Genomic DNA, 54408 nt, shown 5'->3' with positions numbered 1-54408 from the left:
TGATCTTTCATATAAAATAGTAGAACAATTATTTCGAAGTAATCATTCTGTCTTCCATCAAACATTTTAGACAGAAAGCTTTCGGGAACTAATAGTTTATTATCTAATTCAGCGAGAACAATCAATAAATTAAGCGACTCGAGCTGAATCTCTTTAAAAGGTCTGTCCTCGACACTTTCCAACATGCTATTCTCAAAAAATGATATAGTATAATCATATATTAATTGTTCAACACTGTGCTCATGCTCAAACTTATCTGATGAAAAAAATCTTTTTATTATTATTAAACTTTTGGCAAAGCTATATGATGATGAAACACTTGGGGATGTTGAATAGAAAAAGAACATTAGTTCAATGATAAGGCTAAAATTTTTAACGAAATCAGAACGGTTTTCAATTAAATACTCAAAATCCATTTTTTCTAAAATTTGGATATTCTTCTTAACTCTACTATAGAAGCATCCCTGCAAGAAACTTGAAACATCGGTATATGTCATTTCATTTGAAATACAACTCATCTTGATTAAGTCGATAAACTTAATAAGCTTTTTATTTTTTTTAATGCTCTTAGGTTTACAAAGTTCAATTTCATTATCAAATCCGTAGTCAAACAACTCATTAAAAAAGTCTGCGACAACATGTTGAACTTCCTTAATAAGTTTTGATTTTGAACTTAAAAAAGGTCTTTCTGTCTTAATTAGCTTACGTTCATTAGTATGAAAATTGTACTCTTTTAACTTCACTTTCAATGTTCTTAAAACAACAGAAGCGGTTTTAGCGTTATTCGCAAATAGAAAGTAGTCATCGACATATCTCTTAAGAGAATAATGTTGTCCATATTTATAATCTTTTCCTGACAGTTCAGAGATAACAGTAGAATCAATATCTTGAAAAATTATTTCGGCAAAAATACGACTCACCTCAGGTCCAATAGGGATACCATTTGTCTCATTATAGTTTGATTTTTGAATTAATGAATCAAATATTGGCCCAAAGCCATTTAAGAAATTAACATTATCTTTAACATATTCCTTGTTTTTTACAGCCCAAGCAATTGTATGAGTATAAATACTGTCAAAACAGCTTGCGACATCTACATTCCATAAATGTTGAAACTTCCTTTCAAGTTCAATAAACTCCTTAGAGTTATAAAATTTATAGATTTTATTATACCCTCTGTAGCTAAAATATGAGCTTAAATGTTTATACATTAGCTCGCTCTCAACTTCTTCAATATTATTTTCTACAAATTTATTCTTATCTTCATCTTCATTTTCGACATAAAATGCAGATGCCACTTTTTCAGGAGCTCTTAAAGAGATTCTTGTTTTGTTACAATATTCGCAAATCAGTTCAGAGTATTTTTCATAAAAAGAAACAAATTGGTACTGAGAAGATGGATGCAACAGTGCAAGACGACGAAAAGAGTCTGCATCTTTAAGTATATTGTACTTATATGGAATCGTATAATTAAAAAAAGTATATATTATCCTATTCAAAATTTTTTTAATTGACTCATCTATTTCTCTATTGTCTTTAAGAAGTTTATAAAATTCTTCATTACTAAAAATTATTGGCACTTCATAAGGTAAAGTTTCGGTAAGAAGAACTCGATATTTATCTCTTTTATCGATAAATCTTTTCTCTTTCTTTTTATACATATTTCCAACACTTTTGAATAACATTTAACCGATATGAGTTAAAATGATGAAAGGTTCTTTTCTTAAATCCATGAACAAACGAATAAGTTTTCATTGTATTTAATTCATCACATATATACTGATATTTAATAGAAAGTGCATTTAGTTTTTCAGAAACCTCTCCAGTTTTCCCAGACAAAGTTCTTATCAAATACTTATCTAATTCCTTCAGACTTTCACTTTCTTTATAATCAATTAAGTGATAGTTAAAATAAATTCCTGAATTTCTTTTCTGACCTTTCTTATAGTCAACAAAGCTGAAATTTCCTGTTAAAAACTTAATCCTATCTTTGAGGATAGTAAGAGCATTCCCATATGAATCTTGTCCATTTCTTTCAACATAATCTAAAAAGTCTAGAATGGAATAATTAATTCGCGATTTAATTTTATTTACTTTCTTGTAGGATATATCGACTTGAACACTTCGTGGTCCTTTATTCTCTAAAGTACTTACTTTTAATAAATATCCTAAATAGTTTATTTTTTTACAACTTGGAAAGTCTTCCTTAACGTTCTTAAAAATATGTATTTCTTCCTTCTTTGCATTTAACTTTAAGGGGGTAGGTAACTTATCTTCAATCTTTTCAATAAAATGATCCATTGATATCTGATCTTGCTTTCCGGTAATTATAAAAATATCATCCACGAATCTAGAATAAAAAAATGTTTCACTTAAATTTTTCACATTCTTATCAAAATCACTAAGTAATATTTCCGATATGACAGAGCTTAATGCAAAACCTCTAGGTAACCCCGCATTATACTCATAGAATTTAAACATATTTCTTACGACTGAAACTGTTTCCTTAGTAAAAACAGGATTTCTTTCGATCTCTTCAAAAAATGGTTCAACATTTACCGACTCATAAAAATTTTTAATATCTAATCGATAAACCACAAAGGGAGCATCATCTTCAAGAAGAAGTTTAAGTTTTCTAATTATCTTATTACGATCATCAACCTTAACTCCCAAAATTGTTTTAAGAGTATGAGATACCCTTCTTTGCAATAATTCAATTGGAACTTCCTTAATTTTATAGAGGTTTTTACCTTTAAATTTTGTAACGCAAACTGTAGGCGGAGTTCCTTTATGTAAATATTTCAAAGCCAAGTTAATTAACTTCACCTTTTGATCATGATAGTCAGAACCCTTATCAAAGTCGCTATTGTATAAAAATCTATTTAATATAGACTTCCCTATACTTTGATCATACATCTACTTCTCCTTGCCACTCCCTCCAAGCCTCAAAAATCATCACCATGGCCATTGTATCAAGCTCACAATAACGAAGAAGAGCACTTGAAAGTTCTTTTCGCTCGCATTCACTCATTTCAGAAAATTGCATACGTCCATAAGCAGTCAAAGCTGCTCCACCGTTTGCAAGCTCATCATCTTTAGTCAGAAGATCTAAATTCTTATCACTAACATCAGTAAACATTTTTGGAAGCCTCTTGTATGGATCAACAACTTTGCCATCCTTTATCTCAAGCCACTGCCAGTTTTTGAAGTTTAAACTTTTAATGCCGCTCGAAGTCCCGTAGATTGGTTTCCCATACTTCTCCTTGAGAAAGTCACTAGAGTTTAAAATCACAGGAAGCACTGCTTTGATGGAATTTGAACCACGAGTCGCTGGATCATAGTAGTACCTCTTCACAAGATGCCATAGATCCACCATATTTCTCTCGCCCTCCCATTTCTCTGCCATAGAACTTGAAGACGTTGTAATGATCTTTATGAATTCACAAAGCTCTTCACGATCAGCAACAGAGTCATCTTCTCTTAATTGACGATAGATGTGATTTAAAAATGTATTCTCATGGGGGGAATATCTAAAGATCGTTCCATTATCACCTTCAAGCTGACGTTTGAACTCTCTTAGAAATTCATAATTTGGGAAAGCCCCAGGCTCAGTATTTAAATACTCTCCAGCATGCTCAACAGTCCCATCTTTATAGACAATATGATGGGAAAACTGAAAAGCTATTGCTTCATAAGGGCGACGTCCTTTATTGAAAGGAATGGCCACCATGCTTGTTTCAAAATCAATAAAGTGTAGAGGATATGTCCAAGAATCCATCTCCAGCTTAAAACCATGAGCATCAAAAAAAGGAGTCTCATCATTATTCTTAACTTTCTCAACTTGAAGCCACTTACGCATCGATGCTGAAACCCCAGGTTTACCATCTGTAATTGGTTCAAAGTCTTCAATTTTTAAATCAGATAGTTTAATTCTTCCATCATTTATCAGCTTATCTTTACCCGTAAATGACCATATCTCTAATACATTCGGATCTTCAAAGTCTCTGTCCTTCCAACCAAGAGAATCCTTCCAACACTCACGAAACCCACTTTTATATCCCTGTTTTTCTTCTTCGATTGAACAGTCAAATTCACAGCCAGAACAATGCGCTCCAATATCACTAATTATCTTTTCATCTTTCTCATATGCTAACGACAGCCTTTTAATCTCTTTCACAAACGTTCCATCTTCCATGATTAGATCAATCTCATCATCGACTGGAACCTTAATTAGAATTTTCTTTTTTAGATCTTGCTTTGTTAAAGAATTAGAGACATCACATCCCTTTCGACTGTCTTCATCGCGAACTATTCTAAACTTTTGATTGAGGCCATCTGTTGAGCAAAGAGCATTCTTATCGGCCATCATAAGAAAACTTTCGATATTTGCATCAGGAAATTTCGATGAGAGGACATACTTTTGAAATGCAACATCCTCGAGATAAGGTCTCCAGCCAGATAAGATTGAACCTCTCTTGCCAACAAATTCATCTTCTTTTTTATTAAAAGATTTCGCCTTGACTTCAATTAACTCGAAATTATCACCGTCTTTAATAAGTATATCAATTCGAATAAAAAGATTTTTGTATCTTATGGCAGGTTCGAAAATAATTACTTTATCTTCCTTTAAAAGCTTCTTTGTTTGCTTCTCGGCCTCTTCATAGTCCAATGTTGCAATATCATGACCATTTGGATGATAACATTTTGCAAGCTCACCTACTTGAAAACCACCTTCGGCAAGTGCAGCGAGAAAAGCATCATCCATTTTAGAGTCAAGATATTCTTTCTTTTTTGTATAAAAGAGCTTTGTCGGGCATTCGCGACCGAGCTTAAACCTGGACTTTGTTAAGTATCTTGGATTTGCCATAAGCCTCATAAATTAATAAGTGAACATTGGATTATCGGTCACAACTTAATACAAGTTAGTCAAGATTTCTTAACGTAGTTATTCGCAAGGTGATTCAAATCAAAATTAGAACAGCTCAAATTTAATGGTATGAGAGTAGCCTTCGCTCTTTGCGATGATTAGTTCAGCTTGACTATATTGGCTATTTTCATGGCCGTAATAATTGTCACGATAAAGAAACATTACTGTATCTGAGAAATCAACTAATTCTCTAGACTCATCTAAATCCGATATTTGGGGCCTCTTTTCATCTCTGCCCTCTACCCCTCTATTCAATTGAGATAAAATTAATATTGGTAAATTCAATTCATGGGATATCAGTACCAATTCACTCATTATTACTTCTAGTTTTTTATCGCAAAAATAACATCTCATTAGCTGAATATAGTCTATGACCACCAAGCCTAGTTGATCTTTGCCATTAATCTCTTTGATAGAAGTTATCAATTCCAGTTGATCTGAGTCAGAATCATCTATCACATAAAGCTTATCATGCAGTGATTCCATTACACCTTTGTCGCTAATTGTAGTTAGTCTTTTATTAAAATTTTCTTCTGACATCTCTAAAGAAAAATAGCCCACTGCCTTTTTTTCACTTTGAATAAACGAAACCGCAATTTTCATGGCCAAGGAAGACTTCCCCATGGCAGGTCTTGAAGCTAATACTATTATATTTTTCTCTTTCTTATTCAGCTTAAGCGTTTCTATAATAGTATTAAGTTCCATAAACCCCTCGAATAATCTTTATGTGACTTCCATTTAGTATAAACTTAGTCAAAGTGACAGTATGATTTCAACATAGTCATCCCCTGCCTCACAAACTTCAGTAAGATGAATTTCATCTTTGTTTTTTGAAATAATCTTAAGATCAAAGAAATTACTTGCATCTATCATCAAATCTGACTTATAGGAGAACGAGTTATCCTCATTTAGGCGAATAATTATTTGTTGCTTCTCTTCTCGCTTATCTGACTTCATCTCCAAGCGAGCAGTTTTATCATTTGCAAAGAAAATTTCATCAATAGGATAAAACTCCTCTTTTTCTCCATCCGTATACAGTAAAACTTCTACGTCTTGAATACTCTTTAAGCTTTTCATAATTCACACCTTTTTTAAACCAACTTTTCTAGTATTAATTTTTTTAAGAGATGACTCATACGCTAGCTCACTCAGTATCTCTCCGACATTCACGTTATCATTAAAGAAAAATTTCTGCTTAACAACTTTAAAATCACCTGGGGTCAAGTACTTTATTTCATCAAATTTATCGGTTAGAAAATTTAAATCATTATTTTTCATATATTCTTTAAAATATTTACTAAAAAGCACTTTCTTGCCTTCATTACTTAAATAATCAAATGAAATTTTATAAGTAAATCGTCTAAGTACTGCTTGATCCATATTCTCGAATAAATTGGTAGAACAAATCAGAATTCCTCGGTAATTTTCCATTTGATTTAAAATCTCATTCGTCTCTTCAATATGAGAATTATTTGTAGAGCGCATGCGATCGACAAAAAAGCTATCTGCTTCATCCAAAAACAAGATTTTTGACGAATTTGAAGCGTCATGAAAAATTGAAGAAATATTCTTCAACGTTTCACCATACCATTTTGATTTTATATCGCTTAACCTTTTTACAACAAGATCAAGTCCAAGCTCTTCTGCGAGATACTTAACACTCTCTGTCTTCCCTGTTCCTGATGGACCGTAAAGCAAGATATTAAAATTTTGAATTAATCTATTGTCACCACCTCTTGAATAGTTAGTAAATTTTTTCATTTTTTCAAGAAGCAATCCTATTGAAGAACTCGTATTAAGAACATTAATATTATATGCTGGATCTATGTCAATCATTCTTGCCTTATTTTGAAAAACAAAGCCTTCATGTTGATTTAAAATATTTTCAAGAATTGATAATCGATCATCTCTCAAGGTAACGCCCTTCATTTTAAGCAAATCTCTTACTGCTAATGATATTCCTCCCGAATTAATGTGATACTTGGTAGAAAAATAAGCGACATCCTCATCATTAATAAAATCAATATCATTTTGATCTATTACCGTTCGCCAAACCTTTTCTCTCTGCTTTTTTGATAAATCCTTAAATTCTTGACTGTAAGAAAATCTCCTTCGCGTTGAAGAGTCAATATTTTCGACGGTATTTGTAATCCAAATAATAGTATGAGAAGAATTATCAAGAAGATTATTTAACCATGATTTAGTATCCTTAGAATCATCAATATCAAAAAATAGAGAAAATTGTTTTTTAATATTTAAAATTGAATCACATTCATCAACCACTATAATTGAATCTTTACTTAAGATATTTCGGGCCGCAACAATTGCACTTTTGCGATGAGAGAAATCTTCTTTATCATCTTCATCAGCTTGATTAATAAAATAGATATCTTTATTAAGAAATTTAGCTATTGATTTTGAAAACTCTGTCTTCCCTGTTCCAGGACTTCCATAAAGTAAAATATGTGCACCTTTTTCCATTCTTATCAAATTACAAATAGTTTCAATATTTTTTGGAGCTATAAAATGAGCGTTTAATTCAAGAATTGTATCGCTCTCAATTTTTGTGAAAAAATTGTCCGCAATTGAATTCACAACAATTCCTGAAAGATAAAATTTAACAAAATTTGAAAGATTTATATCATCATATCCTACTTCAAAAAGTCCAGCGCTTATCAATCTTGATTTTCTCGAAAGGTATCTTTTCATCTCATATTGATTCACTCCAAAGATTTTCCCTAAAATCGTTGTAGATTTAACAATCTTATCCAATTGAAAATATTTCGACCTTGTTAACGTAGATAAGGAATCATCAATATCTAAAAGATAAAAAAAGGCCACAATCTCTACTTCAAATTCATCAAGCTCAAAAGCTTTACTTATTTGTTTCAGATTTCTATAAAATGGTGATTCTTTCTGTGCTTTTTTAGTATTATTAATTAATAAAAGACTCGTTTGATCTACCAGCTTTTGATAACCTTCTTTGTCATTTAAATATAACTTCTCAATGCACAAGGCCCATTCTGTCGAGTCAAAAACTCCACCGCCAAGGTCTCGTCTATACTCATCTAAAAATTTATCATCTAAAATGACTTCTCTTATTCCTCGCTTAGGAAATCCTACACGTCCTTCTCGGTAAGTTGATGTCTGCTTCGAAAACTTCTGCATTTCACTCAAGATGGAATTGTTTAATCTCAAAACTTGTTTTTTTGTTAATAGCCCATGGATATATTCCCACAAATCAGAACTAATACTTCTCCTATTTAACTTGATGAGATTTAAAGCATATTCGTTCAATTTAAGAGTAATGTACTTGTCTTTATTCATTATTCCTCGCTGCTAGATTTTTTGATTCTAGCAGAGAGAAGTGACAAAACATGGCATATAGAGGGGCTCCAAGTCATTGGAATACCATGAAAATAAAAGTAAATTTAAATGTATGATGTATGTGGTTTTTAAAAAGGTTCCAGGCTGGCCGATGACTCCCAATACAACTCCAGCGATTTGAAAAATGGACACCCTTGTCCTATGTATTAAATCGCCAAACTTATAACTAGAAGTTTCCCTTAGAGAGTTCCTTCAATACATCGATATTAAGAGCTTGATTTGCGACTAGCTTTTTAAGACGAGCATTCTCTTTCTCAAGTTCTTTGAGTCTTCTTGCTTGCTCAAGCAGAAGACCACCAAACTCTTTTTTCCAACGATAATAGGTTAGTCGATTGACTTCTAAGGCCTTCACCACTTCATCAATAGTTTTACCTTCATGCTGAAGCAATTCAGCCCTGCGAAGTTTGGCAATGATCTGTTCAGTTGAGTGTTTGACTCTTGGCGCAAAACGTCCTTAAGCTTAGGAGAATTGTATCATATCAAGTGGCACTGATTTTGATGAGCAGTCCAGAAAGGGCAGCTAATTAATAAAGCAATACAGGAATGATAGTGACACAATAAACATAGGAATATTTATTTAGCTAAATACATGCCTTAATTCTTATGAGACTGAATATTAGATAATTGTTTTTTGAAGCTTGGTGTTTTTTTAAACCTCGCAGAATTCTCAGGATCTTTCAAGCATTTATCAATTGACGCTTTAATTGAGCCCAAAATATCGTTATAGAATAATTCTTCAGTTGGAATTTTTTTAATAAGTTTAGATTCATAATTATCTGTCGATAATCCACGTCCATAAATTTCAGCAAACACATACTTCCTAACTTCTTTTTTCGTTAAATCCAGATAGAAAGACAATCCAGAACTGATCGATAGCCAATTATCAGGATTATCCTGTTGAACCTTGGCACTAAACCAAATACAAAACCACCCCCCAACCCGATACTCTCGAGGAATTACATCATTCTCATCAAATTCCTCTTTTTTTCTCACAACTTTATCAATATTGAATTTTGGTTGAAAATTATAATCTATAGAAGGACGAACATTAAAGTATGAGCAATGCTCATCGTAAAACTTATCGGCAATAACTTTTATATTAGAAATTAGAACACTCCAATAATCAGGAACTGTCATTATATTTTTATCAGAAATCTTTCTTCCAAAGCCATGATTATGTTTCACAAAAAGACCTTTAAGCATTATGAACTGTAGAATATCATCATTGCTATTAATATATTCACTATCAAAAACCATAAAATTTTCCTTTATATATTTACAAAATAGAGCTACAACAGGGTTCCTATCATACTTTTTATCTACAATTTTTTCATAAAGCTTACGATATAACATGTGGTGTGCAAGATGATGATTATTTGCATATTTTTCCTCATTTTTTATGAGAGACAAATCTTTCTGTTCAGGTGTTTGTAAAGTCAAATATGTGAAGAAAATATCTTTTTCACGAGTAAATTTCAAATATTCTTCAATCTGACCATCCAATGATTTATCATTAAACTTAATTTCAATCAATCCGACTTCTTTCCCATTTATCTTAATACAAACATCTGCGATTCTTGATGCAAATGGGTATTCAATTTGCGACTCAATAACATCTGAAGACTTTATCTTTAGAAAAGGAAATAAAAGAGTAACAATTTTAGGCTCCTCTATAATTACTTCATGAAGAATGACCTCAAAATATCTACCACCAAAATCTTCACTCAGTTTATTTTTAAACCTAGAAAAAAAGCTTTTCCTCATACACATCCCTTTGTATTGATTATACTCGTAAAAGGTTCCAAGCTAAATTCAAATTCCCAATGCAACTTTCTTTTTATTAAAGATCTCATAAGGTGTTGAGTAGATCAACACTTTACGAGGTTTAAGATTTATCATTTTTTTCAAACTTATCAAAATCAATGTCGTTAATATCTTTCAATTTGAGTAATATCGTCGGTGATATTATACCAATGACACTTGTTCTTCACGAAAATGTGCTTTGTTGGCACAATATTTATTTCATCATCAAATACACCAGCTGAAACAAAGTATTCAAACTTTACCCCACCGCACATGCATGAACCTTTTATTGATTTTTCCATATTTAAACCTCGTATTCCATTAAAATAGCTTTTCCGTTAGGAGTTTTAATTTCTCCGACCCTATTGAAACCAACTTTTTCATAACATCTTATGGCCCTTGGATTATCTGGACTCGGGTCAGTGATCACTTTAGATATACTGTGGTTGGCCTTCAAGAATTTGATAAACTCTCCAATCATTTTACTTCCATGCCCTAAGCCGATGCTACCAAGATCACCTATATATTGATCAATTCCAACAACGTCATCCGGATAATTCTCCCACCAACCATCTCCAACCTTGCTTGCAAAGTAAAACTGGATATAACCAATAGGTTTATTTTGGTAAATATTCTCCCATACTTCCAACTAGCTTTTCGCGTGCGACTTCAGCTGGCAACCAATAATAATTGAAAACAAGACCCTTATCTTCATCTCCATCAGAAACAACATGCTGCCAATGATCCATGACTTCGTCGGTCTCGAATAAATAGACATGTCTTTTATGAATTTGATTAATGTCCTCTCGTCGATAATAAAAAGAACCCAGAAATGATGTAGGTCTTTCGAATTTCAAGCCGGACTCTTCGTAAACTTCTCTTACTGCCGCGACCTCAAATGGTTCTCCATCGTCAACAGTTCCAGCTGGAACTTGGGGGCTAACATCTTTAAAGTCTCTATGATCAAAAACAAGAAGCTCTTTGACTCCGTTGTTATTTCTAAATATATATGCGAGTACTTTATTTTTTGTAATCATTTCAGCCCCAAATCAATAACCGCCCTTTAAAATTTTACCAGACGACAAATCCAACTCGAAATCACCCCAATCATCACTATCCACTGTGGGACAATAGCACGATCCTTTCACCACTTTTTTTCCAGATTCATTAAGCTCAATTCTCACTTCCTCGATTCCTGCAGGAGACAGATATTCAGAGGTCCACAATGCCCCTTTTTCCCCTAGGCACAAAAGATTAGAATCGTCTGATATAAAGACAAGATTTTCCTCTTCGCAATCAAATATCTTATATATTTCCATGGACAAGTTCTCTATAACTTTTTTTTCATCAACATCAACAATATATCCTTCACCATCGGCCACGACGATGACGTTTTTTCTATTTGGATGGAGCATCACGCGAGTTGGGCCATTATAAAGTCCGATAAAGTTTCCTACCCATTGGGTTTCTCCATTTTTGAACTTTACGACAAGGCCTTCTCTAAAGGCCTGACTCCCGCTTGCACTGAACGTTATTGGTGGAGTGCCGTATGGGGGGAGGCCTTTTAGTATTTCGAATTCGATTTTTTCGTTGGTTTTCATTTTTTTACTTTTAGAAATATGGGTTACAAATTTTTGATTAATCTTATAATTAAATTTAAATAGTAATTAACATCAATTTTAATTTCATAATAGCACCCTCCAAATAAAACCGAAGTAATAGTTTTTTCGGACACTAACTAACTGGGAGATATAAGGGAATATTCTTGATCCGTAAGTATATTATTTTCTTATCCTCAAAGGGGCTAGATTAAGATTTCTTAATCCTCATAAGATCCTAAATATATTTCACAGACTTAATCAATGATTCCTTTTGGATTGATTAATATTTCAAAATAGGGTTAAAGAAGAAATCACAATTTCAAGGCTCATTAATGTTTAGATTCGTTGCACTTTTCTTATTCATTCTCCAAGCGACATTCGCTCAGTCACTTGAACATGACCTCAAAAAAGCAATTATTAGCGGAGATATTGAGACTGTACGAACTCTAGTTTCAACCACAAACGTGGATATTGAAGAAAGTAAGCTTTTTGATGATACGCCACTTCGATTAACTATCGAGTACAACAAAGTAGAAATTGCAAAAATTCTTCTTACTGCAGGTGCCAATGTTGAAAATAATGGAAAATATGAATCTCCACTAAAATATGCCATTAAATACAGAAACCTTGAAATAATTCAATTGTTATTTGATCATGGTGCAAATGTTAACAATTCTGGAAATGGTTTTTTTCCACTTCATTTAGCAATTTTTTCACAAATACCTGCACTAGTAAAAATCATACTCGATGCGAACCCCGATATTTTGAATACAAATGGTGGATTTTCATTCTTAGAATATGCAGCAACAGGATCTAGTAGTCCAAATTGGGAAATTGTCACAATGATCAGAGAAGCAACAGATAAAGCCCTAAAAGAAAGAGAAGCTGAGAAGACTGAGTAAAATATCAAATTGGGTCATATTACACCCCCTTCTCTAACAATACTTCACAAAATATGCGAGAGAAACTATGAAAACATTATTACTTATAGTCATGACGACACTTCTCAATTTAAATGCATCTGCCTTTGAAATTAAAGCACCAAAGAATTGGAATGAATATTTAGCCTCTAAATACCTTAATGGAAGATATGTGTATGACCTAGAATGCAATGGCCACACTGATGCCTATATCCAAAAAACAGGTATGCGCTATACAACAAATTTCCATGAAGCTTTCATAATAAAAGAAGAAGTTCGCGACAATGGTAGACTTATTATTACCCAAGATACAGTGAAAACCTCTTTAGTGCCGCGCTCTACGACATCCGGAAAAGATTTCAGTTCAGTAACCAAAATCACAGAACATAGAATAGATAAAAATAGATTATACACAACAGAAAATGAAACAACTTACTACTATAATGAATATGAAAGGGCCATTATGGCCGAAAACTACAAAACTGAAACAATACATGAAATGACCAATGGATCAAGCACGCTTATTTCAACGAAAATTTACAACAACGAAGAAGAGCAAGTGGCCATATCAGACATTAAAATAATTGCTGATGACCCTTTTTATACGAGCTACACTACAATCACTACAAAGAAGTCCAAAAATGCATCAGATGGCTCTCAAGATTACTACGAATCGACAAGCGTTTGTAACACAAAAATGCTAGGAATTGATTCATATATTGATCTAATCCCAAGAGTAATAATTGGGAAATGGACTATCACAGATTCTTTTAGATATGAAACTATTCAATTTTTGAAAAACAAAACCTTTTTCTTAAAGAAAAAAAATTCTGATGAAATGCTAAAGGGAAGTTACGATATTGAAGAAGATAAAATCCTTTTCAACTTTCCTGATGGATTGAGTTCATACCACGTTTTAAAATTTAGAAGTATGATTGATTTAGAGTTTGGTCATGGATCTGATGATTCACCTATTAGATTTGATAAATTTAAAAAGATTGTTGAATAAAGGAAAGCTTTGATCTAAATCCGAGTAACATATCATTTACATGAAAAGGGGTTGAAACCTTTAACAAGAAAAGAAATGTAATTCAAAAGATAAAATCGACTATAAACGTTCTCAACAAGCCAAATGCTACAAAATATGCATAAGCGAAAAAGGTCACCGTAAAAAGGTGCTGAAACCTTTTCAATAAAAAGATTATTCATATTATTCATCCGTACCTATTTTATTAAATTCCACTTTACATTTTGAATTCCAACGAAATCATTTAAGATATTTTCCCTATCATTTAAAATAAAATCATTAATCACATCCACAATATTTAGATAAATGACATCGGAATTAGGTATATTTTCATCATTATTTATACAGCAGAACATAACTAATAGATTATTCGATGAACTTGATTTGTATGTTAGTAAAGTATCTACTTTCCATGAAATATCAGTTACTGAGGAAAATGTTACTTGTGCAAACAACTTTCTATTGTCGATCATTCGTCCTGCGATATCGATATCAGGATAAGAGCTTCCGACTCCTATGTAACAATAGTCTAAATCTGAACCCAATCTTGCTGTTCCAAAACGTCTTAACCACTCAACACATAACTGCTCTAAGCATTTAGGATGTATTAAATCTTTTGTCCCTTGTACTCTGTTACCAAGGAGAATAGTCTCTTTAACAATTTGATAGAATATATCTTTAGTACTATATTTCGCCAAGGTTGAACGACCACCAAAGATTGCAAGGACGGGTGCCTCGGCATAGGAAAAATTATCTATTAAAGGAATGTACTTCAAATATTTTACATAATCCCTTTCTACTTTACCATCTTCATCAAAATTAAAGTACTGCTCCTCGATAGGTGTATTTTTCTCAACCAAGCCGATCACGACTTTTTGTATTGATTCACCGTTTGCAGATAGGACTTTGTACTTAGCAAAGACAATTCCTCCATGTTCCGACAAGTGCTTAAAATAATTAATAGAGGTTCGAACATAGGGCTTATTCCATCTACTGTCTAAGTCAATAAACCTTACTTCTTTATCACCATTGTAGTGAATCCCTATGACATTCTCATTAATAAGAGATGAGTAATTTTTAAAGTTCGAGTGACGAATAAAAAAAACACATTTTGATTCCATTATCTTTGATTTATACTCGTCCATAATTGTTTCAACTCTCATTTACTAATCCTTTTCAAATAGTTACAAGCACTCACCTACTATTCTTCTCTCTACTTTCTTAGTTTTCAATAGTCAGATTTAAAATCAATAACTCTAATTCTCCCTTCATCTTCAACTATCAAATCAATAGTGCCATGGTATTTGCCCACTGACATATTTCAAAACAAAACTATGCAGAGCTTACGTAAAAAGGTGGCAGAACATTTTCGAAAAAATCTCATTCTCTAACATAGAATATATAAACTAGAAAAATAAAAATTGGCCCACATAGTAGAACATAGTAATGTAAGTCTTGCCTTGGGCATGTAAAGAGCGCCGATAACCAATATAAAACTATAGAAAAACCAAAAATAAGATCACGCTTATCTCTATCTTTTTTACGTATTCTTCTTATCTCTTCATCAGATATAACCCTATTCATAAACCATTCCTTCTCAATCAAAGATAGTTCCCCTGATCAGTTCAAAAATATAAAATCTTCCTTTTGATAAAGCTCAGTTGATCCTTCAACATTCTTCGCGAACTTTGAATTATAAGCACTTGAACATTTATATCGCGATTCAAAAGAACATATTCATCTAATCGAATAAATGCAGATATATCTTAAATTAAGATTTCTCAACGTTCATTCATGCAGCTCCTCAGGTTCTACAAACACTCTATCAACTACGCCAAGTTCTGCGAGATACTGCAGATCCAATAATTATGGGTAATTTAAAATGATTTTAGAAAATGAACTCAAAGACTTCCCTCGTCTGTGTTATCGATATTATTAAAAATAAAAAAGCTCCAAAATGGAGCTTAGAATTGTTTTGAATTTGGTGGAGGTGGTGAAGGGTATCTTATCTATTTGATTTAATTCATATTCAAAAATGCAGTACGCTACAAAGCACTACAATTCTTACAATTTAACTTAGATGCTCCATTAATTGATTTAGTTTCTCTGAAATCGTTATCTCATCATCACCTATGTAATCATCATGGAACTCTTTACTTTCTAGTATAAATTTTTCAATGAAGTCTATTTTACTATGCTCGGAAAGAGTACTAGAAACTGCACTAACTAGAATAATACGGTTCCTACAAATTGAAATAATCATTTCATCGATACACTCTTCACTTCTTTCTCGGAATAACTGCCTCAGTACCATAATCTCGAAACGGCTTAAGCCAGTCTCTTCTCTTTTATCAAGACCAGAGCAAATTGAAGGAACAACTAAAGCGAATTGACGAGAGACTTGTATTCGACTTATATTTGAAGTCATATTCATTAGAAAATATAAATAATTAAAATCAATTGATGCCGTTTTTAGTTCTTCAAATAATGACTTAATTCCAGTTTTATCGTTCTCAATAAGGTATCTAAAGATACGATCTCCATAACTAAAAAAACTATCTACTTCACGTAACTTTCCAAAAAGATCGTCGCTCCAATGTATAGAGAGTACCCATTTTGATAATTTTAATTGCGCCAAATACTTTTCTTTACCATCTTTAGTTCTTAATAATGCTCCTACTGTGCTTACCTCATCTGAAACATTTGTATCTTTCAAATCAAGTTCATACTTATTTTCAGAAAAAAGAGACTCCTCTAACTGCCTAAATCTTTCTGCGATTAAAGATTGTTTTACTACCTCCATAAAGAAAAGATCAAAAAAGTCATTTGTACAAATTCTTCCTACTCTATGATTAGAGCCCAAACGATATCGCTCTTTTTGACCTAGGTCTGGGAACAACCTTTTAATAATCTTTTTTAAACCTGCTTTAGTATCGTCTTTTTCAACACTTGATAAAATTTCGTCAATCACTTTATCAGCATTATTGACTTGTCCTCCCAATAGTATCTTCTTGCTTCGATATATATCTTTGAATACGTTAGGCCAATTAAGCTCAATTATAGTCATTGCCATTAAATCCGCCTGATTTAATAAAGCACCTAAAAAAGAACTTTTGAACTTGAACGAATTTACCGCTCTTTTAACATCTCGTACTGTTGTAAAAGCAAAAGCATACTGATCATAATCGAAGTGATAAGCATAACTGTCATCATCCATCAGAAGATTAAAAACTCTTCTTAAATTTCTTTCTGTAAGTATAGGTATATTAATTTCCAATTGAATAATCTTGTTTAAAAAAGATTCACCACTTTCATGAGTCAATCTTTCAACTGCTTTACTAATATTAGAACGATCGTAAGATAACATGTAAATTGAATTGCTAAAATTCAGCGAAGATTTGACTATTTTAAATACATTTAACACTTCATCCGCCTCTAAGCGATCTAAGTCATCTATAAGTACTAATAGCTTCTTTCCACTGTCAGCAAGAGCATCATCAATATTTTTTCTTAGGTCAGAAAATGAAGTAGACAATTGATTCTCAACAGCCTTTCCCCTCTTCGGATCAAGAATTGTAAGTGCCTCTGTAAGTTTTTTTAGAATTTTATCAGATAAAATTTTCTTGTTATTTTTTAGTGACATTCTTAACTCTCTTAGAAACTCAAAATAGAGAGAATCACCCTTCTCATAATCCCATGGGCTAAATTTCATAATTATAATTTTGTCATGGTTAATTTTATCAGAAACCATATTTAAAATAGAAGTTTTCCCTGTTCCCCATGCCCCACACAATGCAATCGCAATTGATTCATTGTCATTGTAGTTGTTGATTAAATTGGCTACATGTTCACAGAAGCCTGATCTTTTAAATAAATCTTTTTCTTCTGATATAATTGGCTCGTCTGATACAATACTTCTTACACTCATAATGCACCTTTACCTAATCCTCAAATAATACTGTTTCTTTTTCTAGTTTTTCTTTCAACTCTTTATACTTCGGACAAACGCTCTTCAGAGTCCTAAAGAACTCTTCATCATGATCATGATGCAATAAATGTGTCAGTTCATGAAAAATCACATATTCTATACACTCAACTGAAGCTGCGACCAACGTAGGATTAAGGTTGATAACTCCATCCTTGGTACAACTTCCCCATCTCTTAGCCATTTTCCTGATCTTGAATTCTGGAACTAACGGAATAGAATATCTATCTTGGAAAGTTTCAAGACATTCAGCCGTTTTGTAAGCAATAAGTGATCTGAACTCATTATCTAGGTATTCAGTAACCTTAGCTTCAGCTTCATCGAGGTCTCTAACATAAAAGTTAATACGATTGTGAGCCATCTCAACATAGTAATCATTTGATTTGATGACCTTTAAATAATACTGCCTACCAAATAGATAAACAGACTCACCTGATAAATATTTTCGTTTCGGTTGTATTTGAAGATTTTTTTCTTTCTCTTTAACTTTTTCCAAAATCCAACTTCTTCTTTTCTGGATCACTTCTTCAATTTTATCCATAGGAATATAATCTGGAGCAGTCACAATGACTTCTCCTTTATGATTTACTTCAATTCCTAATGTTTTTCTCTTTGATCTTTTCAAAGAATAATTTAATTCAAAATTTTCCATTATCTATAATCCAGCCTTTTAGCGATCAACATAAAGTTTTCAACAATTTCATTCATTTCTTTATCAGAAAATGTAATGCCATATTGATCTTCAAGAGGATAAAAAACCTCAACTTCAATTGAACTTATTATCTTCTTTTCAATATCAGTACCAAATTGCCAATCTTTAACTGCATGTTTTTTAACGACCTCATCTATCTTCAAGGCAAAATCTGACAGCTGTTCATTTGTAATATTCTCTATTTTCTTTTTTAATGTTTCAACGACTCTGTAATAAGCCTTAGTCGTTTGTTTTTGAGCAACCTTTGATGGAACATCATTTTCAAGATCAATTTCAATACGATCACGCACATCTTGCATCATCTCTAAATACTCAGCCTCTGAAATTCGGCGTTCACGATACTTCTCATAGGCCTCTTCTATGACTTCTGACAGCTTTTTATAAAAGATTGGGTCCTCATCAAAATGCTCTGAAATATGGGATGAAGCTAGGCTTCTCATAATATCTGCCCTTGCTCCCTCAGACTTCTTCTTAGTCTCTTCTTCAAACTTCTCCTTATCAAAGATGTTGAATTGCTCCACAATTACTTTGGGAGGATCTGACTTTAGATTGACGTCAACAAGGCGCTTAATATCATCAACATAGTCCTGATAATTGATTCCATCAGGATAACGCTCTTTGATAACGGTTCTAAGTTCAGTAAAATATTTGTACTCATTTTTATATTTGTTTTTATCAGTCTCACTTGTGTCATAGGTCCATTGAGCAAAACCAAGGGCCAATTTATAGATATTGTGAAAATTTCTAAACTTCTGATAAAACTCTTTCCTTAGATTCTCATCGGCAAGGTAGCGGCCAATCTCTTCATCATCAGTCATATTATTAATTGAAGCGAAGTGATCTTTAAGAATATTAAGAGTATCGTTTAATTTTGCAACTTCTTTGGCCTTATCAAATAGAGAACCTTTGATGTCTTCAGGATCAAAGTCTGCCCCTTCCATTTGACGATAGAAATCGATCGCATCATTCATATCATCAAAAATTCCCCTATAATCAATAACCAGACCTTCAGATTTTTTAGGACAAAGCCTATTAACTCTCGCTATAGCTTGTAGGACATTATGCTCCTTAAGTCTCTTATCAACATATAAAACAGCATTTCTTGGAGCATCAAAGCCTGTGAGGAGTTTATCGACAACAATTAAAATTTCAGGTTCATCTTCCTTTTTAAAATTATTAACGATTGTTTCCTGATACTTCTTCTCTCCTCCGTATCTTGCCATAGCATCATCCCAGAACTTCACAATTTCTGAGCGATCATCTTCATCTATGGATTTTGCCCCCTCACGCATATCGGGAGAGGAAATAACTAGCTCAACTTTCATTCCAAATTCTTCAAGGAACTTTTTATAATCAAGTGCCTCATCTTTGGAATTTGTGGCAAGCTGCCCTTTCATGAAATCTTTTGTTGGCTCACCTTCCGCTCTAAAATTTTCACGGTAGTGATTTTTAATATCTAAAGAAATCGCTCTAATTCTATCCTCTGCCTTAAGTATCTCTTGCTCCATTGAAAAGCGTTTTTTAAGGGCAGCTTTCTGATCATCGTTAAGGTCTTTTGTGACCCTATCAAACCATCGATCTAGCTTCTCACGATCCCCTTTAAGTTCCCCCATTCGTCCTTCATACACAATTGGACAAACAGCTCCATCTTCTAGAGCATTTTCCATTGTATACTTATGAATAAACTCTCCAAATTGAGTTTCTGTAGCCTGGGCCACATCTTCATTTTTCTTAACTCGTCTAATTGGAGTTCCTGTAAAAGCAATAAAAGCTGCATTTTTGAAAGTATTTTTCATAAGAGCATGAGTTTCACCAAATTGTGAACGATGCCCTTCATCAACTAAAACGAAGATATTTTGAGACTGATCAGTTACTTTATGAGTTTTGGCCACTGATTCAAACTTATCTATTATTGTTGTTAGAACGGTATAATCTCTATTTGCTATTCTATCTTTAAGATCATCACCTGACTTTGCTTTATGTGGCTCTTCTCCACAATCTCTAAACGTGTCACAAATCTGTTTATCTAGATCAACCCTATCTGTAACAACCACGATCTTTGAATCATGTAATTGCGTATTGGCCCTTATGGCCTTTGCAAGCATAACCATGGTGTAAGACTTACCTGATCCTGTGGTATGCCAAATAACACCACCTTCTCTGGCCCCATCGTCTTTAATCCCTTTAACCCTTTTTATCGCTTCTCTGACAGCAAAGTACTGTTGATGACGAGGAGCAATCTTTACTTCATTTTCATAAATAATATAGTTATGAATTATGTCCATCAGCCTTTCAGGTCTAAAGACAAAATAAAGAAGCTGATCTTGTGCTGTAACTTCTCTTGCTCCCTCATTCCATTTTTGCTCCATGATGGCTCGATCAGCAGGATGGCGAAATTCAAATATCTTATCCTTGATTTTTGTATCGATCGCTTTATTAACTAAGCCCTTAAGATTTTCCTCAATTGATTCAAATCGATCTTCCTTCCACGTTGCCCAAAACTCTTCTGGTGTTCCCACTGATCCATATCTAGCACCTGTGCTTCCGGCCATTGATCCTAAGATTTGTTGAAAGAGATAAAATTTAGTTATTCCTTCTCTGTTTTGGTTTCTTATATGCTGTTCAATTCCTTTAGAGATCGCATCAGGAAGTCCAGGCTTTTTGCATTCAATGGAAGCAAGAGGCATACCATTAACGAGAATGACCACATCTGGAATATAATGTTGCTTACGTCCATTTCTTTGGACCTTAAATTCTTCCGTTACTTGAAATGTATTATTTGAAATATCTTTGAAATCAAAAAAGTGAAGATGAGCACTTTTTCTCTCCCCTTCGTGAAGAAAGGTCAGCCCTTTTCCATTGATAAGGTGATAATACAGGTCTTTGTTATCTTGTCTTAAATTATTATTACTCCAATCAGTGATCTCTTTGATGGCATCATCAATAAGACTTTCAGGAAGTGGTAGCTGCTGATCTTTATGAATAAACGAATTGATCTTTAGAAGTGACTTTTTAAGTGTATCTTTTAAGATTACAGTATTTGTGTCCCCTCGTTCAACAATGCAGTCATTTGGAGATAGATAGTCATATCCACTATTAACGAGTAGCTTCACTGCTGGTATTTGCGAGGCTATTCTTTCCATGAATAGATTCGAGTACATATTTATCTCCGTTTAGACTTTCACTCTTACTTTTCCAGTAAGGAGGTCTTGCATTAGTCCTTTTTTCATATTCTTTGACTTCACTAATTTCAATATTAGCGAATCAGTTCTTTTATCTATTGATTCCAAAATTGAGACAATCTTCTTTTGCTCAGGTATTGGCGGAAGATACAATTCGATGGCTTTAAGTAGGTCTAAAGTAATTCCTTTAACAGTTGATCCAGAGCCTAGACCTATTACCTTTTCTGAATTTGCCTTATACCATTGCAAGAAAAACTCATTAGTAATTTTTTCTTTCTTCAAATAAATTGCTCTCATATCTTGATTGATTGCCATTGCACACGTATTTATCACTCCTCTTCCTAACCCCATTCTCGTTGATAAAATAATATTATTTTCTTCAACTAAATTAGAAGAACTCTCCCTAATTGCCTTCAATGTAACTTTTTCCTCTGCTGTTGATTTATAAAAGTCATTGTCTGATAAATCCTTAACCGTTAGCCATGGAATATCACCGTTATAATATTCGCTAACTGCCCTAGATGGTGTTCCTCCTCCGATAAATTTCTCACCAACACTGCCAATTGTCTCTTTTTCCCAACTCTCCGGAATCTTCCCAATCGGACTATCCTTAAACTTAGTATGCCCAATCCCTTTAGTTAAAAGGTCTTGCATCATCCCTTTTTTAAGGTTTTTAAGTTTTTCAATTTCAATTTCAGTTAACTCAATGACCTTATCTACTGATGTGAGAATTTCTGCGATTTTCTTTTGTTCAGGCATTGAAGGCAGCGGTATTTCAATACCTTTTAACAAATCAAGAGTAATACCCTTTACAGTTGATCCAGACCCAAGTGCTTCAACTTTTTCTGAGTTGCCCTTATACCACTGCAAGAAATATTCATTCGTTACTTTTGATTTTTTTAAATAAATTGCTCTCATATCTTGATTAATTGCCATCGGACAGGTGTTAATGATCCCTCTTCCTAGCCCCATACGAGTAGATACAATTATATTTCTCTCTTCTATTAAGTTAGACGAACTTTCTTCAATTGCTTTCAAAGTAATTTTCTCTTCCGCATTACCTTTATAAAAGTCTTTTTCGCTTAAGTCTTTAACCGTTAACCAAGGAATATCTCCATTGTAATAATCTTTAACTTCACGAGATGGAGTTCCCCCCCCCACAAACTTGTCACCGACGGAGCCAATTGACTCTCTAGACCAGCCCTCTGGAATCTTACTCATAACCCAATTCCTTAAGAAATGCGTTCATCTCTTTCTCAGCCTCAGCGCACTGAGCCTCAATCCCCCTTAGCGGTGTAGAGTATTTATCCCACCATTTCTCTACCTGAGAAATAATTGCTTGATCAACTTCACCCATGACTTCTCGAATCTTTTCTTTTGAATCTATTTTGTTTTTAAAGACGTAATAGTCCTTGTCTCTTTCATCAAAGACAACTGAAACATCAAAGCCATCAATGATGTCTTGAATATAACCATCCATCACTTCATATTTAGGAATCCCACCATGAAGAATGGCTTTTACATCAAATATCTCAGGAGGAGCTGAAGTATCGGCGTAACGACGAATATTTAGATTAAAGTCATTCTCTTCAATTTCTTTAATATCAATGACTCTTGAATAATGCTTATCTTCATGACGATAGAGATTCTCTGTTTTAAATTCACTAAAATTTTGAACAATATGATTCAGGTCTTGTTCACGAAGTTTATTTTGATTCTTCCCTTCTTGAAACTCTAAATCTGCATTAATAAATAAAACCTTATTTTTTCTATTCGCTGGCTTTTTCTTATTAAAAACCATCACAGATGCTGGGATACCTGTTCCAAAGAATAGATTCGTTGGAAGCCCAATCACTGCCTCAAGTAAATCATCTTTTATTAAACCCTCTCGAATTTTTTGCTCACTTGATCCTCTAAAAAGAACACCGTGAGGAAGAACGACAGCGCACCTTCCATTTTTATTAAGAGAGGCTACCATGTGCTGAACAAAAGCAAGTTCTCCATAACTTTTTGGAGGAATACCATAATTAAAACGACCATAAGAATCATTTTGTGCTTCTTCAAGACCCCACTTATCTAAACTAAAAGGGGGATTAGCTACCACCACATCAAATTTCATAAGTTCATCATTTTCAAGATGAATTGGATTTCTAATGGTGTCACCATTTTCAATGACTGATCGATCAAAGCCATGAAGAAACATATTCATCTTCGCTAGTGCCCAAGTGGCCCCTGTAATTTCCTGGCCATAAATTTGAAAGTCATTAATACCATTTTTTGTTAACTGTTCAGCACAGCGAATTAAAAGTGAGCCTGAACCACAAGTGGGGTCATAGATTCTTGCCCCTTTCTCAGGCTTAACAAGCATCGCTAGGAGTTGAGACACTTCAGAGGGAGTATAAAACTCCCCTGCCTTTTTACCAGCTCCAGCAGCGAAATTCGCAATCAAAAACTCATAAGCATTACCAATAACATCCATGTCCCCAATATTGGATTTTCTCATATTAAGTTTTGGATTATTGAAATCATCAAGAAGATGCTTTAGCCTTGCGTTTCGGCTTTGAGTTTTACCGAGGTTTGCTTCAGAGTTAAAACTTACGTTTCTAAAGACGTTCTCTAGTTTTTCTTTATTAGCATTTTCAATTTTTGAAAGAGCAATATCGATAATTTCGCCAATGTTCTTCTCTTCTTTTTGCTTATAAATATCATTGAAATGGCATCCATCAGGTAGAACAAAACTTTCTTTTTCTAGGGCCCTTTTAATACGAGTCTCATTACCATCAAATTGCTTGCTATAAGCCTCATACTTCTCTTCGTAGCTATCTGATAAGTATTTTATGAATAACATCGTTAGGATGTAGTTTTTATACTCTCCGGCATCAACTACACCTCTAAAGGTGTCACAGGCATCCCAAAGGATTTTATTAATTTCTTCTTGTGTTACTTTGCTCATATTTTTCCCTCTAATCTATATTTCATATATTTAAGTAAAAGTTCCACTTTCTCGTAATCCTTTTCTGGATACCAAATCGGTAGGATATTCACTTTGGCTAATTTGTTTTGCCTTTCAACTAATAAACCCTCATCACTTGGTTTTTGTAAAAATGCATAATGAAGTGTGTTTGAACTGTATTCAGTTTTTAACTTTTCAAGAACTTGAATAACTCTATCTACAGTTAGACTACATCCAATAAAAAAGAAGCTAGAAACCTCTGCGGCAGTTTTAATAAACTTTGTTAATTCTAATTCAAAATTAATATCATCACTTCCATATCGTTTATCATATTCCGCTTTGGTTAAGACTCTATTTGCAACACCTTCCATCGTTCCATGAATTTTATATATTTGATGCTTTCCACATTTAACGTCAGAAACCCAGTCTGAATTTACACCTTCCTTAACAGGAACCACTGTACCGTAGGCAGACTCAAGTACCTTATCGAAATTAGTAGTAATGACACCATTATTAAACAAGTTCGGAAAGTATTTAATTGAGCCTTTTACTGGTCCTCTAAGGGTAAATTTGTGACGATATTTTTCATTGAATTGAATATCTTGCATTTTTTTAATAAGAATATCTGCACACTCATCATATTTACCGCCTGAAAGCATTGCCTTTATTATATCAACATCTAGTTGCTGTTCAGTCGCTAAATCAATTAAGAAGTTTGTCCAGGTAGGCATATCGCAATCGACAGTCATTCCAGCTCCGACAAATGGAATAACTCTCTTGTTCTTGATCAACTTAATTAAATCATCTATGCGCCCAAAATTAGAATTTAAATTTAATAGTTCTGCAAACTCCTCATCCAACATAGTAGATCTATTTGACTCCCAAGTACTGAGCGCATCGTCGTATGCTTCTCTTTTCAAATAGAATAATATTTCGCTTGGAGAAAATTTGTATTCCTCGATCTCAATTTCACCCTTCTCTTCTTTATGAAACTCGTCATACTCTTCGTTAAATTCTTCATTTAATTCATACAAGTGAGAGTTTAGCTTAGAGTTTATCTCTATAAAACTCTCAAGTGCTGATTCCTCATTAAATGCTTCTTGGTTACTCATTTGCCCCACCTGCTGTAATCCATTCATCAACTTCAGTGGCCTTAAACTTCCATAGCTTTCCAACTCGATGAGCAGGAATCTTTCCTTTCTCAAGCCATCGATAAATAGTTTCCTTAGAAACCCCAAGATGTTCTGCTATTTCAACGACAGACAACCACCGTTCACTCATAAAGTGACTCCTAATCAGTTATAATTGCACCTATAAATTAGACAACAGATGACAACCAATGACAATGAAATACAATAAAAGTTTTCAATCAGAATTGTCTTAGGAGAAACTTAGAAATTATAATTCTAAGTAAATTTTGAAATTCTTCAAATCAAGTTTTCTTAACAAAGCCCATGCCCTCTCTCGCTCGCGTCCGAACCAACATCAAGAAAGCGGCCATAACTGGAGAATAATTAAACTCTGCAATTATTTTTTGAACTCCTTTTAACGTAAACGACATACAATTTTATCTCGAAACAGAATAACATAGAAAATTAAAAACTAAGACCAAAGATTCCCACATGATCCTCTGATTTAATTACTCCCCCAACACACCCCGTTACAAGAACCTTGATACAACATCAATGCCTCTAATCCGGCACACAAACCCTAACCCTATGCCCATCAAGATCCAACGCCACAAACGTCGGCCCAAAAACCGCCTTGTGAAATTCCTGCTCAATGACAACACCAAGCCCCTGCCACTTCTCATATAAATCCAAGACGCTGCTTTCGTCAGAAACCATGATAGAGAGCTCAAAGCGGCTTCCCTCTCCTTCTGAAAGAAAATCTTTTGCTTTGTTTGACCACAAAGAAAAGCTAAGGCCATTATTCATTGCAAATGAAACGTATGTGGGGACGCAAAAGCTTGGCTCAATTTCAAAAATTTTCTTGTAGAACTCGGTGCTTTTTTTTACGTCACTGACATAAATCGTGATCAAGTTTAATACATTCATGGGACTCTCCTAGTTAAGTTTTTCTGAAATCAGAATAACAGATGACACTGACAAAAAATGTCAGTATAAATAAAATATGATACGAAGTGATCGTCTTTTGGAGCTTTTACAGATTTTGCGCACAAACCGCTATCCCATAAGCGGTGAAAAGCTTGCGCAAAAATTAAATATAAGTCTTAGAACTTTGTATCGAGACATTGCGCTTTTACAAAACAAGGGTGCCGAAATCATTGGTGAGCCAGGTGTTGGTTATATTTTAAGGCCGGGCTTTTTCATACCTCCGCTTATGTTTAATCAAGATGAGCTCGATGCTATTGTTTTAGGATTACAATGGGTACAACAATACGGCGATGCTCCCCTTTCAAAAGCATCGCAAAATGTCTTCTCGAAAATTTCTGAAGGACTTCCAAAAAATACGATCAAAGAAATGAATCGCCTAACTCTAAGAGTCGGCGCACCGGCCACGAAAGAGCATCAAGAAGAAGACTTGGATCAATTGCGAAATGCTATTCGCATGAGAAAAAAGCTTGAAATAAAATACCGCTCAAAAGTATTTCACATTTTTCCAATAACGATTGGATACTTCAGTGACAAGCGAATTCTCGTTGGGTGGGATAACGATAAAGAAGTCTTCCATCACTTTGATACGAAAAAAGTTATTCTCGTAAAAACTTTAGAGCAGATGCTCTTAAAATCTCAGGACAGTTTATTTGATCAGTGGTTAAAAACTCAAAAAACTTGATGCCCAAGCTCCTGGGCATAGATAAAAAAGGAGATACTTTCAGTAAGTAAAGAAATTAGCAACTAACACCGTGACAACCACCACCCCCCAAGAAGGCATCTTCCAAACCTGAAGTAAAAGAAATCCAAAAAAGGCCAAGGCAAAATCTTTCAGAGAAAATATGGCGCTCGTCCAAACGGGATTGTATAGGGCCGCAAGCAAAATTCCCACAACTGCAGCATTAAGGCCTAGCATTGATTGTCGCACTCGTGAGATGGATCTGAGCTTTTCCCAAAATGGTAAAACTCCAACAACTAAAAGAAAGGATGGCAGGAAGATGGCAATCAAAGTTATTACTGCGCCAAGGACTCCTGTGGGTGATAGTGAAGAGACTGCACCCAAGTAGGCGCTAAACGCAAACAGTGGACCAGGGATAGCGTTAGAGAGTCCGTAGCCTGCCATGAAAAGATCATTTGTGAGCTGACCTGTTGGTACGACCTCTGCTTGCAAAAGAGGCAGGACCACGTGACCACCGCCGAATACAAGTGCGCCTGCTCGGTAAAAGCTGTCGAACATTTTCAGTCCTTGCTCAGGATAAATTGATCTTAGAATTGGTAGTAAAAAGAGCAACGCAAAAAATAGGGAAATAAAAATTGCGCCAATGCGACGGCTTCCTTTATGGAGTGGTTCGTGCGGAAGATCGGTTGTTGTTTTCAAAAAAAATGCACCAAAAATTCCTGCTGCAACAAGTACGAAAATCTGAATAAAGGGTGAATGAACAAAAAGAACGATTGCACTCGATATAATTGCAATCGATGCCCTTTTTATATCGGGGCAAAGTTTTTTTCCCATTCCTATTACGGCCTGAGCAACAACGGCCACTGCCACCACCTTTAGGGCATGCAACCAAGACGTATGCGCATCGAGATTGAGACGGGTAATTCCAAGTCCGAATAAAATTAGAATAATTGCAGAAGGCAGCGTGAAGCCAATCCAAGAGAGAATCGCGCCAAAGATTCCGGCCCTTGATAGACCGATGGCCATTCCCACTTGACTGCTCGCAGGCCCTGGCAAAAATTGGCAAAGGGCCACGAGATCGGCGAAGGCGTGCTCGCTTATCCACTTCTTCTTTTTAACATATTCATCATGGAAATAACTTAAATGAGCAACTGGGCCACCGAATGAAGTGAGGCCTAGTCGTAGGGCCGTTAGGAAAACTTCAAGCATAATCACTTCGTCACTGTTGTTATTAGATAAATCGTATAGGCCACGTAAGAGCAAAGTAAAATTCCACCTTCGACTCGATTGATTTTTCCCTGCTTTTTAAAACCATATCCAAGAATGAACAATGAAAGTGTCAGGGCCGTCATAACTCCAATGTCGCGGTAGAAGACTTCTTTTTCGATGGCGATAGGATGAATAACTCCAGAAATCCCCACAACGGCAAGAGTATTAAAAAGGTTTGAACCCAAAACATTTCCAAGAGCAATATCAGGCTCCCCTTTTCTTGCCGCTATTACTGATGACGCTAACTCAGGTAAAGAAGTCCCCACGGCAACCACCGTTAGTCCAACAATGATATCTGATACACCAAGGGCCTGCGCAATTCCTACTGCCCCATACACAAGAAGTCTTGAACTTAGAATAAGTAAAACGAGACCACCTGAGAGCATGATATAGGATTTTTTAATAGAGACCTTACGCTCCTTAAGCTCACTATCCATTTCTTTAGCGAAAGTATCTTTGCTACTTCTAAGCCCTTCGCGAATAGTCCAGACCATTAGCCCTGCAAAAATCAGCAGTAAGATGACTGCATCAGTGCGCGACAAATTTAAATCGATCAAGACGCCAATACTCACCACTGTAATTATAAAAAGAATGGGAAGCTCTTTTTTTAACACCTGGGAATGAACAGAAATTGGTACGATCAAAGAAGTGATACCTAAGATAAGAGCAATGTTCGTAATATTTGAACCGTAGGCATTACCAATAGCAATTCCCGGATTTCCTTGAATGGATGCCAATGCAGAGACGACCATTTCGGGAGCAGATGTTCCAAAGCCAATGATCACCATCCCTATAAGAAGAGGAGACATCCCATAATGTCGAGCTACATTTGAGGCCCCATCAACAAATTTGTCGGCACTCCAAACGAGTAAAATTAATCCAAGCACAACTGAAATAGCAAATACTGTCATAAAAACCTCTTTGTTCAATAATATTTGAGATTGATTTGACAGTAAATTTAAAATTAAAAATGAAAGAAGAAGTCCAGATCATAGTTATTGAAACAAAAGGAGATCAGGCTCAGTAATCTAGTGATTTATGATCAAAGTTAAAACTGAGATCACAAGACATAAAGGAATGTACAAGAAAGAGTCCCATTTTGAGAATTTTGTCCCTTTTACCTTCTTCGTTATTCCAACATATTTAAAATCACCTATTGCCCTAATAAAAAATAAAAAAGCAACTACGTTAAAAAAATAATATTCTAAATAATCAGGTAAGATGTTCAATCTGAGATTTGGGCCATATGTCTTTATAATAACAAAAATTCCCAAACAACCTAAAATGGCAGAAACGAGCAAAATACCGAGTTTTCCAGGTCTAAAAACAGGACTCTTTGCATTGATAGAAGGAAATGGAAGAGCTTCTTCTAATCCCTTCTCTCCACCGAATAACCAGTAGACGTGTATTAACGATAAGGTGAAAAATATGATTGATAGCAATGTACCCAATATAATGTTCATTTTTGAACTTCCTACGCAACTTCCGTTAAGTAATAGTTTTTATAACCCATTTATATTTTAATTCTCTGTTTTAAAGAGCAGATATAAAACAATATGCCACATCATTTAGATTGTCTGTATTTTATAATATTTTTATAAGTCTCATTGGAATATCAAAAATGGGCGAGATTGGCTTCCCAAAAAATTTCAAAGCTGGCCAATGACTCCCAATGCAACTCTAGCGATTTGAAAAAGAATAACTCTTGCTTCCTGGGGACTAAAGAATGTTTCCTATAATCCATCCATTTCGCTTGCAACTACAAAAATTTTCGGTTGTTCCCACTTAAAGGTGTTTTCTTAACAAAACCCATCGCCCTCTCTCACTCGCATCTTGCTCGCTCGTCAGGGGTTCTCGGCATCAAATGCCATCGTGGCATTTGCCGCCTCAACAACCCGAAGGGCCACCTTCGAAAATTTCGTGACCCATAAAAATAAAAAAACCAACTCAATGGTTGGTTTTTTTATTTTGGTGGAGGTGGCGGGAATCGAACCCGCGTCCGAACCAACATCAAAAAAGCGGCCTACGTGCGTAGTTCCTGAGTTCTTGTCCAGGAACGGGACTATTCGCATGATGCGTACGCGACAACCCCCGCATATTTTTTCAGAAGGTATTAACGGCCACTCCTTCGCGACAAGTTAGGCAGTTGTCACCACTGCTGTGTTAGCTTCTGTTTATCGGGTGCTAACCCCTCAAGCTATTTAAACGGCGGTTTAAAAAATTAAGCGGCCATAGCTGGAGCAAAATTAGATTCTGCAATTATTGTTTGATCTCCTTTTAACCAGGACCTTGGAGATCAACCTGGACACGCCCGACAATCCGTCAGTTGGCCCGTCGAAACCAGGGCACCCCCATATGGATTTTGGAGCCTATTTTGGCGAAATAGGCAGCCACATTATAACATAATGTTTGCCAAAAGACTTGTGAAATCTGAGGTTTTAATGGGTTAACGCAATGATTCCTGCGGGGCTAGCCAAGGTTTAGGCGCGCAATCACCTTTTCGAGCTCGATGTGGGTGACGGGTTTTGGGATGAAGTCCTGCATGCCGGCACTGAAGCAGCGCTCGCGATCCTCGGAGAAAACGTTGGCGGTCATGGCGATGATTGGAGGAGCGGCGTTGCCGTATTTTTCTAAGATGGCCTTGGTGGCGCTGATGCCGTCCATTTGCGGCATTTGAATGTCCATCAAAATAAAGTCAAAAGACTCGCGCTCTAAAATATTGAGAGCGTCAAGGCCGTCAAAGGCAAAGACGGCGACGTGGCCTAATTTTTCGAGCATCATCTTTGCAATTTTTTGGTTGATCTCATTGTCCTCGGCCACGAGGATTTTGTAGCTCTTACTTGCAAACTCTTCGACAGGAAAGATGAGATCCTGCGCATCCTCGATCGCTGAATCGATATATTCAAGAGGCACCTCAAACGTAAACGTTGAGCCCTCGCCCACCTTACTTTTAAAATAAACTTTTCCACCCATTAAGGCCGCAAGCTTCGAAGAAATCGCAAGGCCCAGCCCCGTACCGCCAAATTCGCGCGTGATTGATGAGTCGCCTTGAGAGAATGTTTTGAAAATTTTCTCTGCGCCCTCTTCGCTAATACCAATTCCCGTATCTTTCACATCAATGCGAACTCCAGCGCCTGCACCTTCAATTAAAATTGGCGATACTTGAACCGATACGCCGCCCACCTTTGTAAACTTCACTCCATTACTGACAAGATTTAAAATGATTTGGCGAATGCGAACGGCATCACCCACCACAACGTTAGGACAGTGCTCGTCGAAATTTACCGAGAGAGAAATCTTTTTTCTTTGGGCCTCGAAGCTAAAAAGAGAAGCGATCTCATTAATAGTCTCGCGCAATTTAAACTCTTCTTTTAAAAGCTCGAGTTTGCCCGATTCGATTTTACTAAAATCGAGGACATCATTTAAAATCGCCATTAGCCCATCACCGCTGGATTTGATTGTCTTAATCATATCGAGCTGATCCTCAGAAAGTTTTGTGTCCATCAAAAGGCCGACCATTCCAAGAATGCCGTGCATAGGCGTTCTGATCTCGTGGCTCATATTGGCCAAGAACTCTGACTTGGCCTTTGAGGCCATCTCCGCGCGATCGCGGGCCTCTTTTAAAACAAGTTCGTGTTCTATTTGTGAAGTAATATCCCAGTTTACACCATTCATTCGCTTGGCCTTGCCCGCTTCATCAAAGTAAACTTTCGCCACACCTCTAACATGTCTAATCTCGCCATTCGCTCTCACGACTCTGAAGCGGCAGTCGTATGGGCGAAGACCGACGAGAACATCATCGAGTAAAGATTTTATTCGAGGCAAATCTTCTGGATGTAGACGATTTTCCCAATCAAGATAGCGAAGATCTTGTACACCCTTTTGCACATCATAAATTTCATACATGTGATCGGTCCAACTCACTTCATTGACATCGATATCCCAATCCCACACTCCGATGCCCGAGCTTGTGATCGCAAGATCAAGGCGCTCTTTTTCATCGCGCACCTTTTGCTCAAGTTCTCTTTGAGGTGTGATATCGCGAATGGTACTAATGACAAGACTTGGGTCCTCACTATTTCCTTCAAAGTATGGGGCCGAGTTCACCATGAGCCAGCGCCTCTCATCGTTTACACTAACGATGGCATTGCGAGTAGGCGTGCGAGATAGAAGAGCTTTCATAGAGGGAAATTCATTGGGTTCAAGCCATTCACCAGAAATATTTTTCACCCGCCATGAGCCATCGAAAGCATTTGCACCCAATAATCTATCAGGCGCCTTACTTAAAAGTATCTCGGCAGACTTATTGCACTTAACCATTGTGCCCTTACTGTCTTGAACGACAAGGCCATCGATCATGTGATTTAAAATTGTCTCAAAGAAATCTCTTTGTTTGATGATTTCATCATTCTTATTTTTGATTTCCTCTGCGCTTTGAAATGTCGTACGACGCAGGCGTAGCCCAAAGATGATGGCAAATAAGATACTGATGAGAATAACGATGCCGACAAAAAATAATGTATTAAATTTTTGCTCTAAAAAACCGTCTTCTTTTGCTAGCTCTAAACGACGACCAGCTCTGTGAACATCTCTGAAAGTTAAATGTTGAACGGCAATATTATTGGCAATGATGCCGGCCTTAACGTGGGTAATGGCGGCCTTTTCAATTTCACCTTTGTCGATGAGATCAAAAACTTCATGGGTATACATTTCAATTTCACCGATAGTCTTTTTGATTTCGGTGAAATATTTTTCCGCCTCATTTTTTCTGTAACCATCTTGAAAAAGATCGGCCGTGGTATCAAGGTCATTTTTAACTTGTTGCAGTTCGACGGCAAAGTCTTTTCTAATATTGCCGACATTTTTTGAAATGATCGCGTGATTGCTCATTAAGCGCAAGCTAGAAATTTGGCGCACAATATGATCGACGCGCTGGAAGCGGGACATGCGTACTTCTTGATCGACGTATTTTGATTTGCCAAGCCAGATAGTACTGCTCGCTTCATACAGAACGTACAAAACCAACAGTGTATTAAATCCTGCGAGCAGAAAATACACAACATAGACTTGTGTTTTTTTAATCATACTACTTAACCAAAAGTTCTATTTGGTTCTAAGTACCTTTGCATTGGCCATAAGGCCAGGATTCATGAGACCTGTATGGAATTGCAATTGGCCTGAGAACTTTAGGTCATCATAAACTTTCTGGGCCACACCGAGAAGCGAATTTTCGAAGTGTCTAAACACTTCTACTCCACTAGGGCGCTCGATAAGGGCCTCAGCGAAGAATTCATCTCTTTCTTTGAAAATATTAATCGAAATCGAATTTTTCGATTGGTGTATTTTAAGCTTCGTAAAAAAAAGGTTTTCAAAGACAGCTACTTCATTTTCTGTTGGCCTAATGCCATAGAACTTTACTTTTTCTTTAAGTTTAAAAAGGTCGTTGTAAGCGTTAATCATCCTAATCACCTCTACAATAACCATAGCCCCTAATTCATCAATGTCAAGCGCAAGGGGCTAAGTTCAAGAAATCTTGTTAAAAATGGGATTTCTTGCCACAATAATAATTAGGGAAAACACTATTCAAGGATTGCAAGTGGTAGAGAGAAAGAAATGGAGTTCTAGTATATTATTCATTATGGCCTGTGTTGGTTCAGCGGTTGGACTTGGAAATATATGGAAATTTCCCTATATCACTTATGAAAACGGCGGTGGAACCTTTGTTCTGGTCTACCTTTTGGCCGTCCTTATTATTGGTATGCCCATCCTTTTGGCCGAGATGCTAATAGGAAGAAACTCTGAGCGCAACGCCTACGATGCCATCGTAAAATTATCAAATCACAATCGTTGGTGGAAACTTGTTGGTGCCCTTTGCTTATTTACGGGTTTTGGGATTCTCTCTTTCTACTCCGTCGTTGCGGGCTGGACAGTGGATTATTTTATCAACGCTCTTCTAGGAAATCTTTCTCATCTTGATTTCACCACAACAGGTCAACACTTTGGCAGCTTCGTTTCTAATCCTGGAAAACAAATTCTTTATCATACAATTTTTATGGCAATGACTTCACTCATTGTTTGGCGAGGAACTAAAGGAATTGAAAAGGCCATCGAAGTTCTTATGCCAGTTCTCGGAGTTCTCATCGTTGTTGTCATGAGTGTGACAGTTTCTAAATACGGCGCGGGTGATACGCTGAATTTTCTCTTTGATATTGATCTTTCAAAAATCACGGCCCATGCAATCCTAGAGGCCATGGGTCACGCGTTTTTCACTCTCTCTGTCGGTATGGGAACGATGATCGTATACGGTTCTTACTTTCCAAAAAAGAACTCTCTGTTAAAGGCCACATTATGGATTGGTGTTCTTGATACTATTTTTGCACTGATGGCGTGCCTTATGATTTATCCCATTATATTTGGTACGAAAATGGAAGTGCGCGAGTCGGCCTCTATTTTGTTTACAACTCTCTCGGTAGAGCTTCAGCATCTTCCGTTTGGAAATTATATTTGTGCTGTTTTTTATCTTCTAATCGCCTTTGCTGCTCTTAGTTCGACAATCTCACTACTAGAGCCAGTGACGGCCTTTTTCATTGAAAACAGAAATATGTCGCGCGCTAAGGCAACACTTGTTTCAGGGGGATCTATTTGGTTTCTTGGAGTTTTTTGTGCGCTTTCTAATGGTGGTAGTGAGTTTATTTCTAAACTTAAAATTATGGATCATCTTGATTACATCACATCAAATTGGACGCTTCCTCTTGGCGGGATTTTATTGGCCATTTTTTGCGCTTATGTCATTTCAAATGACGAGAAGGCCCGTGAACTTAACGTTTCAAAAGACAGTATGCTGTTCAAAAGTTGGAATTTCTTACTTAAAATCGTGGCCCCGACACTTGTGCTCATTGTCATGATCTATAGAATATTCAACTCTTAACGCCATGCTCAGGGCAAATTTGCCATGAAATAATTACAAAGTCTGACATTAGTAGACGGGTAATATTTACCATGGAATTATCGTTTCCTCGGAATTGGAAGGAGAAACACGATGAAAAAATGGATTTTAGCAATTGCCCTACTTGCAACGAATGCAATGGCCTATGAAGTGCACCAAGAAAATGCGGCCACAGGTGTTTACATTATTGATGGAGACATCCCTCTACTTCACCCTTCTCAAAAATTTGATTTCATTCAATCAAACGAAGACAAACTAATCGTTGATACTGTTGATGGTGTTTACGATATTTGGAACAAGTTTGACAGAATGAACCTTACATACTGTGTTTCTGATGAATTCGGAAAAAATAAAGCTGCTACAGTAGCTGCATTCAAACAAGCTACTAAAGATTGGATGGAAGCTGCTAACGTACGTTTTGAATATGTTGCTTCTGAAGATGACAACTGTACAACTTCAAACAACAACGTAATGTTCAACGTTGCTCCAGCTTTCGGTGAAAGATACCTTGCAAGAGCTTTCTTCCCGAACTACCCAAGAGAATATAGAGACGTTCTAGTTAACGACGATTCATACGAGTACAATGCAAAAGCACTTGCTGGTTTTATCCGTCACGAACTTGGTCACGTTCTAGGTTTCAGACACGAGCACATCTCTAAAGATTCTGAGCGTGTTTGTGATGAAGATGAAAACTTCAAGCCACTAACGAAGTACGATTCAGCTTCAGTTATGCACTACCCTCAATGTGGTGGAACTGGAAATATCATGAATCTTGCAATCACTGAGTTCGATAAAGAAGGTGCTCAGGTTGTTTATCCATTCTAAGAAAAACATCGTTTAAAATAAAAAAGCTCCCAATCGGGAGCTTTTTTTTATTTATTTTCAAGACAATTAAGAATTGTATCTACAAATTTCGTCCAAGGTTGAGCTTGCTCTTGGTAAGCGAAGTAAACTTGCATATAAAATGCAGATGGAGCGTACTGCTCATTTGAACAAAGCTCAGCACTATAAGCTTCATAAGCACGAGCACTATTTTCGGCAAGGGCCGTTAGTTGTGCTTGGAAGTCAGCTTGAAGAGACATGGCCTTAGAAATTTTCCCAAGTGAGCTAAATTCACATTTTCCATAAAAAGCATCATGATAAAGCGTATAGATATTATCACTCCCCTGTGCTTCTAATTTCTTATTGATCTCATCAACAAGAAGTTGAAAGCCAGATTCAGCTTTTTGTTTTGCTTGGGCAGAAGCACTTGCCATTTCAAGACATGTGTTTGCTTTAGCAACTACGTTTAATCCTAGAACCAATACTAAAAATAAAATACAATTTTTCATTCGAACAACTCACTACAACTTATGGCCACTTTTGCATTTTTTGCAACGATGGCGTTTTTTAATCTTAATCTGTTCAATCTCAGTATTAAATGCCCTGCTTTCGTGGCCAAATCAAGAGAGCATATTTTACTTAAATAGGCCGATTGTATGTTTATGGCCGTCACTTTTGAACTCATACTATAAAATTCGTATCGCTCAAGCGCTTCTGCAAGAGAAGCAAGTTGATTGCGTAAAATTTCACTACATTCTTCGTCTTTGATCTCTTCATATTTATAATTCATATTTCTTGAGGCGTTCACTGCAAGAAAATAGTGAGTATTTGCAATCTTCAACATATCAACGCACTCAGATGTATTCTGATCAGCATTAACTTTAAAACTCAATAGAACGAAAAGTGCTATTACTCTAAATGTCATTCACATAATCCCGAAAATGAATTTCGACAAATTTACATTGATGTGAAATTCAAAGATAGAACTTGTGAACTAATTTCACACTTTTTGACTATCTAAGTCTAAAGAATGTGTACGCATCATCTGGATTTAATTGGAATGCACACGCTCCCAATTCCATTAGAAATAATTTCATGACTTCTGTCTTATCGAGTTTTAATTCGCGCTCAAGATAAAGGAAAAGCTCTTGTTCGGCCTTGCGAATAATCTCACCATATTCAGAGTCTTTGATTCTCTCACTGACATAGAAAAGAAAAACGTGAGGCATCTCTTTAACTTTCGTAAGAATCATATGCATGCGCTCTTCTACACCCATTTTGCGATCATGATTGGAATTGAAGAACAATTCCAACATAAAAAGAACCGCCTCTTGGAGGATCTGTTCTTTTTCTTTTCCCATGTAGTAATAAATAAGTGAGCGAGTCACACCGGAGTGTTTTGAAATATCTGAAAGAGACCATTTCATATGGCCTTTAATCAATTCGTAATAAAGTACGCTATCGCAAATCTTAAAATAGACCTGCTCTTTTTTTGAAAGTTCAATCATATGACTAGGGAGTATAGTAAAAATTGAGCTTTAAACAAGAATCAATGAAAAAAGTTCATTCGATTTGGGGAAAAAGAGAGGAAGGCACGCCTCGCCTTCCCCCCCATAGGAGATCATTCAGCTGTCGCGAAGTGGAGTTCGTGCGCCGAAATACTTGAAATACTTGGACCACTCTTGGCCAGCTCCTCAACATCTTTAACGAGCTTTCCTAAGTAGAAATGCCCTGGAAATTGCTTTTGAAGTGGAACCAAAAGGTTTTTGGCATGAAGAAATGATTTTTTGGCCATTTCTTTATCCCCTAAGAAGTACTGAGAAACGCCGAGAGCTTCCATTACTTGAGACTGCTCAAAAGTGTGAAGTCCTGCATAGGTGCCGTAGTAAATTTCTTCGAGTTCTTCTTTCGCTCTTTCAATGTAGCGAAGATCATTTGTTTTTGCATAAAGATGAATCGCTAATTTTGAAATCATAATTGATGTGGGAAAGTCACTCACATCATCAAGGCCCGCCGATGACTTGGCCTTTTCAAGATGAGATAGAGATTCCTTTAGGCCCTCAACACTGTCGCCTTTGTCTGTGTAAGCGAAATAGGCCATGGTGTAATCGTGAAGTGATTGCACGAAATTTGGGTGTTGTGCTTTGAGATCACTTTGCGCCTCGACAGTATCAATAAAAGAGTAGAAATCTTTGTGCTTTGGATTGAAGTCAACTTTAAGGCCTACAAAGTTTGTTAAATTTGTTGGATAGCTATTTCCTACAGAAAACCAAAACTCTTTATTTTTAACATCCATAACGTGAGACATGGATGTATAAACTTTGGATACAGTACGGCCAAAAGAGCGTAGCCCTTGGTAATAATCCGTGTGTCCAGAGAGAAGCTCCACTCCCCAATTCACATCAATAGCACCTTTATCTTTTTCAAGAGTCGACTCAACTAAAGACAACCTAGCGCGCGATTCAAGTGATTTGTTGATTGAATATTCAAAGTTATCTTTTTTCGTATCTGGGTGGATGAAATGATTCGATTGGCCCATGTGGCCTTTCACTCTTTTTGCAACACGAACAACGTCACCAGAGATTTCAATTGAAGCGGCCTCTCCTGTCTTAGCATCACTTACCAGAAATGACCACGCTCCAAAACTTCCATACTTTTTAACAAGCCATAGTGCCTCGTCAATAGATTTGGCTTCTTTTAAAACTTTGTTAGCGAGATAAGGCGCAGTGAGGGCCTGTTTTCTTTTGAAGAGCTTGCCGTTAAATGGTTTTAGATCCAATTGTAGTGGATAAAGAGTACGGTAATTAGTCGTTCTTAGCTCATGAGTAGAAATACTAATGCCGGCCTCATTCATGCCCGAGATTCCTCCAGAATAATGAAGGCCGGCCGTAGACATTCCCATATAAGTCACACCATAGCTTGGTGTATGACGTAAGATAACCGGATACTTTTCGAATACACCTAAAAAGCCTGTATCAAAATTTCTCCCATGGAGGTGGCGCTCATTATTTGTGTAGTCCTTGCTGGCCACAAATCCCGTACACCCTCTTTTCATATTTTTAAGTGGACTCGCCAATTTTTTAAGAAGGCCCTTGGCCGCACCAGCGCTCAAATGAAGTCCACATTTAGAAAATAGATTTAGAGTCGCTTGTGTTTTATTTTGTTCCATTTCAAGCATCAGAGCATCAACAAATCCAGAGAGCTCGACCATGAGTGAGGCCTCGATGATTTCATCATCACTTACTTTAACCCCACTGGCGCGAACACCTTTAGCAAGAGCTCTAAATTCGCTTATGAGATCATCTGTCACACTTCTTTTATAGCGACTCATAATACATGAATAAACGCTTTCAAATTGAGCACGCTCTTTTTTTGGCATCTTCTCTAATGAAGAATCTCTGCGATCAAGAACTGATTGTAAAACACCCTTTCTCACTAGCGGGGCCAAGAATTTTCCATGATAATAGGCCAATGACTCCATTGGACCGTGAATATCAAGAAGGTGAAATTCTTTACCTTCAATTGTACAAATAGAGTGCGTCTGTTTCCCTTCCTGATTGGCCACACGACACTCTGATGATTCTGCTACCGGAATGATTGCGGCAACCATTAGGGCGATGATGATATAGCGTAACATATTTAACCTCTCCACAAATTAAAATGAACTCAAAGCTGAACTTAATCCCAACAATATAAAAATGGGTCCAAGCACAGCTTTTATTTTTGCTAAATTATTATTAATAAATTCACTTTTTTTCTGGGCCATTTTTCCCAGAAGAATCAAAGTTCCCATTACTCCACTTAAAAAGAAAAAGGCCAAAAGAAGTAAACTTCCTACACTCAAGTTTGGCCCATAGCCTTTTTCCACAGAGATGATTAGTCCCATATAGAAAATAAGAAGCGTAGGATTCATGACAGAAATGGCAAAAACATTAAAGAATCGAATCGGAAATCTCGTCGAACTTTGCTTCGAGCTCTTATAAGTTTTGTAGCCAAAAATAATTAGAAAGGCCGAGAAGATGAGAGTCAGCACGACTTCCAATTGATGAGATAGTGAAAGAACACCAATCGCTCTTAAGGCCAAGGCGATGGCCATATAAATCACTTCAGCTAAAAGAAGTCCCATAAGGGCCTTGTACCCTCTTTTTTCTCCTTTAAGGGCGAATGCACTAACAATGCTCATTCCACTTGGTCCAAGGGGAAGCGTTGAGGCAACCCCAAGGACAACTGCTAGGATATAGGCCATTGGAGTCAACATTATAGACCCCCAAGGCTTGGCAGAAGTTCAGGAAAAGTTTGTGAGATAAAACCGTTAAAAGTTTCAGGACATGGAAATACGGTTTTCATCTTAAATTGACCACGATCTTTATTGGCGTTGAAATAATCTTTCAAATAAAGAGATGACACAATTTTTACCACTGGCATTGCAATAATATCGTCTTCTCTGCAATCAGCGTAGTCAGGATTTTTGATAGCGAGAATTTCATCAAGGGCCTGGGCCACGCTCTTTTCGTCTTTGTCTGTTAACTCATCTGAAAAAATTGTCCACTGATAAACAGGAGTTCCCGCAACATTTGATGGACACAGAAAATAGTGGTCAACGTTTACAACAAGCTTTTTATTAAGCTCTAAAATTGAATCCAGAACTTGTTCATCACTTGTTTTTTCTGCAGCAAGATTAATCCCACTGCCCATGCGTCCAAGTACTTCGAAAGTCATGATTGGTGAAACTGATTTAATTCTTATGATATCTTTCATCGTGTAATTGATAAGTCCGTTAGGACCACTTGTATTAACATAGTACGATTTTCCTTCTGCTATTTCGCCGATCCCCATTGTTGATGAAAGATCATCTATATCTGTGAAAGAGAAAATCATATCTGGGTGAAATGCATAAACTTGCTTTTCGTCACGAGCGTTATTTATTCCAACACCAAGGGGTGCTTCAGTTGAAGCGTAAATTCCAAAATAGTTTAGTTTTTTCCCAACAAGAGCATTGAGCTTGTCACGGTATTGATCGATGGGAGTTGCTCCATAGATCACGGTATCAAGATTTGGCCATACTTCTTTGATTTCATTCTTTCCCGTTTTAGCAAGAACGTACTCAAAGATTGAAATAAGGTATGAAGGAATCCCTGAGGCCACACGAATATCTTGTGGAATAACTTGCTCAGTAAGCTTTTCAAGTTTCTTATCCCAATTTTCAATGGCAAGAATATCATTTGTAGGGAATGTTACTTTTTTTAGAGCATAAGGCGTTTGTGAACTTAAGATTCCAGAAATATAACCGTAGCTAACACCATTAAGTTCATACGTCTCAGGATTAGAGCCGTAAGTTAATCTTGGGGAATTCACAAGATCAATACCTTCTACAAGTTCATTAACAACTGAAGCGAGAAGTTGTTGTGACTCTTTGAATGTTGCAATCATTTGACGATTATAAGGAATCTTCTTTGAATCTTTTCCACTCGTTCCAGAAGTTAGACCGAAGTAAAGTGGATTGTTATTGAACATCACCTTTTTTTGGCCATTAATAAGTGAGTCTACATAAGGTTTAAATTCATCGTAACCACGAACTGCAATTTTTGTAACGAAGTCTTCATATGATTCAATATTGTTAAGGCCTAGGTCTTCGAAGATTTCAGTTCCCACCAAAGATGATTTTAGAACTTCAAAATTCTTTCTTTGAACAGCAACTAATTCAGACTGAGACAAAGCTACTTTCTTGTATTTATTTTTCAAAATCCTCTTAGAAACTATTCTCTTAATCGCTTTCATAAAATTCCTCCACAAAATTTATCAATGAGGAGGTTCTAGCAACCTAAGCGAATATTCGCATCACAAGTGCTCGACAGAAATTGGGAGCTTTTGTCAAAAGGGCCCCTTTTTGACGAAGATCCATTTTTTCTGTCAATAAAAGCCAGAAGTGTTTTATTATTTCAAAGACTTAAAGGCCGTCACAATTATGAAAGTCTCTATAATTTTTACTGACTCCCCCCTGTTTGCCCCCTTAAATGACTACAATGACCTATGACTAAAACCATCGCACTTCTAACGATTTTAATTTCAACCATGACTTTTGCAGAGGAAATCTGTCCTATTAATGAGGGTGTTGTTCGCAACGTCTTTTATAATAAAGACGACATCTCTAAAGAAGTGGCCTGTGCAAAAGGAAGTGCTATTGCAAAACTTCTTCAAGCTGCCGCAGATAGTTTTCAAGATGCTCCTGAAGTTTCTGTGCATCTTATTAATGAATTTGATAATGCCAGTTACGATAATGGATCATTGATTAAAGTACCTGTGCGTTTTTACTCTCTTACTCAAAACAATCTTATAGAATATAAAGAGCAAAAAGATCTTGATGCTATTATCTTGCATGAATATGGACATGCCATTTTGGCCAATGAGCTAGCAAAGACTTGGGAAAATTTTAATTTCTATAATCGCTTAGGTCATAAGATTTCTGATTTAAAACAACAGGCCTTTGTTAAAGACTCGAAGTATTTACAAGAACAAATCAAACGTGCTGAAAAAGATTTAATGGGACCTCGTGCAATGAGGACTTTCACAAAAGCGATCACTCCCTTTCAAGAACTCTTTGCTGATGTTTTAAGTACATTTATTATGAATGATAAAAGTGCTATTACTCATGCCATTGAAACAAGTGATGATAACGAGATGATTACACAAATCTATCGCACACGTGATTTCAATCAAGTTGAAGTAGATTTAATAGGCCCTATGATCAATTCTCATGGTCACTTCTATAAAGTAAGGCAATATATTGGAAATTCATTTTGGCCAAAAAATCTTATGGATCGTAAGGAAAAATTAAATATTCTTTTACGCTTATTTTCACTGGAAACTCAAAACGCATTTTACTACACTTACTTTATGGAAGATCTAGATGTTGATAATAGCGAGCTAATTGAAAGAATTCAGGAGCTCGTTTCTCAAGGTGACCACATATAATTGGCTCCTCCTTAAGTTTCTCTAGATAAGCTTAATATTTCACTTAAACTTTCAACTAGTTGATGACTAACATTTTCTAAAGTTTCTCCGATTTGGTCTTTAAACAAATTCTCATTACAATTATTTAATGAGAAAAATACAATTTTTGACTATGACCTTAACCATGAGAAGAAGCGATGGAAGATTTTGAAAAAGAATTTAAGCTCAATACCCTTGCCGAACTTTCTGACTTATTTATCGAGCTAAACGACATCATTAGACGTAGAGCTTGGGAAGATTTCACCAATGAAGATATCGATAATGTTTTTCGTATCGTTCATAGTGTAAAAGGAAATAGCAAGGCCTGTGAACTCAATGAAATTGCCGACATTTCTCATACCTTTGAAAATCTTCTTATTCAGGCCCGTGACGGGGAAACTCCTTATACAAAACATTTTCATGAAATCACTCTAGAATATTGTGATCGTACTCAAGAGGCCGTGGAGTTCTTAGAAAAAGATTTATCGCATCCACTCAACTTTTCTTCTATTGAAAATATGATTGAAAAATACCACTTCCACCCAGAAGAAACTCATAAACCTTCTGCTTCTCATCATAGGCCCCATGAATTGAGCCGAGGGCTTGCTGAAATAAACGTTCTTGTAGTTGATGATGATCCCGATGTGGCAGAGATTTTAGAAGTCATTTTAAAGCGAGGCTTCAAAGCTAATATCACTGTCGCGGCCAATGGTGAAGATGCCCTAATCATGTGTGCGCAAACAGAATTTCACATCATTCTTTGTGATTTTAAAATGCCTATTATGAACGGTGGTGAATTTATCTATCATCTTCGACACAAGAGTAATACGAACAAAAAAACTCCAGTTTTATTCATAAGTGGATATAAACCACAGCTTTCGCCCGAGCAAATTACTTGGGAAGATGTCTTCTTTTTAGAGAAGCCGTTTAGTGAATCTAAAATTCTCTACTACGCTAGATGTGGGTTGGAATTAAAAGAGGCAAAACTTTTTTCTGAAGCTGTTTGAAAAAAACTGATACAATACTCTGTAGTCATTTTTTGAAAAAGAGTTTTCATGAGTTATAAGCATCTCGACGCATTTTTTGATCAAGCAGACATCTTCTACGTTGTTTGTGACCAGATGGGAAATATCATTGAAGTTAATGAGGCCCTATGTAATCTCCTTCAATGCGATCAAGAAAGATTAAAAAAAGATGGTCCCTTCCCTTTTCTTCATCCAGATGATGTCGAAAGTTCAAAAAATATTTTCACAACTTTATTTGCGAAGAAATCTAAAAATGAAAGAGTCATCCATCGAGTGATTTCGGCCAAAGGCCAGATCAAATATATTTCATGGGTTTTATCTCACTTCGAAGATGATAATATCTGTGTGGGAGTTGGTCGCGATTTTACAAAGTCTTCAGTATCAGAAAGTCTTTATAAGCAAACGCAAACTCTTGGAAAGATCGGTAGCTGGCAATACGATGTCGTTCACGACGAGCTAACTTGGAGTGAAGAGACATACAATATCTACGAGCTCTCAACAAAAGGTCAAATTAGCCTAAAACGTATGAGGAACTTCTTTCGCGAAGAGTCCCTCAATCTCTTTGACCAATGTATGGATGAGGCCTTAAGCAAGGCCGCTACATTTGATTATGAATTCGATATTATTTCTGGAAAATTTAGACCCGCTAAGATGCGCATGATTGGTCACTGTGAAGTTCACGACGGTAAGGTCTATCGCATTTTTGGAACGATTCACGATATTACTGACTTTAGACAAATTGAAAGAAAGGCCAGTGACTACCAAGAGGCCATTGATAAGTCCTCTATTGTCTCTATTGCCGATCGCCAAGGGACAATCACTCACGTAAATCAAAAGTTCTGCGAACTCTCTGGCTATACATATGAAGAACTTGTTGGCCAAGATCATAAGGTTCTTTCATCGAAGTACCACTCAAATAGTTTTTGGCACAATATGTGGTACAAAATTAACAATGGCGAGATCTGGACAGGTGAAATTAAAAATAGGGCCAAAGATGGTTCTTACTTTTGGCTTCACACGACAATCGTTCCTTTTAAAAACGCCGTAGGTCGCATCTATCAATTCGTCTCAATTCGCTATGATATCACTGAGACAAAAAAACTAAACGAAGAGATCCTCGTTTCACAAAAGCTTAGTTCTATCGGAGAAGTTTCGGCCCAGATTATCCACGAAGTGATGAATCCCCTTTCGATTATTTCTTTAAGCTTAGATGAACTTCAATTACAAGTTGAAGACGTCAATGATGGTTCACAACAATTTGTGAGAATTGAATCCCTTCTTGAAAATATTAATGTCAACTACGGCAGAATCGAAGAGATCTTTGACAATATGAGATCAGTTCTGGCCAATAATGCCGTTGATAAAATAGCCCCAACGAATTTGAAAAAAGTCTTAGAGAGAACACTAACTCTCATTCATACAAAACTGAAAAGTAAAAAAATCAAACTCGACTACTCTGCCCTTGATGAGACGCACTTGGCCTATAGTAATGATTCTGACATGTCACAGATATTTTTAAATATGCTCAATAACTCAAGTGATGCTGTCAGTGAGTTTCAAGATCGTTGGATTCATATTGATTCTAAAAAAGAAGATAATGATATTGTGATTACCTTCTCTGACTCTGGTCCAGGGATTCCTGATGATATTGCGGCAAGAATCTTTGATACTCTTTTTACAACAAAGGGTGATAAGCGAGGAACAGGGCTAGGAATGGGAATTTGTCGCAAGCTTATTGAGAAGGCTGGTGGCTCAATTATTCTCGACACCAAGGCCCCAAATACGACTTTTGTGATTCGTCTTAGGGCCTCAACCTAGATTTAATTCTTCTTAAAAGAGTGGACTATTGATTTTAATAAATCCAGAGTTCACTCTTCCATAGTCTTCATCGTTAATTGTTGAAAAAATGACTTCCACATCAACTGGTGCCAAATATCCTACTAAAGTCTTCATTCTAGCACCTAAATAATACGATTGAATCGTATCATTAGTTTTCAATTTATTTTTCACGACTAAATAATTTGCTCTCGCATAATCAGTTCCTGCAATGACATCCACTTCTTTTATGAAACCTGGAAAAAGATCATACCCGCGATATGGTTTGAGAACATTGAAGTAAAATTTGGCCCTTGTTGTCCATAATTCATTTCCAAAAAGATCTGAATAATCAAGACCGTAGAATGAGTACAGATTCTGATTATAACCCCCGCCATATAGGATACCGTGACGATTTGTTTTCTTATCAAGGTGACCGTAAGTTCCTTCGATATCGATTTTCAGACTTGGCAAGGGCCCTAGATTGAATTTTGAGTAAAGCTCATAGCCTCTATAAGACTTATAATTATCTTGTTTTCTTTGAAAAGCTGAAATCAAAAAGCTCCCCTCTTGAACGAGGTCTTGAGCAAGATAGGGTCTAACTACACCTCTTGCAAAAACTCCCACATCGTGACTTTTTCCATTGTCAAAATTATCGTTGCGTGAGCTGTAAGAAAGCTGAACTCCAGGGGTAAGGTCAATGTGAACAAACTCAAAATCATACCCAAGTTTTACATTGGTACTTTCTTCTGAGTTTTCTTTTGCAGATAGTGAGTTGTCATAGAATTTTTTACTATAATCAATACTTGTCCACCAAGAATTCGGAATATAGGTATAAGAGAGCCCTGGGGCCCATTTTTCTATATCATAGTAGTATGAAAGATTCGCTCCAAATAAATGTCTATCGAGGGGATCATTAAAAGTTGTAAAGATAGAAATTGAATCGAGTGTATCTGTGCCGGCATTACCATAGAACATCCAGTAATGTGGCCAGAAATACTTATAGGGAGCATAGTTTTGTTGTGAATCAATGGCCTCAGTGAAATCAGATTTCGAAAAATTTAAAATTTCTCTTCCATCTTCACTTGGCACAAGATTTTTAATTTCTAAACAAAAGTTTTCTTTTTTATAAATTTTCGTAGGATCGCTTTTTAAAAGCATATAAAGATCGTTACCATCGACACGAGATTCAACAATTTCACTTATCCACGATTCTAAGTGTCCAATTGAAAGATCCATTTTTCTTAAATCAATGGCCTCGATTTCACCATCTTTCTTACCAAGAACAATTGTGGCGTCGCAATTAAAAAGGAAGCGTGAATCGGAAATATGCAGAGGAATCAGAGTTTTTGATGCCATGGAATAGATTTTCCACTCACTAATTTCCTCTTGTGCTCCAGTTAAGAAATTCGCTTTAAATAAAAAGAAAGTTTTGTCATCAAATTGCAAAGGAATGATTTGTTCATAATGAACAAAGGGCTCGTCTTTATACAAAACATTGTCCCCTTCATTTATCGTCCAAACATTGTCATTATAGTTGAAAGTAATAAATCTATTATTTTCAATCTCAAAAACCGCCTTGGACTCTCCTTTTGCTAGAATTATTCTTTCATTTTGACCAAGGACAAGACGCTTACTATCAGTTCTCATTTCTTCAAGAGCGGTATAAATCACACTCTTTTGTTTTTTAGAATAATCTGTGGCCCTTTCGATATTTTCAATATCATATTTCACGAGCTCTTTTGTGTGATGGGCCTCGCTTAAGATATTTTTGTAATAGTATTTATCGTCTTTTGAAATGAAGTGCACATTGCCTTCAATCACTTCAAATCCAGACTGCCAAACTGGAAATTTCTCTTTTACATTTATTTGAGTGAGTGAACTATAAGGATTTTTTTCACTTTTAGCGTATTGTTCAACAAAATGCTGTCTAAATTCTTTAAAATTGTCAGAGGCCTTTTGCCCAGTACACTTGAAGAAAGAGTGATTGAGCATAAAAACAAATTGAGATGAGTTATCAAAAATCAAACATTGAATTGTTCCAGGTTTTTTCTGTTCTAAATAATCTAAGAAAAATCCTCCTGTCCAATATGCGTATTGCCCATTTGGATACTCGCCAGGAGCATCCAAACAATCTATTGTTTGACAGTAATTGTTATCAAGCATACGAGCAGCAAGTTCCAATTTCATCAAATCATTTTTAAGGCGCCCATAGGGAGTGAAGAAACTTTCGGCCCATGTTGCCACACCTTCAGTAAACCAACGCGGAGTGACCCCTCCTAACTTTCCAATTGATCCAAAAGTATCTTTCAAAAACTTCAGAACCCCACGAGTTTGATCAAGGTGAACCATATGAGTGAATTCGTGGATAACAAGGGCACGAATGGGATCGTTATTGCGAGATAAATGCTCCATTGCTCTAGGTGTTGTTACAAAGAGCTCCATCACATTGGCCGGAAAAACTGTTGCGGAGCCATTGGAGATTGTTGCGTCGCTATCAAGTACGATATGGGTGGCCTCAGAAGGTGCATATTGGAAATAGTCGACAATTTTAGGCGCATCTTCTTTTAAAATTGCAAAAACACGGGCCACATAATTTTTTTGATCACTATCAGCATGGGCCTTGAAACTAAGAGTTCCATAGTTTGTTTCCACTTCAAGATTATATGTTTGAATATTTTTTGCTGAGGTAGGGATTGAATTAAAAACAAGAAGAGCAAGGGCCCAGTACTTGAGCTTTTTGGGCAAGAATAAGAACATTTGTATTCCTTTTCACAGAGGGCATTTTTCTAGTATAATCATATATTAATGATACATAATTTTTGATATCTTGGTAATAATCAAACTCATTGAGGAGAATCTATGAAGAATTTGAAACCATTTGCTCTAACAATTTTGTTAACTGCTGCTCTTTCTCTAACAGGATGTAGCTCAACTCAGAAAAAAGGCGATGAATCAGCTGCTGCTGGTCAATCTACAGATATGGGTGCAGTAAATGACGGTCTTAGTATCGAACTTAACGCTGATAGCGACTCTGGAAAAGCTGGAAGCCTAAGAACTGTATATTTCGACTTCAACTCTGCAACTCTTAGATCTGATACAAGAGAAGCCCTTGAAGCTAACGCATCTTTTCTTAAAGCAAACCCAACTGTAGAAGTACAAGTTGAAGGTCACTGTGATGAAAGAGGTGGAGTTCAGTTCAACCTTGCTCTTGGAGAAAAAAGAGCTTCTGCTGTTAAGGATTACCTAGTAGCTATGGGTGTTGAAGGAAAAAGAATTACAACGATCTCTTTTGGTAAAATGAGACCAGTTGCTTTCGGTCACGCTGAAGATGCTTGGTCACAAAACAGAAGAGGAAACTTCGTAGTTACAGCTAAATAATAATGCTTAAATACTTTAGTTTTCTATTTATCGTATTACTTATGGGCTGTGGTCTTGCGACCACACGCCCTAAGCTTGAAATGAATCTTGCCCAGGCCGCTTTCTTGGCCGCAAAAGAATCTAACGCTCAAACTTTAGCTCCAGGTCCCTATAGAAAGGCCGAGTATTATTACATCAAGGCGATGTCTAGTTATCGCAGAAAATATTTCAATAAGGCGAAACAATACGCTATCCTATCTAAGAAGTTTTCTGAAAAAGCAGAAAGCACGGCCATTCGCAAGAAGGCCTTAGAAAATTTATAATTATCTATTCTGGGAGATCATCCAATGAGAAAACAAAGCTCACTTGTTTTCCTTCTATCAATGACTGCACTATTAGGTGCTGGTTGTAAAACACAAGAACAAATTAAAAGAGAACAGCTTGTCGATAATCTCTCTATGCAAATGGTAGAAAGTCAAAAATTGACAGCAGATACCTCAGTAAGAATGCAACAAATTGAAGAGCGACTAGGACTTGTCACTGGTCAAATTGAAGAGACTGGGCAAACATCGCGCCAGCACATCAATGATGTTGTAAAAAATCTTCAAGAAAGAATTTTAGTTCTAGAGGAATCAAATAAAACATATAAAGAGCTTTTAACAAGTATCCAATCAAAGCTTGGAGATCAGGACAAATACATCAAAGAAGTCCTCGCCTCTCTTTCTAAAATTTCAGGAACCACACCTTCAAAAAAAAAAGTAAGTAAAAGTCCATACGATATTGCCATCGCCAACTACCGCGATGGTAAATATGCCCAGGCCAAACCCCAATTAATCGCACTTCTCGATTCTAAAAAATTCAAAGGATCAGAGCGCGCTTCTCTAATCCATAATTTGGGGATGATCGCTTATTTTGAAAAGAACGATAAAGATGCGATGGTCTATTTTGGCCGTCTTTTCACAGAACACCCTGAGTCGGGTTATAATGGGAACGGATTATTTTTCTTGGCAAAAGTTTTCGAAAGAGCAGGAAAATCTGCTGAAGCGAAACAAACTCTTGAAGAGCTAGTGGCCAAGTATCCAAAACATAGAAAGGCCAAGGAGGCACAGGCCCTTCTCAAAAAATAAGGTGAAAAATGAATAAGCAAAAAAGAAGGATTCTTTTTGGTTTAGCTGCTCTGTTTACCCTTGGTGGTTGTAATTCTTTTATTGAAAAAATCGACGATGGCCCAACTGTCATCGTCGAAAAAGAAGGAAAACCCCTATCCATTGTTTTCTCACACAATATAAATGGAGAAACCCATCCTTGTGGCTGCCGTCACCATCCTCTTGGTGGACTACCTCAAGTTGCTGGTCAGATTGCAAAATTACAAGAATCATCTAATGTGATCTATGTGGATAGTGGGGATTTATTCTTCCCTTCTTCTGTCCTGCCAAAATCAATTATTAAATCTAAAACTTTCGCCGCTAGAAATTTAGCGAAAGGACTATCACAAATTGGACTTAAATATGTTACTCCGGGTGATCAGGACTTTGCTCTGGGGTTTGATTTTCTAAAAGAGATGGCAAAAGAGAATAAGTTTGAATTCCTTGTGGCCAATCTTAGAGATGAATCATTTCCTCATAAAAAATGGGTCAAAATTAAAAATGGGGCCCTGACTGTTTATTTAACAGGTTTTGTAGAACCAAAAATTCTTGAAAATGAAATTATGAGTCACTTTCTTCCCGCTTCAACTGCTCTTACAGCAGTTTTTAGTGAAATGAAAAAAGATGGCCTAAAAGAAAATGATCCCACCACAAGACTTATTGTCGTAAGTCATGCGGGGATTGAATATGATGAGGCCATGGCCAAACAATTTCCTCAAATCGATTGGGTGATTGGTGCCCACTCTCAAAGCTTTTTAAGAGAGCCTAATGTCGTTGGAAAAACAAAAATGGGTCAAGTCCTCTCAAGAAACCACTATCTTGGAGAAATCCGTCTTGAGGCCGATCCAAAGAAAGATGGCTACGAAATTCATGAAATGAGAGATGAAGTAGCAAAACTTTTAGCGGACAATCCTTACTATGGATTTATTGATTCCCACAAAGAAAAGCTCCAAAGCTTACAAATTGAAGAGCAAAACGAACAATTCGCAGGAGCTACAACGGTTAGAAAATTTGAGCCGGCCAGTTCATGTCTTGATTGCCATAGCGATCAACATAAGTTTTGGCAGGAAACTCCCCACTCTGTAGCTTTTGCCACTCTTATAAAGGCCAATGAGCACTTTAATACGGATTGTATCAAATGCCATAGCGTGGGATTATTCGATCCTAGAGGTTACAGTAAGGCCTCTGAAATCGTAGATTTCAACGATGTAAGTGCAGATCAAGTCGAGGCCCATCGCAAGGCCTATTGGGCAGAAGTTAATAAGGCCTTTAAAAATACAGGTTCGATTCGCGAAATGAAAAAAGACGAATTGAAAAAGCTCTCTGTGACTTGGCAAGAAACTGATAAGAAGTATGGGGTCGCCCATAATTTTGCAAATGTGCAGTGTATGAATTGCCACGATGTCCACAGTGAACACCCATTTAGTAGTAATCCTGTGAAGCTCACAGATAAGCAAAGAGCTGAGAAAATTAAATCAAGTTGTTTAAATTGTCACGATCCTGATCAGTCCCCTGAATGGTATGATAAAGATGAGAAGGGCCTTGCAAGAAAGCTTAACGAAGATAGATTTCAAGTTCATTACAAAAAAGTTTCTTGTCCAACATATTCAGAATAAAAAAAAGGTACCTTGAAGGTACCTTTTTTATTTCAACTTTTCTTTTACAAACTCAATCAATTCTTTTTTCTTAAAAGGCTTAGTGAAGTGTCCATCAAAACCTTCATCTGAGTAGCGATCCAACTGTTCTTTGAAGACGTTGGCCGTAAATGCGTAGATCGGCAGTCTTGGCAGATTATTATCTAGCTCATTTTTACGGATATGTTTAAGGGCCTGAATCCCATCCATTTCTGGCATCTGAACATCCATAAAGACCATATCGTAACTATTTTCATTAACCATATTCAGTGCATCTTGTCCGTTTTCTGCGAAATCAATATTGAGATTTAACTTAGATAAGAAAAGCTCCATAAGCTTTCTGTTACTCTCCTCATCATCAGCAATTAACACTTTTTTTCCAATATATGATTCTGGCTCTTCTGACACTTGAGCGACATTATCTGCATTAAGATCTTCTTCTACTTTCTCAAACGGCAGAGTGAAAATAAAATTCGCGCCTTCGCCATAAACAGATTCTGCCCATATTTTCCCATCCATTAGATGAACGAGCTGCTTACAGATTGAAAGACCTAGACCTGTTCCCCCAAATTTTCTACCAATAGAGCTGTCAGCTTGGCTAAAACGATCGAAGATAACTTCTAAATGAGATGGTTTTAATCCAATACCCGTATCTCTAACTTCAAATCTCACCCATTGTAGATTGTTATGGTCATCAACTTTTGTGATAACAATTTTAATCCCACCATGTTCAGTGAATTTAATGGCATTACCAACAAGATTGACAAGAATTTGTCTAAAACGAACCTGGTCACCTTTAACTCTAAAATGCAGACCTTCATCAATGACTGTTTCAATTGAAAGGTTTTTCTCTTTCGCTTGAAAAGTAAATGCATCACTAATTTCTGAAATAACGTCTTTTAATGAAAAGCTTATCATTTCAAGACTAAGTTCTTGAGACTCAATTTTTGAATAGTCCAAGATATCATTAATAATGGCCAGCAAGCTCTCACTTGAATTTAGTGCTGTGGCCGCATAATTTTTTTGATCATCTGAAAGTTCAGATTCTCTAAGAAGTGAAAGGAAACCAATAATAGAAGTTAGAGGAGTTCTAATTTCGTGAGACATTGTCGCAAGGAAATTCCCCTTGGCCTCACTGGCCTTTCTTGCTTCTGCAGTTTTTCTTTCAAGCTCGTCTTTAGTCGCTCTTTCATCGTTTACGTTCAAGGCCATCGTACAAAGAATTTCTTCACTACTTTTGGCCTCAACATCTTCAATACTAAATGTTAAAGTAGTGAAGTAGTCTTTTCCTCTTTTTCCATCAATTGAAATTTCACGCTTAACAATTTGTTTTTCTAAGAGAACTTCTTCATCGATGCTTTCAATTTTTCTTAAATCTTTAATGGCAAAAAGATTTTTAATATTGTCGTTCTTACGAGAATCACTATCAAGGAAGAAGCGATCTCTAAAATCTGTACTGGCCTCAAGAATCTTTCCTTTTTTGTCGCGAACAATAATCGACATGGGCGCGTGACTTAGAATACCTTGGAAAATAAGAGCAAGCTGTCTTACTGGAAATGAGATTTTATTCGATATGATAAAGATAAAGATCATACCGACAAATGAAACGCTGACACCTAAGAGCAAGAGAATAAGATTGTTTTTGAAGAGCTCTCGCTCCACGGCACCGGTTGAGATCCCTACCGCAATGACCCCAGTGATTGAACGGTCAAAACTTCCGCGGTAGGGCATGATCATTTCTTTAATATACAGATCATTACAACACTTTCTATAGCGAGTGTAGTAATCACTATCACTCACCTTCTTTAAGAGAAAACTTTGAAGATCATCAAAGCTAATATTTTCATTAATTGTCTCATCAACACTCTTTGCAATCGGCTCCCCATTATTATCGACAATAATAACGTAAAGAAGATCTTGTTCTCTTCTAAGGAGCTGTTCAGTGAAAATTTGAGCGTGGTATTTACCTGAGAAACTTATTCTAGAAATTGAAAGAGACAGAACATTCGTAATACTGCGAGCAAGTCTGTCCTCTGAATCGTGAATAACTTTTTTGAAAAGAAGAGAGCCAGAAGAAAGTATCAACGAGATAATAACAAAGAGAAGAAT

General features: G+C 36.2%; 45 protein-coding genes, 1 other RNA gene and 1 pseudogene. 12 read left to right on the top strand and 35 right to left on the bottom strand.

What is annotated here, in order from left to right; translation table 11 throughout:
• The 12 genes and pseudogenes from drt3b to M899_RS13390 form a co-directional block, all read right to left on the bottom strand.
• A partial coding sequence (gene drt3b / locus M899_RS13440; RefSeq protein ID WP_231370282.1) for an antiviral reverse transcriptase Drt3b occupies positions 1 to 1661 on the bottom strand: 1661 nt, incomplete at its 3' end.
• Complete coding sequence (drt3a, locus tag M899_RS13435) at positions 1654 to 2916, bottom strand: antiviral reverse transcriptase Drt3a (RefSeq protein WP_021271990.1); 1263 nt, start codon at positions 2914 to 2916, stop codon at positions 1654 to 1656. The genes drt3b and drt3a, both read right to left, overlap by 8 nt.
• Complete coding sequence (locus tag M899_RS13430) at positions 2909 to 4867, bottom strand: DUF2779 domain-containing protein (RefSeq protein ID WP_021271999.1); 1959 nt, start codon at positions 4865 to 4867, stop codon at positions 2909 to 2911. Before M899_RS13430 ends, drt3a begins: the two co-directional genes overlap by 8 nt.
• A gap of 105 nt (positions 4868 to 4972) precedes the next feature.
• Positions 4973 to 5632 carry a DnaB-like helicase C-terminal domain-containing protein gene (locus M899_RS13425; RefSeq protein WP_021271986.1) on the bottom strand — a complete coding sequence of 220 codons (660 nt, stop codon included), beginning with the start codon at positions 5630 to 5632 and terminating at the stop codon, positions 4973 to 4975.
• 48 nt (positions 5633 to 5680) lie between these two features.
• Positions 5681 to 6004, bottom strand: a complete 324-nt coding sequence (locus M899_RS13420; protein ID WP_021272002.1) for a hypothetical protein — start codon at positions 6002 to 6004, stop codon at positions 5681 to 5683.
• Positions 6005 to 6007: 3 nt separating this feature from the next.
• The gene (locus M899_RS13415) at positions 6008 to 8254 is read right to left on the bottom strand and encodes an AAA family ATPase (RefSeq protein WP_021271991.1); all 2247 of its coding nucleotides are present in this window, start codon (positions 8252 to 8254) and stop codon (positions 6008 to 6010) included.
• Positions 8255 to 8480: 226 nt separating this feature from the next.
• Positions 8481 to 8738, bottom strand: a pseudogene (locus tag M899_RS13410) (transposase); the annotation flags it as partial.
• Between the two features lie 170 nt (positions 8739 to 8908).
• Positions 8909 to 10078: a hypothetical protein gene (locus M899_RS13405; protein ID WP_021271978.1), complete on the bottom strand. Its 1170-nt coding sequence runs from the start codon at positions 10076 to 10078 to the stop codon at positions 8909 to 8911.
• A 164-nt stretch (positions 10079 to 10242) separates the two neighbouring features.
• A complete protein-coding gene (locus M899_RS18430; protein WP_155897218.1) occupies positions 10243 to 10419 on the bottom strand; it encodes a hypothetical protein in 177 nt (58 codons plus the stop codon).
• Positions 10420 to 10421: 2 nt separating this feature from the next.
• On the bottom strand, positions 10422 to 10766 hold the full coding sequence (locus M899_RS13400) for a GNAT family N-acetyltransferase (RefSeq protein ID WP_052610356.1): 345 nt from the start codon (positions 10764 to 10766) through the stop codon (positions 10422 to 10424).
• Positions 10735 to 11154, bottom strand: coding sequence for an NUDIX hydrolase (locus tag M899_RS13395; protein ID WP_021271983.1), 420 nt, complete (start codon positions 11152 to 11154; stop codon positions 10735 to 10737). Before M899_RS13395 ends, M899_RS13400 begins: the two co-directional genes overlap by 32 nt.
• A 12-nt stretch (positions 11155 to 11166) precedes the next feature.
• Positions 11167 to 11718, bottom strand: coding sequence for a hypothetical protein (locus M899_RS13390; protein WP_021271996.1), 552 nt, complete (start codon positions 11716 to 11718; stop codon positions 11167 to 11169).
• 332 nt (positions 11719 to 12050) lie between these two features.
• On the opposite strand from M899_RS13390, the gene M899_RS13385 reads away from it, so the two are divergent.
• A complete protein-coding gene (locus M899_RS13385; protein ID WP_021271987.1) occupies positions 12051 to 12620 on the top strand; it encodes an ankyrin repeat domain-containing protein in 570 nt (189 codons plus the stop codon).
• Between the two features lie 67 nt (positions 12621 to 12687).
• Entirely contained in the window at positions 12688 to 13647 is a 960-nt protein-coding gene (locus M899_RS13380; protein WP_034729459.1) for a hypothetical protein, read from the top strand.
• A gap of 215 nt (positions 13648 to 13862) precedes the next feature.
• On the opposite strand, the gene M899_RS13375 is transcribed toward M899_RS13380, so the two are convergent.
• From M899_RS13375 to M899_RS13330, 9 genes are all read right to left on the bottom strand, one after another.
• The gene (locus tag M899_RS13375) at positions 13863 to 14810 is read right to left on the bottom strand and encodes a hypothetical protein (RefSeq protein WP_155897217.1); all 948 of its coding nucleotides are present in this window, start codon (positions 14808 to 14810) and stop codon (positions 13863 to 13865) included.
• A 926-nt stretch (positions 14811 to 15736) separates the two neighbouring features.
• Positions 15737 to 17593: a KAP family P-loop NTPase fold protein gene (locus M899_RS13365; protein WP_021271979.1), complete on the bottom strand. Its 1857-nt coding sequence runs from the start codon at positions 17591 to 17593 to the stop codon at positions 15737 to 15739.
• Positions 17594 to 17606: 13 nt separating this feature from the next.
• A complete protein-coding gene (locus tag M899_RS13360; RefSeq protein WP_021271977.1) occupies positions 17607 to 18302 on the bottom strand; it encodes a M48 family metallopeptidase in 696 nt (231 codons plus the stop codon).
• Positions 18302 to 21523, bottom strand: a complete 3222-nt coding sequence (locus tag M899_RS13355; RefSeq protein ID WP_021272018.1) for a type I restriction endonuclease subunit R — start codon at positions 21521 to 21523, stop codon at positions 18302 to 18304. The genes M899_RS13360 and M899_RS13355 overlap by 1 nt, the downstream gene beginning before the upstream one ends.
• Before the next feature lie 12 nt (positions 21524 to 21535).
• The gene (locus M899_RS17925; RefSeq protein ID WP_021271973.1) at positions 21536 to 22765 is read right to left on the bottom strand and encodes a restriction endonuclease subunit S; all 1230 of its coding nucleotides are present in this window, start codon (positions 22763 to 22765) and stop codon (positions 21536 to 21538) included.
• Entirely contained in the window at positions 22758 to 24497 is a 1740-nt protein-coding gene (locus M899_RS13345) for a type I restriction-modification system subunit M (RefSeq protein ID WP_021272012.1), read from the bottom strand. The genes M899_RS17925 and M899_RS13345 overlap by 8 nt, the downstream gene beginning before the upstream one ends.
• Complete coding sequence (locus M899_RS13340) at positions 24494 to 25609, bottom strand: SIR2 family protein (RefSeq protein WP_021272011.1); 1116 nt, start codon at positions 25607 to 25609, stop codon at positions 24494 to 24496. Before M899_RS13340 ends, M899_RS13345 begins: the two co-directional genes overlap by 4 nt.
• On the bottom strand, positions 25602 to 25778 hold the full coding sequence (locus tag M899_RS13335; RefSeq protein ID WP_021272008.1) for a helix-turn-helix domain-containing protein: 177 nt from the start codon (positions 25776 to 25778) through the stop codon (positions 25602 to 25604). Before M899_RS13335 ends, M899_RS13340 begins: the two co-directional genes overlap by 8 nt.
• Positions 25779 to 26188: 410 nt before the next feature.
• Positions 26189 to 26554 carry a VOC family protein gene (locus tag M899_RS13330; RefSeq protein ID WP_021271993.1) on the bottom strand — a complete coding sequence of 122 codons (366 nt, stop codon included), beginning with the start codon at positions 26552 to 26554 and terminating at the stop codon, positions 26189 to 26191.
• 76 nt (positions 26555 to 26630) lie between these two features.
• On the opposite strand from M899_RS13330, the gene M899_RS13325 reads away from it, so the two are divergent.
• Positions 26631 to 27296: a helix-turn-helix transcriptional regulator gene (locus M899_RS13325; protein ID WP_034729451.1), complete on the top strand. Its 666-nt coding sequence runs from the start codon at positions 26631 to 26633 to the stop codon at positions 27294 to 27296.
• A gap of 39 nt (positions 27297 to 27335) precedes the next feature.
• Here M899_RS13325 and chrA read toward each other — a convergent pair whose 3' ends face one another.
• The 6 genes from chrA to M899_RS13295 form a co-directional block, all read right to left on the bottom strand.
• Positions 27336 to 28502, bottom strand: a complete 1167-nt coding sequence (gene chrA, locus M899_RS13320) for a chromate efflux transporter (protein ID WP_021272005.1) — start codon at positions 28500 to 28502, stop codon at positions 27336 to 27338.
• 2 nt (positions 28503 to 28504) lie between these two features.
• On the bottom strand, positions 28505 to 29473 hold the full coding sequence (locus M899_RS13315; protein WP_021271984.1) for a calcium/sodium antiporter: 969 nt from the start codon (positions 29471 to 29473) through the stop codon (positions 28505 to 28507).
• 117 nt (positions 29474 to 29590) lie between these two features.
• A complete protein-coding gene (locus M899_RS18795; RefSeq protein WP_034729444.1) occupies positions 29591 to 30025 on the bottom strand; it encodes a DUF3995 domain-containing protein in 435 nt (144 codons plus the stop codon).
• Between the two features lie 506 nt (positions 30026 to 30531).
• Positions 30532 to 30915, bottom strand: a transfer-messenger RNA (tmRNA) gene (ssrA, locus tag M899_RS18245).
• Between the two features lie 116 nt (positions 30916 to 31031).
• Positions 31032 to 33647, bottom strand: a complete 2616-nt coding sequence (locus M899_RS17920) for an ATP-binding protein (RefSeq protein WP_052610354.1) — start codon at positions 33645 to 33647, stop codon at positions 31032 to 31034.
• Positions 33648 to 33665: 18 nt separating this feature from the next.
• A complete protein-coding gene (locus tag M899_RS13295) occupies positions 33666 to 34022 on the bottom strand; it encodes a hypothetical protein (RefSeq protein ID WP_021271975.1) in 357 nt (118 codons plus the stop codon).
• 136 nt (positions 34023 to 34158) lie between these two features.
• Here M899_RS13295 and M899_RS13290 point away from each other — a divergent pair, with 136 nt between their 5' ends.
• Positions 34159 to 35490 carry a sodium-dependent transporter gene (locus tag M899_RS13290; RefSeq protein WP_021272006.1) on the top strand — a complete coding sequence of 444 codons (1332 nt, stop codon included), beginning with the start codon at positions 34159 to 34161 and terminating at the stop codon, positions 35488 to 35490.
• A 111-nt stretch (positions 35491 to 35601) separates the two neighbouring features.
• Positions 35602 to 36333 (top strand): M57 family metalloprotease, encoded by a 732-nt coding sequence (locus M899_RS13285; protein WP_021271995.1) that lies wholly within the window; start codon positions 35602 to 35604, stop codon positions 36331 to 36333.
• Between the two features lie 47 nt (positions 36334 to 36380).
• Here the strand turns inward: M899_RS13285 and M899_RS13280 are convergent, their stop codons facing one another.
• From M899_RS13280 to M899_RS13255, 6 genes are all read right to left on the bottom strand, one after another.
• The gene (locus M899_RS13280) at positions 36381 to 36839 is read right to left on the bottom strand and encodes a hypothetical protein (RefSeq protein WP_021271989.1); all 459 of its coding nucleotides are present in this window, start codon (positions 36837 to 36839) and stop codon (positions 36381 to 36383) included.
• Positions 36836 to 37255, bottom strand: coding sequence for a hypothetical protein (locus tag M899_RS13275; protein ID WP_021272014.1), 420 nt, complete (start codon positions 37253 to 37255; stop codon positions 36836 to 36838). The genes M899_RS13280 and M899_RS13275 overlap by 4 nt, the downstream gene beginning before the upstream one ends.
• Before the next feature lie 88 nt (positions 37256 to 37343).
• The gene (locus M899_RS13270) at positions 37344 to 37838 is read right to left on the bottom strand and encodes a TetR/AcrR family transcriptional regulator (RefSeq protein ID WP_021271997.1); all 495 of its coding nucleotides are present in this window, start codon (positions 37836 to 37838) and stop codon (positions 37344 to 37346) included.
• Positions 37839 to 37951: 113 nt separating this feature from the next.
• Positions 37952 to 39967 carry an acyl-CoA--6-aminopenicillanic acid acyltransferase gene (locus tag M899_RS13265; RefSeq protein WP_021271981.1) on the bottom strand — a complete coding sequence of 672 codons (2016 nt, stop codon included), beginning with the start codon at positions 39965 to 39967 and terminating at the stop codon, positions 37952 to 37954.
• 18 nt (positions 39968 to 39985) lie between these two features.
• On the bottom strand, positions 39986 to 40588 hold the full coding sequence (locus tag M899_RS13260; protein WP_021272007.1) for a LysE family transporter: 603 nt from the start codon (positions 40586 to 40588) through the stop codon (positions 39986 to 39988).
• A complete protein-coding gene (locus tag M899_RS13255) occupies positions 40588 to 42108 on the bottom strand; it encodes a GH3 family domain-containing protein (protein WP_021272001.1) in 1521 nt (506 codons plus the stop codon). The genes M899_RS13260 and M899_RS13255 overlap by 1 nt, the downstream gene beginning before the upstream one ends.
• Positions 42109 to 42360: 252 nt before the next feature.
• Between M899_RS13255 and M899_RS13250 the strand changes: the two genes are divergently transcribed.
• The 3 genes from M899_RS13250 to M899_RS13240 all read left to right on the top strand — a co-directional run bounded on the left by M899_RS13250 (position 42361) and on the right by M899_RS13240 (position 46163).
• The gene (locus M899_RS13250) at positions 42361 to 43302 is read left to right on the top strand and encodes a hypothetical protein (RefSeq protein WP_021271988.1); all 942 of its coding nucleotides are present in this window, start codon (positions 42361 to 42363) and stop codon (positions 43300 to 43302) included.
• 176 nt (positions 43303 to 43478) lie between these two features.
• Complete coding sequence (locus M899_RS13245) at positions 43479 to 44327, top strand: response regulator (RefSeq protein ID WP_021272015.1); 849 nt, start codon at positions 43479 to 43481, stop codon at positions 44325 to 44327.
• Positions 44328 to 44375: 48 nt separating this feature from the next.
• Positions 44376 to 46163: a PAS domain-containing sensor histidine kinase gene (locus M899_RS13240; protein WP_021271982.1), complete on the top strand. Its 1788-nt coding sequence runs from the start codon at positions 44376 to 44378 to the stop codon at positions 46161 to 46163.
• A gap of 12 nt (positions 46164 to 46175) precedes the next feature.
• Here the strand turns inward: M899_RS13240 and M899_RS13235 are convergent, their stop codons facing one another.
• Positions 46176 to 48920: a peptidase MA gene (locus M899_RS13235; RefSeq protein ID WP_021272010.1), complete on the bottom strand. Its 2745-nt coding sequence runs from the start codon at positions 48918 to 48920 to the stop codon at positions 46176 to 46178.
• 102 nt (positions 48921 to 49022) lie between these two features.
• Between M899_RS13235 and pal the strand changes: the two genes are divergently transcribed.
• Genes pal through M899_RS13215 form a run of 4 tightly spaced genes read left to right on the top strand, consistent with a single transcriptional unit; the run spans position 49023 to position 52281 of the window.
• Entirely contained in the window at positions 49023 to 49541 is a 519-nt protein-coding gene (gene pal / locus M899_RS13230) for a peptidoglycan-associated lipoprotein Pal (protein WP_021272013.1), read from the top strand.
• Between the two features lie 2 nt (positions 49542 to 49543).
• Entirely contained in the window at positions 49544 to 49843 is a 300-nt protein-coding gene (locus M899_RS13225; protein ID WP_034729436.1) for a DUF4398 domain-containing protein, read from the top strand.
• 24 nt (positions 49844 to 49867) lie between these two features.
• On the top strand, positions 49868 to 50647 hold the full coding sequence (locus M899_RS13220) for a tetratricopeptide repeat protein (RefSeq protein WP_021271974.1): 780 nt from the start codon (positions 49868 to 49870) through the stop codon (positions 50645 to 50647).
• 8 nt (positions 50648 to 50655) lie between these two features.
• Positions 50656 to 52281 (top strand): multiheme c-type cytochrome, encoded by a 1626-nt coding sequence (locus M899_RS13215; RefSeq protein ID WP_021272003.1) that lies wholly within the window; start codon positions 50656 to 50658, stop codon positions 52279 to 52281.
• A 27-nt stretch (positions 52282 to 52308) separates the two neighbouring features.
• Here the strand turns inward: M899_RS13215 and M899_RS17915 are convergent.
• Positions 52309 to 54408: ATP-binding protein (locus M899_RS17915; protein ID WP_021272009.1), on the bottom strand; the 2100-nt coding region annotated here is incomplete at its 5' end.

Source organism: Bacteriovorax sp. BSW11_IV (assembly GCF_000447755.1).
Taxonomy (GTDB): Bacteria; Bdellovibrionota; Bacteriovoracia; order Bacteriovoracales; family Bacteriovoracaceae; genus BSW11-IV.
The sequence above is the reverse complement of the archived record's forward strand: the minus strand, read 5'-3'. Positions and strand labels throughout refer to the sequence as shown.

What these genes read in the sequence shown, in the direction of transcription:
- M899_RS13425 (WP_021271986.1), bottom strand. Translation starts at nt 5,632, where the DNA reads ATGGAACTTAATACTATTATAGAAACGCTTAAGCTGAATAAGAAAGAG.
- M899_RS13340 (WP_021272011.1), bottom strand. Translation starts at nt 25,609, where the DNA reads ATGAGTAACCAAGAAGCATTTAATGAGGAATCAGCACTTGAGAGTTTT.
- M899_RS13355 (WP_021272018.1), bottom strand. Translation starts at nt 21,523, where the DNA reads ATGTACTCGAATCTATTCATGGAAAGAATAGCCTCGCAAATACCAGCA.
- M899_RS13385 (WP_021271987.1), top strand. Translation starts at nt 12,051, where the DNA reads ATGTTTAGATTCGTTGCACTTTTCTTATTCATTCTCCAAGCGACATTC.
- drt3a (WP_021271990.1), bottom strand. Translation starts at nt 2,916, where the DNA reads ATGTATGATCAAAGTATAGGGAAGTCTATATTAAATAGATTTTTATAC.
- M899_RS18795 (WP_034729444.1), bottom strand. Translation starts at nt 30,025, where the DNA reads ATGAACATTATATTGGGTACATTGCTATCAATCATATTTTTCACCTTA.
- M899_RS13315 (WP_021271984.1), bottom strand. Translation starts at nt 29,473, where the DNA reads ATGACAGTATTTGCTATTTCAGTTGTGCTTGGATTAATTTTACTCGTT.
- M899_RS13260 (WP_021272007.1), bottom strand. Translation starts at nt 40,588, where the DNA reads ATGTTGACTCCAATGGCCTATATCCTAGCAGTTGTCCTTGGGGTTGCC.
- M899_RS13215 (WP_021272003.1), top strand. Translation starts at nt 50,656, where the DNA reads ATGAATAAGCAAAAAAGAAGGATTCTTTTTGGTTTAGCTGCTCTGTTT.
- pal (WP_021272013.1), top strand. Translation starts at nt 49,023, where the DNA reads ATGAAGAATTTGAAACCATTTGCTCTAACAATTTTGTTAACTGCTGCT.
- M899_RS13270 (WP_021271997.1), bottom strand. Translation starts at nt 37,838, where the DNA reads ATGATTGAACTTTCAAAAAAAGAGCAGGTCTATTTTAAGATTTGCGAT.
- M899_RS13245 (WP_021272015.1), top strand. Translation starts at nt 43,479, where the DNA reads ATGGAAGATTTTGAAAAAGAATTTAAGCTCAATACCCTTGCCGAACTT.
- M899_RS13415 (WP_021271991.1), bottom strand. Translation starts at nt 8,254, where the DNA reads ATGAATAAAGACAAGTACATTACTCTTAAATTGAACGAATATGCTTTA.
- M899_RS13285 (WP_021271995.1), top strand. Translation starts at nt 35,602, where the DNA reads ATGAAAAAATGGATTTTAGCAATTGCCCTACTTGCAACGAATGCAATG.
- M899_RS17925 (WP_021271973.1), bottom strand. Translation starts at nt 22,765, where the DNA reads ATGAGTAAGATTCCAGAGGGCTGGTCTAGAGAGTCAATTGGCTCCGTC.
- M899_RS13255 (WP_021272001.1), bottom strand. Translation starts at nt 42,108, where the DNA reads ATGAAAGCGATTAAGAGAATAGTTTCTAAGAGGATTTTGAAAAATAAA.
- M899_RS13250 (WP_021271988.1), top strand. Translation starts at nt 42,361, where the DNA reads ATGACTAAAACCATCGCACTTCTAACGATTTTAATTTCAACCATGACT.
- M899_RS13275 (WP_021272014.1), bottom strand. Translation starts at nt 37,255, where the DNA reads ATGACATTTAGAGTAATAGCACTTTTCGTTCTATTGAGTTTTAAAGTT.
- M899_RS13335 (WP_021272008.1), bottom strand. Translation starts at nt 25,778, where the DNA reads ATGAGTGAACGGTGGTTGTCTGTCGTTGAAATAGCAGAACATCTTGGG.
- M899_RS13430 (WP_021271999.1), bottom strand. Translation starts at nt 4,867, where the DNA reads ATGGCAAATCCAAGATACTTAACAAAGTCCAGGTTTAAGCTCGGTCGC.
- M899_RS13235 (WP_021272010.1), bottom strand. Translation starts at nt 48,920, where the DNA reads ATGTTCTTATTCTTGCCCAAAAAGCTCAAGTACTGGGCCCTTGCTCTT.
- M899_RS18430 (WP_155897218.1), bottom strand. Translation starts at nt 10,419, where the DNA reads ATGGAAAAATCAATAAAAGGTTCATGCATGTGCGGTGGGGTAAAGTTT.
- M899_RS13365 (WP_021271979.1), bottom strand. Translation starts at nt 17,593, where the DNA reads ATGAGTGTAAGAAGTATTGTATCAGACGAGCCAATTATATCAGAAGAA.
- M899_RS13420 (WP_021272002.1), bottom strand. Translation starts at nt 6,004, where the DNA reads ATGAAAAGCTTAAAGAGTATTCAAGACGTAGAAGTTTTACTGTATACG.
- M899_RS13375 (WP_155897217.1), bottom strand. Translation starts at nt 14,810, where the DNA reads ATGGACGAGTATAAATCAAAGATAATGGAATCAAAATGTGTTTTTTTT.
- M899_RS13240 (WP_021271982.1), top strand. Translation starts at nt 44,376, where the DNA reads ATGAGTTATAAGCATCTCGACGCATTTTTTGATCAAGCAGACATCTTC.
- M899_RS13405 (WP_021271978.1), bottom strand. Translation starts at nt 10,078, where the DNA reads ATGAGGAAAAGCTTTTTTTCTAGGTTTAAAAATAAACTGAGTGAAGAT.
- M899_RS13380 (WP_034729459.1), top strand. Translation starts at nt 12,688, where the DNA reads ATGAAAACATTATTACTTATAGTCATGACGACACTTCTCAATTTAAAT.
- M899_RS13390 (WP_021271996.1), bottom strand. Translation starts at nt 11,718, where the DNA reads ATGAAAACCAACGAAAAAATCGAATTCGAAATACTAAAAGGCCTCCCC.
- M899_RS13345 (WP_021272012.1), bottom strand. Translation starts at nt 24,497, where the DNA reads ATGAGCAAAGTAACACAAGAAGAAATTAATAAAATCCTTTGGGATGCC.
- M899_RS13295 (WP_021271975.1), bottom strand. Translation starts at nt 34,022, where the DNA reads ATGATTAACGCTTACAACGACCTTTTTAAACTTAAAGAAAAAGTAAAG.
- M899_RS13265 (WP_021271981.1), bottom strand. Translation starts at nt 39,967, where the DNA reads ATGTTACGCTATATCATCATCGCCCTAATGGTTGCCGCAATCATTCCG.
- M899_RS13225 (WP_034729436.1), top strand. Translation starts at nt 49,544, where the DNA reads ATGCTTAAATACTTTAGTTTTCTATTTATCGTATTACTTATGGGCTGT.
- chrA (WP_021272005.1), bottom strand. Translation starts at nt 28,502, where the DNA reads ATGCTTGAAGTTTTCCTAACGGCCCTACGACTAGGCCTCACTTCATTC.
- M899_RS13330 (WP_021271993.1), bottom strand. Translation starts at nt 26,554, where the DNA reads ATGAATGTATTAAACTTGATCACGATTTATGTCAGTGACGTAAAAAAA.
- M899_RS17920 (WP_052610354.1), bottom strand. Translation starts at nt 33,647, where the DNA reads ATGATTAAAAAAACACAAGTCTATGTTGTGTATTTTCTGCTCGCAGGA.
- M899_RS13280 (WP_021271989.1), bottom strand. Translation starts at nt 36,839, where the DNA reads ATGAAAAATTGTATTTTATTTTTAGTATTGGTTCTAGGATTAAACGTA.
- M899_RS13325 (WP_034729451.1), top strand. Translation starts at nt 26,631, where the DNA reads ATGATACGAAGTGATCGTCTTTTGGAGCTTTTACAGATTTTGCGCACA.
- M899_RS13360 (WP_021271977.1), bottom strand. Translation starts at nt 18,302, where the DNA reads ATGGAAAATTTTGAATTAAATTATTCTTTGAAAAGATCAAAGAGAAAA.
- M899_RS13395 (WP_021271983.1), bottom strand. Translation starts at nt 11,154, where the DNA reads ATGATTACAAAAAATAAAGTACTCGCATATATATTTAGAAATAACAAC.
- M899_RS13220 (WP_021271974.1), top strand. Translation starts at nt 49,868, where the DNA reads ATGAGAAAACAAAGCTCACTTGTTTTCCTTCTATCAATGACTGCACTA.